46 protein-coding genes and 1 tRNA gene are annotated in these 53,023 nt (G+C 38.0%); 21 read left to right on the plus strand and 26 right to left on the minus strand.

Annotation, left to right across the window (positions count from 1 at the left end):
• The coding region (locus MM239_RS12915) for a hypothetical protein (protein ID WP_241348665.1) at window positions 1-226 on the plus strand (226 nt) is incomplete at its 5' end.
• 171 nt (window positions 227-397) lie between these two features.
• Here the strand turns inward: MM239_RS12915 and MM239_RS12920 are convergent.
• The 3 genes from MM239_RS12920 to MM239_RS12930 are packed head-to-tail and all read right to left on the minus strand — an operon-like array spanning window position 398 to window position 3,201.
• Window positions 398-1,444 (minus strand): vWA domain-containing protein, encoded by a 1,047-nt coding sequence (locus MM239_RS12920; protein ID WP_241348666.1) that lies wholly within the window; start codon window positions 1,442-1,444, stop codon window positions 398-400.
• Complete coding sequence (locus tag MM239_RS12925) at window positions 1,431-2,330, minus strand: hypothetical protein (protein ID WP_241348667.1); 900 nt, start codon at window positions 2,328-2,330, stop codon at window positions 1,431-1,433. The genes MM239_RS12920 and MM239_RS12925 overlap by 14 nt, the downstream gene beginning before the upstream one ends.
• Window positions 2,323-3,201: a DUF58 domain-containing protein gene (locus MM239_RS12930; RefSeq protein ID WP_241348668.1), complete on the minus strand. Its 879-nt coding sequence runs from the start codon at window positions 3,199-3,201 to the stop codon at window positions 2,323-2,325. The genes MM239_RS12925 and MM239_RS12930 overlap by 8 nt, the downstream gene beginning before the upstream one ends.
• A 168-nt stretch (window positions 3,202-3,369) precedes the next feature.
• On the opposite strand from MM239_RS12930, the gene MM239_RS12935 reads away from it, so the two are divergent.
• Both MM239_RS12935 and MM239_RS12940 read left to right on the plus strand, forming a co-directional pair.
• Window positions 3,370-3,654: a DUF4296 domain-containing protein gene (locus MM239_RS12935; RefSeq protein WP_241348669.1), complete on the plus strand. Its 285-nt coding sequence runs from the start codon at window positions 3,370-3,372 to the stop codon at window positions 3,652-3,654.
• Entirely contained in the window at window positions 3,638-6,025 is a 2,388-nt protein-coding gene (locus MM239_RS12940; RefSeq protein ID WP_241348670.1) for an endonuclease MutS2, read from the plus strand. The genes MM239_RS12935 and MM239_RS12940 overlap by 17 nt, the downstream gene beginning before the upstream one ends.
• A 77-nt stretch (window positions 6,026-6,102) precedes the next feature.
• On the opposite strand, the gene MM239_RS12945 is transcribed toward MM239_RS12940, so the two are convergent.
• From MM239_RS12945 to MM239_RS12970, 6 genes are read right to left on the minus strand one after another with little or no spacing between them, the layout of a single operon-like run.
• The gene (locus MM239_RS12945) at window positions 6,103-6,609 is read right to left on the minus strand and encodes a hypothetical protein (protein ID WP_241348671.1); all 507 of its coding nucleotides are present in this window, start codon (window positions 6,607-6,609) and stop codon (window positions 6,103-6,105) included.
• A 57-nt stretch (window positions 6,610-6,666) separates the two neighbouring features.
• Window positions 6,667-7,293, minus strand: coding sequence for an ABC transporter ATP-binding protein (locus MM239_RS12950; RefSeq protein ID WP_241348672.1), 627 nt, complete (start codon window positions 7,291-7,293; stop codon window positions 6,667-6,669).
• A gap of 2 nt (window positions 7,294-7,295) precedes the next feature.
• Window positions 7,296-8,075, minus strand: coding sequence for an acyl-ACP--UDP-N-acetylglucosamine O-acyltransferase (gene lpxA, locus MM239_RS12955; RefSeq protein WP_241348673.1), 780 nt, complete (start codon window positions 8,073-8,075; stop codon window positions 7,296-7,298).
• Window positions 8,072-9,466 carry a bifunctional UDP-3-O-[3-hydroxymyristoyl] N-acetylglucosamine deacetylase/3-hydroxyacyl-ACP dehydratase gene (locus MM239_RS12960; protein WP_241348674.1) on the minus strand — a complete coding sequence of 465 codons (1,395 nt, stop codon included), beginning with the start codon at window positions 9,464-9,466 and terminating at the stop codon, window positions 8,072-8,074. The genes lpxA and MM239_RS12960 overlap by 4 nt, the downstream gene beginning before the upstream one ends.
• 37 nt (window positions 9,467-9,503) lie before the next feature.
• Window positions 9,504-10,526 carry a UDP-3-O-(3-hydroxymyristoyl)glucosamine N-acyltransferase gene (lpxD, locus tag MM239_RS12965; protein ID WP_241348675.1) on the minus strand — a complete coding sequence of 341 codons (1,023 nt, stop codon included), beginning with the start codon at window positions 10,524-10,526 and terminating at the stop codon, window positions 9,504-9,506.
• 15 nt (window positions 10,527-10,541) lie between these two features.
• Window positions 10,542-11,780 (minus strand): HD domain-containing protein, encoded by a 1,239-nt coding sequence (locus MM239_RS12970; RefSeq protein WP_241348676.1) that lies wholly within the window; start codon window positions 11,778-11,780, stop codon window positions 10,542-10,544.
• Between the two features lie 51 nt (window positions 11,781-11,831).
• On the opposite strand from MM239_RS12970, the gene porX reads away from it, so the two are divergent.
• From porX to MM239_RS12985, 3 genes are read left to right on the plus strand one after another with little or no spacing between them, the layout of a single operon-like run.
• Window positions 11,832-13,391 (plus strand): T9SS response regulator signal transducer PorX, encoded by a 1,560-nt coding sequence (gene porX / locus MM239_RS12975; RefSeq protein WP_241348677.1) that lies wholly within the window; start codon window positions 11,832-11,834, stop codon window positions 13,389-13,391.
• Window positions 13,392-13,395: 4 nt separating this feature from the next.
• A complete protein-coding gene (tsaE, locus tag MM239_RS12980) occupies window positions 13,396-13,839 on the plus strand; it encodes a tRNA (adenosine(37)-N6)-threonylcarbamoyltransferase complex ATPase subunit type 1 TsaE (RefSeq protein WP_241348678.1) in 444 nt (147 codons plus the stop codon).
• The gene (locus MM239_RS12985) at window positions 13,832-15,034 is read left to right on the plus strand and encodes an alanine dehydrogenase (protein WP_394801506.1); all 1,203 of its coding nucleotides are present in this window, start codon (window positions 13,832-13,834) and stop codon (window positions 15,032-15,034) included. The genes tsaE and MM239_RS12985 overlap by 8 nt, the downstream gene beginning before the upstream one ends.
• On the opposite strand, the gene MM239_RS12990 is transcribed toward MM239_RS12985, so the two are convergent.
• Window positions 15,031-15,504, minus strand: a complete 474-nt coding sequence (locus tag MM239_RS12990; protein ID WP_241348680.1) for a response regulator — start codon at window positions 15,502-15,504, stop codon at window positions 15,031-15,033. The genes MM239_RS12985 and MM239_RS12990 overlap by 4 nt on opposite strands.
• Window positions 15,505-15,749: 245 nt before the next feature.
• Between MM239_RS12990 and MM239_RS12995 the strand changes: the two genes are divergently transcribed.
• From MM239_RS12995 to MM239_RS13020, 6 genes are all read left to right on the plus strand, one after another.
• Window positions 15,750-16,829, plus strand: coding sequence for a ThiF family adenylyltransferase (locus MM239_RS12995; protein WP_241348681.1), 1,080 nt, complete (start codon window positions 15,750-15,752; stop codon window positions 16,827-16,829).
• Window positions 16,819-17,514 (plus strand): hypothetical protein, encoded by a 696-nt coding sequence (locus MM239_RS13000; RefSeq protein WP_241348682.1) that lies wholly within the window; start codon window positions 16,819-16,821, stop codon window positions 17,512-17,514. Before MM239_RS12995 ends, MM239_RS13000 begins: the two co-directional genes overlap by 11 nt.
• Complete coding sequence (locus MM239_RS13005; RefSeq protein ID WP_241348683.1) at window positions 17,511-19,643, plus strand: 7TM diverse intracellular signaling domain-containing protein; 2,133 nt, start codon at window positions 17,511-17,513, stop codon at window positions 19,641-19,643. Before MM239_RS13000 ends, MM239_RS13005 begins: the two co-directional genes overlap by 4 nt.
• Window positions 19,636-20,736: a hybrid sensor histidine kinase/response regulator gene (locus MM239_RS13010; RefSeq protein WP_241348684.1), complete on the plus strand. Its 1,101-nt coding sequence runs from the start codon at window positions 19,636-19,638 to the stop codon at window positions 20,734-20,736. Before MM239_RS13005 ends, MM239_RS13010 begins: the two co-directional genes overlap by 8 nt.
• A gap of 159 nt (window positions 20,737-20,895) precedes the next feature.
• Window positions 20,896-21,435 (plus strand): inorganic diphosphatase, encoded by a 540-nt coding sequence (locus MM239_RS13015; protein ID WP_241348685.1) that lies wholly within the window; start codon window positions 20,896-20,898, stop codon window positions 21,433-21,435.
• 45 nt (window positions 21,436-21,480) lie between these two features.
• The gene (locus MM239_RS13020; RefSeq protein WP_241348686.1) at window positions 21,481-22,521 is read left to right on the plus strand and encodes an outer membrane beta-barrel protein; all 1,041 of its coding nucleotides are present in this window, start codon (window positions 21,481-21,483) and stop codon (window positions 22,519-22,521) included.
• Here MM239_RS13020 and MM239_RS13025 read toward each other — a convergent pair.
• Window positions 22,518-22,967, minus strand: a complete 450-nt coding sequence (locus MM239_RS13025; protein ID WP_241348687.1) for a hypothetical protein — start codon at window positions 22,965-22,967, stop codon at window positions 22,518-22,520. The genes MM239_RS13020 and MM239_RS13025 overlap by 4 nt on opposite strands.
• Window positions 22,964-23,560 (minus strand): acyl carrier protein phosphodiesterase, encoded by a 597-nt coding sequence (locus MM239_RS13030; protein ID WP_241348688.1) that lies wholly within the window; start codon window positions 23,558-23,560, stop codon window positions 22,964-22,966. Before MM239_RS13030 ends, MM239_RS13025 begins: the two co-directional genes overlap by 4 nt.
• A gap of 76 nt (window positions 23,561-23,636) precedes the next feature.
• On the opposite strand from MM239_RS13030, the gene MM239_RS13035 reads away from it, so the two are divergent.
• The gene (locus MM239_RS13035; RefSeq protein WP_241348689.1) at window positions 23,637-25,568 is read left to right on the plus strand and encodes an AAA domain-containing protein; all 1,932 of its coding nucleotides are present in this window, start codon (window positions 23,637-23,639) and stop codon (window positions 25,566-25,568) included.
• Here MM239_RS13035 and MM239_RS13040 read toward each other — a convergent pair.
• Window positions 25,565-26,092 carry a DUF4924 family protein gene (locus tag MM239_RS13040; protein ID WP_241348690.1) on the minus strand — a complete coding sequence of 176 codons (528 nt, stop codon included), beginning with the start codon at window positions 26,090-26,092 and terminating at the stop codon, window positions 25,565-25,567. The genes MM239_RS13035 and MM239_RS13040 overlap by 4 nt on opposite strands.
• Before the next feature lie 210 nt (window positions 26,093-26,302).
• Between MM239_RS13040 and lepA the strand changes: the two genes are divergently transcribed.
• The 3 genes from lepA (at window position 26,303) to MM239_RS13055 (ending at window position 29,423) form a co-directional block, all read left to right on the plus strand.
• Window positions 26,303-28,090 carry a translation elongation factor 4 gene (lepA, locus tag MM239_RS13045; protein ID WP_317235637.1) on the plus strand — a complete coding sequence of 596 codons (1,788 nt, stop codon included), beginning with the start codon at window positions 26,303-26,305 and terminating at the stop codon, window positions 28,088-28,090.
• A gap of 267 nt (window positions 28,091-28,357) precedes the next feature.
• Entirely contained in the window at window positions 28,358-29,242 is an 885-nt protein-coding gene (locus MM239_RS13050; RefSeq protein ID WP_241348692.1) for a bifunctional 5,10-methylenetetrahydrofolate dehydrogenase/5,10-methenyltetrahydrofolate cyclohydrolase, read from the plus strand.
• Window positions 29,243-29,340: 98 nt separating this feature from the next.
• Window positions 29,341-29,423 (plus strand) — tRNA-Leu (locus MM239_RS13055).
• 54 nt (window positions 29,424-29,477) lie between these two features.
• On the opposite strand, the gene MM239_RS13060 is transcribed toward MM239_RS13055, so the two are convergent.
• From MM239_RS13060 to MM239_RS13075, 4 genes are all read right to left on the minus strand, one after another.
• Entirely contained in the window at window positions 29,478-29,750 is a 273-nt protein-coding gene (locus tag MM239_RS13060) for a CBU_0592 family membrane protein (protein ID WP_241348693.1), read from the minus strand.
• Window positions 29,743-30,993: an alkaline phosphatase family protein gene (locus tag MM239_RS13065; RefSeq protein ID WP_241348694.1), complete on the minus strand. Its 1,251-nt coding sequence runs from the start codon at window positions 30,991-30,993 to the stop codon at window positions 29,743-29,745. Before MM239_RS13065 ends, MM239_RS13060 begins: the two co-directional genes overlap by 8 nt.
• Before the next feature lie 156 nt (window positions 30,994-31,149).
• Entirely contained in the window at window positions 31,150-32,559 is a 1,410-nt protein-coding gene (locus MM239_RS13070; RefSeq protein WP_241348695.1) for a SusD/RagB family nutrient-binding outer membrane lipoprotein, read from the minus strand.
• Between the two features lie 57 nt (window positions 32,560-32,616).
• Complete coding sequence (locus MM239_RS13075; RefSeq protein ID WP_241348696.1) at window positions 32,617-35,733, minus strand: SusC/RagA family TonB-linked outer membrane protein; 3,117 nt, start codon at window positions 35,731-35,733, stop codon at window positions 32,617-32,619.
• A 183-nt stretch (window positions 35,734-35,916) separates the two neighbouring features.
• Here MM239_RS13075 and MM239_RS13080 point away from each other — a divergent pair, with 183 nt between their 5' ends.
• On the plus strand, window positions 35,917-36,516 hold the full coding sequence (locus MM239_RS13080; protein WP_241348697.1) for a TetR family transcriptional regulator: 600 nt from the start codon (window positions 35,917-35,919) through the stop codon (window positions 36,514-36,516).
• A 6-nt stretch (window positions 36,517-36,522) separates the two neighbouring features.
• Here the strand turns inward: MM239_RS13080 and MM239_RS13085 are convergent, their stop codons facing one another.
• From MM239_RS13085 to MM239_RS13100, 4 genes are all read right to left on the minus strand, one after another.
• A complete protein-coding gene (locus MM239_RS13085; RefSeq protein WP_241348698.1) occupies window positions 36,523-37,119 on the minus strand; it encodes a ribonuclease HII in 597 nt (198 codons plus the stop codon).
• Entirely contained in the window at window positions 37,094-39,766 is a 2,673-nt protein-coding gene (locus tag MM239_RS13090; protein ID WP_241348699.1) for an MGH1-like glycoside hydrolase domain-containing protein, read from the minus strand. Before MM239_RS13090 ends, MM239_RS13085 begins: the two co-directional genes overlap by 26 nt.
• A gap of 227 nt (window positions 39,767-39,993) precedes the next feature.
• Window positions 39,994-41,082, minus strand: a complete 1,089-nt coding sequence (locus MM239_RS13095; protein ID WP_241348700.1) for a glycosyltransferase family protein — start codon at window positions 41,080-41,082, stop codon at window positions 39,994-39,996.
• 3 nt (window positions 41,083-41,085) lie between these two features.
• A complete protein-coding gene (locus tag MM239_RS13100) occupies window positions 41,086-41,949 on the minus strand; it encodes a UDP-2,3-diacylglucosamine diphosphatase (protein WP_241348701.1) in 864 nt (287 codons plus the stop codon).
• Window positions 41,950-42,156: 207 nt separating this feature from the next.
• Here MM239_RS13100 and MM239_RS13105 point away from each other — a divergent pair, with 207 nt between their 5' ends.
• Entirely contained in the window at window positions 42,157-42,627 is a 471-nt protein-coding gene (locus MM239_RS13105; protein WP_241348702.1) for a hypothetical protein, read from the plus strand.
• On the opposite strand, the gene MM239_RS13110 is transcribed toward MM239_RS13105, so the two are convergent.
• Window positions 42,628-43,971 carry a sensor histidine kinase gene (locus tag MM239_RS13110; protein WP_241348703.1) on the minus strand — a complete coding sequence of 448 codons (1,344 nt, stop codon included), beginning with the start codon at window positions 43,969-43,971 and terminating at the stop codon, window positions 42,628-42,630.
• Entirely contained in the window at window positions 43,961-45,343 is a 1,383-nt protein-coding gene (locus MM239_RS13115) for a sigma-54-dependent transcriptional regulator (RefSeq protein ID WP_241348704.1), read from the minus strand. Before MM239_RS13115 ends, MM239_RS13110 begins: the two co-directional genes overlap by 11 nt.
• 219 nt (window positions 45,344-45,562) lie before the next feature.
• Here MM239_RS13115 and MM239_RS13120 point away from each other — a divergent pair, with 219 nt between their 5' ends.
• Window positions 45,563-45,991 carry an FKBP-type peptidyl-prolyl cis-trans isomerase gene (locus MM239_RS13120; protein WP_241348705.1) on the plus strand — a complete coding sequence of 143 codons (429 nt, stop codon included), beginning with the start codon at window positions 45,563-45,565 and terminating at the stop codon, window positions 45,989-45,991.
• Window positions 45,992-46,080: 89 nt separating this feature from the next.
• Here MM239_RS13120 and MM239_RS13125 read toward each other — a convergent pair whose 3' ends face one another.
• From MM239_RS13125 to MM239_RS13135, 3 genes are all read right to left on the minus strand, one after another.
• Window positions 46,081-46,488, minus strand: coding sequence for a hypothetical protein (locus MM239_RS13125; RefSeq protein ID WP_241348706.1), 408 nt, complete (start codon window positions 46,486-46,488; stop codon window positions 46,081-46,083).
• Window positions 46,489-46,610: 122 nt separating this feature from the next.
• Window positions 46,611-47,435, minus strand: a complete 825-nt coding sequence (locus MM239_RS13130; protein ID WP_241348707.1) for a hypothetical protein — start codon at window positions 47,433-47,435, stop codon at window positions 46,611-46,613.
• On the minus strand, window positions 47,432-48,193 hold the full coding sequence (locus MM239_RS13135) for a UDP-2,3-diacylglucosamine diphosphatase (RefSeq protein ID WP_241348708.1): 762 nt from the start codon (window positions 48,191-48,193) through the stop codon (window positions 47,432-47,434). Before MM239_RS13135 ends, MM239_RS13130 begins: the two co-directional genes overlap by 4 nt.
• Before the next feature lie 393 nt (window positions 48,194-48,586).
• Here MM239_RS13135 and MM239_RS13140 point away from each other — a divergent pair, with 393 nt between their 5' ends.
• Entirely contained in the window at window positions 48,587-49,111 is a 525-nt protein-coding gene (locus tag MM239_RS13140) for a hypothetical protein (RefSeq protein ID WP_241348709.1), read from the plus strand.
• Window positions 49,112-49,131: 20 nt separating this feature from the next.
• Window positions 49,132-53,023: Ig-like domain-containing protein (locus tag MM239_RS13145; protein WP_241348710.1), on the plus strand; the 3,892-nt coding region annotated here is incomplete at its 3' end.

Below are 53,023 nucleotides of genomic sequence, written 5' to 3' on the forward strand. Positions count from 1 at the left end.
ATTGTTTTTAACCGCACTTTTTAGTGAATTAGCAATAAGAGATAAAAAAATGAAAGCATGTCACAAAAGCCTTTATTGTCCACAAAATGTCCAATCTATCCATTTTTTGCTTAGAAACTCTCTGCGTCTTTGCGTGCTGAATTTTAACCTCGATGATCTCAAAGGTTTCGCAGAGATTGAGAAGATGTTTGTTCTATTTTATGCTTTCAATAGGTTTAATAGATGATCAGCAATTTGAAATATAAGAGTGAAAGTAGATGGCATAAGCCTTTATTGTCCAAAAGAAATTCTAACCTTTCAACTATAAAATCTTACTAATAAGAGTCACAATCATTCTGAGCTGCAAACATCAATCTGATATCTGAAATTTAAGATCTAAAATCTAGAAGCTAATTCTTTAATCCAAAAGGAAGTTATTGAAGAAGGTGCTTTTGAAGCCTAACCAAAGAAGAAAGCATAACATAGCCCAAAAAAGATATACCCTATAGTAATCATTTGTCTCTTTGTAGCGTGATTCTATGATTTCAGCTTTTTCTAAAGTGTCTATTTCATCAAATATTCGTTCCAATGCATCATCATCTGAAGCTCTGTAAAATTTTCCACTACCGATTTTGGCAATTTCTCTTAAGGTGGTCTCATCCAAATAGCTTTCGATCATTTGGGGTCTCCCAAAGAAGTCTACACCATATGGAACCATACCATCTTTTCCTACGGCAATCGAATATATTTTGATATCAAATGCAGCAGCCAATTCAGCTGCAAATATTGGGTCCACATTACCTGCATTGTTTTCTCCATCAGACAAAAGGATCATAACTTTGGATTTGGACTCTGCTTCTCGCATTCGATTTGTTCCAGCGGCCAAAGCACTACCTATAGCTGTGCCTTTTGCATCCATCATGTTAAATGAAATGTCTTTGATAAGGTCTGTTAGAAGTGCATAGTCTGTTGTCAATGGGGCAAGTGAATAAGCCTCTCCAGAGAATATTACCATGCCAATCCTGTCTCCAAACCTTCCATTAATGAACTCTATAGCAGTTTCTTTTGCAGCTTCTAATCTATTTGGTCTGAAATCTTGAAGATCCATGGATTCTGAAATATCCAATACCATCATAATATCTATGCCTTCTGTATATTGTTCAACTCGCTCGTTGGATTTTTGAGGTCGAGCAATGGCTACTGCTACCATCCATGTGGCAAGGATGAAAAAGAGCGTTGGTACTAACCGTAAGTAAGTCCAAGGGTTGTTTTGAGATACTATTCCTGGAAGCGATAACTCTAGCACTGGGTTTTTAAGGATTTTTATAAACTTCCTTAAAAGCATCAGTATGGGTATAATCCACAACAAATGAAGCGCCCATAAATTTTCCCACTCGAAATTTTTGAACGTGTCGGGTAAGAACCAATAAATAGAAAAAAAATCAGATATATTATTTGCGTTCATCTTTATCGATAATTTTTTGTTGGTAGGTGTCGGCACAGATTTCTTTTAGGTTGTGTACAGCCTGACTGACATCGCTGGACTGCTTCCCGGCATAGATAATCATTTCGATCTCTCTGAAATCTTTGATGATTGCTTTGTTATCGAGGAAATTCGCGATTTCTACGGTAGTCCACTCTCTAAAAGGTTTGTTGTTGAGGTGTTCCATGTATGTTTTCCAGAGCCCCAATAGTTCGTCTGCGGAGTCCATATTTGGGTTGGATACAAATCTTACCTCAGCATTTTTCCATTTTTTTATAAACCTATTGTACTTTCTTTTTTCTCTGTAACTATTGAAAGCTTTGGTTATAGCTTTTCCGAATACAAAGAAAACAATGATGGACATTAAGACCAGAGCCAAGAGGATAGCTATAAGCAAAGGGAAATTAAAAGCTTTTGGAATCTCCTGATACACGTTATTATCTCTAAATGCCAACTGTTCAGGTAGAGGGTTAATTGTAAGCTGAAGGGCTAGTGAAGCTTCATTAGATTGATAAGTCGTACTGTCGTATTTCATTACATCATAGACAGGTACTGACAAGCTGGATTTAGATTCTAATGAGAAATTGGACACATAATAAACTGCACTGTCAAGGGTAAAATCACCTTTTGTTTGGCTCATGAATGTTTGCTTCTCAAGCAATACAAATGGGCTATAATCATAGAGTGAATCAGGGAAAATGATATTCATTCCCTTGCTGTATTTGGCTTTTAAAACGTAAGGGACTCTTTCTCCGATTTTAGCGGAGTCTTTCATAAAGTATCCTTGCACCTCTATATCTTGAGCCTTGCTCAATGTACAGATGGTGAAAAAGCCTAGGAAAGTGAAGAATAGGCGTAATTTATCCACGTTTCATGGTTTTATTTCGTGACTTAAACAATTCAATAAGCGGCATGACAATATCTGCACTTGTATCTACTTCTAAGTAATTGATTTGATTTTTTTTACAGATAGTCTTTAGGTGATCTCTTTCGGATGTAAATGTATCTGTGATTTTTTTGGAAAACTTCCCGAATGCTGTATTGACCCAAGTGGTGCGACCCTCTTCTTTATCATAAACTGGTATGATACCTAATGATGGCAAGAGAGATTCACGAGGATCTGTTAGTTGAATGGCCACGAGATCATGTCTTTCAGCTAAAGCTTTCAAAGGACGCTCATATCCTTCATCTATAAAATCTGAAATAATGATGATGATACTTCTTTTCTTAATCAAGTTCAAAGCAAACGTAAACATTTCGTTTAAGTTAGTTTTGAGCGATTTATTTTTATGATTAAATATTCCTTGAATGATTTTAACCCCTTGTTTTGGCCCCTTACCTGGCAAAATTATATTTTCTTTTTGATCTGAATATGAAATTAGACCAGCCTGACTTCCTTCAAAGATGGCCGCAAGGGTGAGAACCCCAGCTATTTCCTTTCCTTTATCTATCTTCTTTTTGCCAAGAGCACCAATATCTTGTGAACCACTGATGTCTAATAGGAAATACACACTTTGGTCTTTGTCCTCTTTGAAAGTCTTGACAAATGTGCCATGTCCCTTAGCTGAAACTTTCCATTCGATAGTCCGTACATCATCACCATATTGATATGGTCTCAAATCATCAAATTCCAGGCCTGCTCCTTTGAAAATAGATTGGTAATCTCCTTGAAGGTGATTGTTTGCCACCTTTCGGATCATGATTTCATACCTGCGGAGTTTTTTCAATAATTGATTCATGTATCTTGTTTTCGGATGTCTAATTTAAGGTAGTCTTTTGATAAATAAAATTTATATGCAGTTCTCTATTTATTCTATTAATTTTGAAACGTGAAAAAACTTAATTTACTTATATTATTTACCATTTTAATGTTATCATGCTCAAGAGATTCCAAGCCTGAAGGAGTTTTGGACCAAGCGAAAATGATAGCTGTCTTGATAGATATTCATCTTTCGGAGGGGTATGTAAGTACTCTTCCTATCAATTATGATTCCTCACGCACATTGTACCCGATGTTTGAGCATGATGTTTTTGAAAAACACAATGTAATCGATACTGTTTTCCATAAGAGTTTAGAGTATTACATTTCGAAACCCAAGTTAATTGATAAGATTTATGAAAGCATCATAGATTCGTTGAATGTGATAGAGAAGGAAGGCTTAATTAAAGAGACTGATGAATTACCCAATTAATTTAGAGGAAAAAATCAATTTTGACAAGATCAGAGAGCTGATCAAAGCAGAATGTAGCAGTTCGTTAGGGACAGATTTTGTTCAAAAGATGGCGTTTTCAAAGGATTTTTCTTTGATCACTCGCCTTCTAGATCAGACAGAGGAGTTTAGGAAGATAATACTTTCTGGAGAGGCATTTCCGTCCTCTAATTTCACCAATATTCACCCGTTCTTAGATAAGGCAAAGATAGAAGGGACTTTTCTCTATGAAGATGAATTCCATGAGGTTAAGCTATCACTCATTACATTGTCAGGGTGTGTATCATTTTTCAAGAAATATGGAGACGAATATCCTCAATTGACACAACTTCTTGGTTTGGTTCAATTAGAAGATCACTTGCTAAAAGCTATAGAAAGGGTGATCGATGAGAAGGGGAAGCTTAGAAATAATGCATCTAAAGACTTATCCTTAATTAGGTCGCAAATTCTCTATGAAGAGAATAGGTTAAGAAAAGTTCTTGATAGTATATTTAGAGATGCTCGGTCTAAAGGGTTTACACCTGACGATGCTTCTATCACTATCAGAGGAGGTCGAATGGTGATCCCTGTACTTGCTGAAAATAAAAGAAAAATCAAAGGCTTCATACATGATGAATCAGCCACAGGTCAGACGGTGTATCTAGAGCCAGCTGAAGTATTGGATATTAATAATGAACTTAAGGATCTCGCTTATATGGAGCGGCGAGAAATTCAGCGCATTTTGACCCAGCTGACTGATAATTTGAGGCAATATATTCCAGAGTTAAGAAAAGCATATCAATTTCTAGGATTGATAGATTTTATACGAGCAAAGGCAAAGTTTGCTTTGAAAACTGAGGCACAAAGGCCAATTTTAGAGAAAACCAAGGTTCTTGAATGGCACAATGCAAAGCATCCATTGCTACAGTTTGCTTTGGCACAGCAAGGAAAGCAGGTAGTGCCTCTACAGGTAATGTTAGATCACAATAGAAGACTACTCATCATTTCTGGGCCAAATGCGGGTGGTAAATCCGTGACCTTGAAAACTGTAGCCATGTTGCAGTATATGCTGCAATGTGGTTTATTGATCCCTTTGGATTCGCATTCAAAATGCACAGTATTTGACAATTTTTTTATTGATATTGGTGATGAGCAGAACATCGAGAATGATTTGAGTACTTATAGTTCTCACTTGATGAGTATGAAGTATTTTACTCAATTTGCGAATAAAAAGACAATTCTATTTATAGATGAATTTGGGACGGGGACGGAGCCGCAGTTTGGTGCAGCGATAGCGGAAGGGATACTTTTGACATTGAATAAAACTGGTGCTTACGGTGTGATCACCACGCATTATGGTAACTTAAAAGAAATAGCCACAAAAAATCAAGGCTTGGTAAATGGTGCTATGCGCTATGACGTGGAAATGCTTGAACCACTTTATCAATTGGAGATAGGAAAGCCTGGGAGTTCATTTGCGCTTGAAATAGCTTCCAAGATTGGGATTTCCAAAGAAATCATTGATTATGCAAAGGAAAATATAGGCGAGGAGCGTGTGCGATATGATCGCATGCTGACAAAGATTGAGAATGAAAAAGTCAAATATGAGCAGCTTGTCAATGAATATGCAAGAAAAGAACGCTTGCTTTCTCAACAGCTGAAAACTTATAATGAGCTCAAAGAAAACCTCGAAAACAATAAAAAACAATATATACAAGAAGCAAAAGCTGAAGCAAAAGCATTGCTCGATGAGGTTAATAGAAAGATTGAAGTGACGATCAAATCGATCAAAGAGCAAAAGGCAGATAAAGAAGCAACCAAGAAGCTGAGGGCTGATTTGGAGACATTCAAAGTAAAAGTGAAGCCTGAAAAGGCCCTGCCAAAGTCACCAGAGATAAAAGTTATAGAAGGGGAGATCGCTGTGGGTGACTTTGTGAGGTTAAAGGATAATGGAGCCGTTGCCGAGGTGCTAGCGATGAAGAATAAGGATGTAGAAATCAGCATAGGAGACTTGAAGTCTAATGTGAAGCTGAAGCGCCTAGAGAAGATTTCAACTTCTGAAATGAAAAAGGAAAAGAAATCTCTGGCAAGACGATCAGGCTTTGATGCGAATGCAAAAATGCTGGATTACTCCCCCAACTTAGATATTCGCGGTAAGAGAGGTGAGGAGATTTTACCTTTAGTTCAAAATTTTGTAGATGATGGGCATATGCTAGGTATGAAGGATTTGAGGATCGTTCATGGCAAAGGCGACGGTATTCTAAAAGATATCACTCGAAATATATTGAAACAGATGACTCAAGTGAAAAAAGTATCGGACGAGCATGCAGATAGAGGTGGAGCTGGAGTTACTTTAGTAGAGTTAAAAGCTTAAAAAAAGCCCTAAAAGAGTAATATGAAGCCCTCAAAATAGTCAGACTTTTTGAGGGCTTTTTTATTTGGGGTAATAGATTATGCTTTTCTTTTCAATGTGAATCTATAACTTCCTGCAATTGCTGCATTGGGAATAGGGATTTTTTCGATTGATCCAGAGGAGGGTGGAACTATGCTGAACTCTAGAATCAAATCACTACCTGTTCTGGTAAATGAAATCTCGGGGCCAGCAGCTGGTTTATTTCCAGCCAGTATGATTTTTGTCAAATCATTTGATACAAAGCTCCAGCTGCCTGAATTGTCAAAAATGTCACCACCACTTGTAGTGGTGTATGTCCTGCTGCTCTGATTTGCTGCAAATGTGATTTCAAAGTTTTGATATGTATTGGTGACAGCAATATTATTTCTTGTAACTTGTCCTCCACCCTCCACGACCCAAGTCGTGGGTGATGTCCCTGTAAGTGCTTCTGTGGCTAATTGTTCTGGTGTTTTTTGTGGCTGTGGATCGTCTCCCTTTTTACATCCAAAAAATGCTAAAGACAATAACATTAAAAATAATGAGTAGTACCTTAATGAGTTTTTCATACGCTGCTTAGGGTTTTAGTATTGTAAATTTAGCAATATGATCTAAAAATCAAAGCTTTACTTTTTCTTGTGATCTTCAATTCGGATTTGATTTGTGCAAAATTCAAATTCTTTTGGCTCATTAGAACAAACCAAGATTGTTCTTCTTGAGCCATATTGCATAACCATTTCATTATACCATACTATACCCCTTTTATCTAAGTTTGAAGTAGGTTCATCTAGCATGAGTATAGATACATCAGAGAAAAAGCAAAGTCCTAGTTTTAGTCTTTGTTTCATTCCTGAAGAAAATTGACTTATAGGCTTATGCTGGTGTTCTTTAAGATAAAGAATATCCAACATATTCGAGATACTAATTGATTCGATTGGCTTTTTGAATTTGAAATGAAATTTTAGCAATTCAATCAAGGTGAATTCCTCTGGGAGCTCTAGGTAAGGGGCCGAGATCACCAAGTGGTCGAAAATTTGATCAGAATCTATTTCTCCAAGATTTGAAAAATACTTGATATTACCCTCTGAAAGTGGCGTAATACCTGCTATGGCTTTTATCAAAGTGGACTTTCCAGAGCCATTACTCCCTGTGATAGCCCACTTTGATCCTGCTGGAATAGTAAGTTGAATGTTATTGAATATCCATTCATATTGAAACCTCTTAGAGGCACCTTCCAGCTCAATTTTTATCATTTTTATTGAATGTATCCTTTCATCACTCCACGTTCAGAGGAGCGAATGAAGTTGACGATTTCATCTCTTTCTTTTGTGGCAGGAAGATTAACTTCGATTTCTTCGAGTGCTCTGCTGTTGTTTAAGCTATTCAAAAACAAAAACCTATAAACATCTTGAATATGACTAATTGTTTCACTTGAGAACCCTCTTCTTCTTAATCCTAAACTGTTGACACCAGCATAACTCAAAGGCTCTCTTGCAGCTTTGGTGTATGGCGGTACATCTTTTCTTACAAGTGAGCCACCAGAGATCATGGAATGTGTCCCAACTTTGACAAATTGATGAATGGCACTGCTTCCTCCGACAATGGCCCAGTCGTCTATAATCACATGACCTGCAACTTGTACAGCATTAGCTATGATGACGTTGTTTCCTACTATACAGTCGTGAGCAATGTGCACATAAGCCATAAGCAAACAATTGCTGCCAACTTTAGTAGTTAACTTATCTAGTGTGCCTCTGCTAATAGTTACGCACTCCCTGATAGTAGTATTGTCTCCAACCTCCACAAGGGTTCTTTCACCTTGGAACTTTAGGTCTTGAGGTATTCCAGCTATTACAGCACCAGGGAAAATTTTGCAATTTTTTCCAATTCTAGCGCCGGGATATATGGTGACATTGGATCCAATCCAAGTCCCTTCACCTATTATGACATCATCATGAATCATGGTGAATGGATCTACATGAACGTTTGATCCCAAAATTGCATTTTCGTGTATATGAGAAAGTTTATTGATCATGATTCTTTTCTAACAATACTTGCAGTCATAACGGCCTCACATACCAATGTGTTGCCTACATATGCTTCACCTTTCATTTTGGCAATACCCCTCCTGATAGGGGCAAGAAGTTCGCATTTGAAGATGAGTGTATCTCCAGGCATGACCATTTTTCTAAATTTACAATTCTCTATACCTAAGAAATAGGTCCAATAATTCTCTGGATCTTCAACTGTACTTAATACCAAAATACCACCAGTTTGTGCCATTGCTTCCACTTGAAGCACTCCAGGCATTACTGGGTTGCCGGGGAAGTGCCCCATGAAAAAAGGCTCATTCATTGTTACATTTTTTACTCCAGCCACAACGGTGTCATCCAGATAAATCACCTTATCAAGCAATTGAAAAGGATACCTATGAGGTAATATGTTGCTGATCTGAGCAATGTCCATCACAGGAGGTAGCTTCGGATCATAATGTGGAATATGGCTCGGTCCAGCTTTTTCCATCGCTCGCTTGATTTTCTTCGCAAAAGCCACATTGGCAGCGTGTCCTGGTCTTGCAGCTAAAATCTGACCTTTGAGTGGTCTACCTACTAATGCGAGATCTCCCACTACATCTAACAGCTTGTGTCTAGCAGGCTCATTCTTATACCTTAGATCTACATTGTTTAGAATGCCTTCTTTTCTTACTTCAACTTTCTCTTTGTTGAACATTTTCGCCAAGTGGGCTAGTTCTTTTTCTTCAACAACACGGTCAACTACAACTATCGCATTGTTTAAATCACCGCCTTTGATTAAGTTCTGGTTGTAAAGCATCTCTAGCTCGTGAAGAAAACAGAAGGTTCTACATGATGCAATTTCTGACTTGAACTGACTGATGTCTGTAATAGAGGCATGTTGCGAGCCTAAAACAGGTGAGTTGTAATCTACCATTACTGTAACTCTGTAGTCGTCCAAAGGCAAAGCTGCCATCTCTACTTCCCTGGAAGCATCTCTGTAGCTGATACTTTCTGGGATTTCAAAAAATCTTCTCAGCGCATTCTGCTCCTCTATGCCTGCACTTTCCAGTGCATCGATAAATTGTATAGAAGAACCATCCAAGATTGGAGGCTCTGGACCATCTAATTGAATAAGTACATTGTCAATCTCCAGACCTACTAAAGCGGCCAATACGTGCTCTACTGTAAAAACCCTCGCACCACTTTGCTCTAGTGTAGTGCCTCTAGATACATCCACTACATTGTCTACGTCAGCATCTATGATTGGTAATCCTTCAATATCAATCCTTTGGAATTTGTATCCGTGATTTGGAGGAGCAGGCAAAAAAGTCATGTTTGAAATCACCCCTGTGTGAAGTCCCACACCAGAAACTGTGACTTGTTTTTTTATTGTATGTTGTTTTACCCTCATAGGTATTAAATCCTGTGTTTGATTATCGTGCGTAAATTTATTGTTTTTTTTCCAGTTCTCTCAATCGATCCTGAAGTATGGGTAGATTCTTGAAAATTGCGTAAGCTTTTAAAAAGCCTTTTAAATCCATACCCATGTACCCAAAGAGTGTTTGATTCGGTTTTTCAACTGATTTTGAAATACCAGTATTAGCACCTATTGTTGTGTAATCGGCTATTTTTAAATGTCCTATTATACCTGCTTTTCCAGCGATCACGCAGTTTTTTCCAATCTCAGTTGAGCCCGAAACTCCAGCTTGGGATGCGATGACTGTATTTTCACCGATAGTTACATTGTGCGCAATCTGTACCAGATTGTCTATTTTCACACCTTTTTTAATCAATGTAGATCCCATGGTGGCACAATCTATTGTGGTATTAGAACCTATACTTACGAAATCTTCTATGATTACATTCCCCACTTGAGGAATAGCTTTGTAAGTTCCGTCTGTCTGCGGAGCAAATCCAAATCCATCTGACCCTACTACAGTGTTCGGGTGGATTTCACAATAAGAACCTATAATAGTGTCAGAGATTATTTTGACCCCTGGATGTATGATGCAGTTGTCACCAATTTTTACATTATCTCCTATATATACATGAGGGAATATCTTACAATGATTTCCAATGATGCAGTTTTTGCCCACATAAGAAAATGCTCCAAGGTAATGACCTTCGCCAATATGGCTGGATTGGTCAAAGAAAGATGGTGTCTCAATACCCGATTTATTGGATTTTGTAAATTGGGAATAGGCTTCGAGAATCTGAGTGAACCCTGTATAGGCATCTTCTACTCTTATCAAGGTAGTTTTGATATCCTTTTTTGGCTGAAAGTTTTTTGAAACAATTACCGCAGACGCTTTGGTATGGTATATGAAGTTTTCATATTTCTCATTTGAAAGAAAGCTGATACCACCAGGCATTCCTTCTTGAATCTTATCTAATCTATTTACGGTAGCTGATCCATTTCCTTCAACTTTACCATTGAGAAGTGCAGCTACCTGTTCGACGGTAAATTCCATTTTCTGAGTATTTGGCTACAAAGTTAAATTTTTAGCACGACAAGCATAGTGTTTTTTAACGATTTTGCTCATCGCTTTGATATTTGGTAAGTCAGCAGCTTGTGCTACGTCAATGATTTCCCCTTTCTTGGTAAGGATATGAATGCGTTCTTTGGCAACATAAGCATTGTTGCTAATGGAGCCGCAGGAAAAGAAATATTTCATATCCTCATCTGGGACGCCCAATTTATTTTGTGTTTTATTCCAAAGGTCTTGAAGTTCTTCTTGAGAGAATTCTTCACTATTCAAATTAATTTTGAATAAGTTTCTCTGTAAAAACATACTCGAGATATTTCTTAATACATAATCTGAATCTTTTTTCCAGAGTTTGATTCCTCCCCAGATGTCGTAGTCGTCTAACTCTAGGAAGGTTTGAATTAAGTCTTTCGAGTTTTTGAAATCCTCCAAAGTAAAATCATTACCTAAAAAGTGCATGAATTCGTCCGTGCCCTTGATACTTTGTCCACTCTGTACTAAATCTTTGGCTCTGCTAATGAGGTTGATGAGCATTTTCTCTGCAGATACGGTGGTTTTGTGAAGGTAAACTTGCCAATACATCAGTCTTCTTGCACTTAGGAAGTTCTCTATGCTGTACAGCCCTTTTTCCTCGACTACCAGTTGATCATTCTTGATAGCCATCATTTTTATGATTCTATCAGCACCTATTGTACCTTCTGATACACCTGTAAAAAAACAATCCCTTTGCAAATAATCAAGCCTATCTATGTCAAGTTGGCTTGAAACAAGCTGATGGAAGAATTTTCTATCATATTGATTCTTAAAAATTCTTAAAGCAAGGTCCAGTTGGCCATGTAATTGCTGATTAAGTTCATCGATCACCAGAAGTGAAAGAGATTCATGATGAATGTTTTTCAGCAAAGAGAACTCTAAAGCATGCGAAAAAGGACCATGCCCAATATCATGTAGTAATATAGCAATCAATGCAGCTTCATACTCTTCATCACTTATTTCATTACCTTTATTCCTTAGATTGTCCAGGGTGATGCTCATCAAATGCATTGCGCCTATAGCGTGATGGAATCTGGTATGTAAAGCACCAGGGTAAACAAAGTCTGTCAAACCCAATTGTTTGATTCGACGTAACCTTTGGAAGTATGGGTGATCAATGATAGTAAAAATCAATTCACTCGGTATGGTGATAAATCCATACACTGGGTCATTTAATATTTTGCGGCTTTTCAATGTCTCGGACATTTGATTTGTTTCAAAAGTAAATATAATTTTAAACGATATAAACGGAATCCTATGCAAAAGTACAAAATCCTTTGGGCGGATGATGAAATAGACCTTCTCAAACCTCATATATTATTTCTACAGCAAAAAAACTATGATATCAGTACTGTCAATAGTGGTTTGGATGCTATCGAACTGGTAGAGCAAAACAACTACGACGTAATCTTTCTAGATGAAATGATGCCTGGTATGACAGGACTGGAGACATTACAGCAGATCAAGCTGATCAAACCTCAAATACCTGTAGTAATGATTACCAAAAGTGAAGAGGAGCATATCATGGATGATGCCATAGGTGGGAAAATTGCGGATTACTTGATCAAACCTATCAATCCTAATCAGATTCTACTTTCTGTTAAAAAAATCCTTCAAAATAAGCAGTTGATTTCAGAGAAAACAAATCTTTCCTACAGGCAGGATTTTATGAATATCAGTATGGCTTGTAGTGATGCCTCAACACATCAAGAATGGACTGATATTTACAAAAAGCTAACGTATTGGGAGCTAGAAATTGATAAAACTGAGAATAAAAGTATGCATGAAGTCCTTGAGACTCAAAAAGTAGAGGCTAATGCAGCTTTTGCCAAGTTCATTAAAAATAACTATTTAGATTGGCTTAATGACTCGAAATCAGATCGTCCAGTGCTTTCTCACCATTTGATGAAGGAAAAAGTGTTTCCACATCTCAAGGAAGGAAAGCCATTATTCTTTGTAGTAATAGATAACCTCAGATTGGATCAATGGGAGGACTTAGAGCCTTTGGTACATGAGTATTTTAATACCAAAGAAGATGAGACTTATTACAGTATTTTACCTACGACTACAGCTTTTGCAAGAAATGCCCTGTTTAGTGGTATGATGCCAGCTGATATGGCTAGATTTCATCCAGACCTTTGGGAAGGAGAAGATACGGATGAGGGTAAAAATAATAAGGAAGAAGAATTTCTTGCTGAAAACCTTCACAAAAACAGGTTGAACATAAGGTACAGCTACAACAAAGTGATACAAGCATATCAGGGAAGAAATCTTGTGGATCAGTTTCATTCACTTCTGAACAATGATCTCAATGTAGTCGTGTTCAACTTTGTAGATATGATGTCTCATGCACGTACAGATATGAAAATGATCAGAGAACTAGCCCCAGATGAATCTGCTTACCGTTCTTTGACGAAAAGTTGGTTTGAGCATTCTAGTCTCTTTGACCTTTTCAAAAAAATAAGTGCAGCAGGGGCTGAACTCATTGTAACTACTGACCATGGTACAAAAAGGGTTAATAAACCCTACAAGATTATAGGTGATAAGAATGTGACTACAAACTTAAGATATAAACAAGGTAAGAATTTGAATTTTGAGAGCGGGAAGGTTTTTGAGATTAGTAGGCCTGAAGATGCCAAGTTGCCAAGATTTAATGTGTCTACAAGTTATGTTTTTGCCGTAGAAGATTATTTCTTTGCATATCCAAACAATTACAATTATTATGTAAACTTTTACAAGGACACTTTCCAACATGGAGGAGTTTCTTTGGAAGAGATAATAATTCCAGTAGTTCATTTATTACCAAAGAATAATTGATAAATTGAGAAAAATCTATTGTGAGCGTATTGAGCATCTAGATGCTGTGGCAAAAGAACTCGTAGAAAGCTGCGAGGATGAGCTTATCTGGGTGTTTAGGGGCCAAATGGGGGCTGGTAAGACTACACTAATAAAGGCAATTGCAAAGCAATTTGGAATTACCGAAGTAGTTACTAGTCCTACTTTCTCTATTGTAAACGAATACGTGAATGAAGATAGGGAGAAGTTTTTTCATTTTGACTTCTATAGAATCGATGATCAGGAGGAAGTATTAGAGATTGGAGTAGAGGAATACTTCTACAGTGGTAGTAGATGCTGGATAGAATGGGCGGAAAAAATCCCAGACTATATTCCAGAGTCTTTCATTTTGATTAATTTAGAAGTTGACAAGAGCGAGGTAAGGGAAATTAGCATTTCAAAAATTATTAATGGAGTACAGTATGGTTGATGTTACTGAGGCTGTTGAGATTCTTCCAAAGGAAGCTTCCGCAAAGTTGAAACCAAAGAAAGAAGAGTTGTTGATAGGAGTACCTAAGGAAATGGATGCTCAAGAGAAACGTGTTCTTTTGACTCCTGAAGCAGTACGACTACTAGTGGCTAATGGAATCAATGTAGTTGTAGAGCAAGGAGCTGGAGATAACTCAAAGTTTACAGATAAAGACTATGCTGATGCAGGAGCAAAAGTAGTACTGACAGCCAAAGAAGCATTGGAAGTAGATGTAGTACTTAAAGTAGAGCCACCTACTTTGGAAGAAATTGCACATATGCAATCTGGGAGCTGTCTAATTTCAGCACTTCAGATAGGGCGTCAATCGGCTCAGTATATACATGCACTTAATGCAAAAAAAATCACAGCGGTGTCTTTTGAGCACTTAGAGGATAAAGTTGGAGGCATGCCAGTAGTACGTGCGATGAGTGAGATAGCTGGCTCCACTGTTATGCTGATAGCCTCAGAGTATTTGTCCAGTGTCAATGATGGTAAAGGATTGATTTTGGGAGGAGTGACTGGAGTGCCACCTACACAAGTTGTGATTATTGGTGCAGGAACTGTAGCCGAATATGCGGCAAGGACTGCACTTGGTCTTGGTGCCAATATAAAAGTATTTGATAATCAAATATATAAGCTAAGAAGGATTAAGCAGCTTCTTGGTCAGCAAGTGTTTACATCAACCATAGATAACGTAACTTTGGCGCAAGCACTCAAAGAGGCAGATGTGGTGATAGGTGCACTTAGAGCAGAAAAAGGGAAGAATAAAATTGTCGTAACTGAAGAGATGGTGGCGGCAATGATGCCTGGAAGTATCATTATAGATGTAAGTATAGACCAAGGGGGCTGTATAGAAACTGCCGAAATGACTTCTCATGATCAGCCTACTTATAAAAAGCATGAAATAATTCACTATTGTGTACCGAATATTGCCTCACGTGTATCGAGAACAGCCTCAGTAGCATTGAGTAATATATTTACACCTATTGTTCTTCAAATGTCAGACTTAAAAGGTGCTGAAGAGATGATTTTTAATTACAAATGGTTTATGAAAGGAGTATACACCTATAGAGGTAGCTTGACAAACGCTCATCTGGCAAGGCGATTTGCCATGAGCCATAAGGAGCTCCAATTACTATTAGCGGCTAGATATTAAGAAAGTAGGTTTTGTCTCAATAGAAATTCAAGTTGATCATTTGCTTTAAGGAGATCTTCGGTAAGTTTTTTATTTTCACGCCTTAGAGAGAGTACTTCAAAAGCATTATTGATTACAGTCTTTAGATAGTCTTCTTCCCATGGTTTGGTAAGGTAGTGGTAAACTTGACCTTTGTTGATGGCGTCGATTACTGCCTGTATGTCAGTATAACCAGTCAAGAGAATTCTAATGGGATCAGGATATAGCGGGATAATTGACGCCAAGAAATCTACACCAGTTTCTTCTGGCATTCTTTGATCTGTGATAATTATATCTACTTCTTGAGTTTTCAACAATTCCCTTGCTTCAGGAGCAGAAATTGCTATCGCTACTTTGTAGTCACGTCTGAAAGTAGCTTTAAAAGCTTGTAGGTTATTTTCTTCATCATCTACATACAAAATCCGAATTTTATCTTCTCTTCGATCAGGCATTTAATTGTATATTATGGGTGTAATTTCGCTTTTTATACCTAGGAAAAATTCTTTTGTTTGTTGAATCTTTTTAGAATCAATTAAAATCATTATTTTTCATGGCAGTTATTACCAAATATCTAAAATAAATTTCATTTGAAGGAACATTTTTCGGCTTTTTAATATGAAAGTAAATACAAAAATATAACTTTACCAGTATCAATCACCCTTGATATATTTCAATGCTCACTCAGAAAAAATTAGATTTGGAACGTTTAGAAGACGTTTTGATTTTAGAATGCTATGAAAAAAAGGATTTGGCGATAGCTGAAGAATTAAAATCCAAGGATTTTATTGCTGTTTATGATGAGTTGGACAGTCAAGTTAGTGAACTCATTAAATTAAGAAATCCGGCTAAGAAATACACAAAAGAGGAACTAAGTAAAGCTGTAGAATTATTTTTTGAGGAGAAAGAAAGGACTTCATATGGTGTTTGGGTTTACTATCCTTGGAAAAAGGCTATGGTTAGGCTGTTACCAGAGGAAGATTTTGTAGCTGTGCGTACAGTGCGCAACAAATACAAGATTACTCAAGAAGAGCAAGATGAGCTTTCAACAAAAATAATAGGGATAATTGGACTTTCAGTAGGTCAAAGTGTAGCTATTAGCCTTGCTATGGAACGCTTGTTTGGTGAGTTGAGAATAGCGGATTTTGATACATTGGAGCTTGGTAATATGAATAGATTGAGGACAAGTGTTCTCCATCTTGGTCTGCCTAAAGTGATATTAGTGAAAAGAGAAATAGCCGAGATTGATCCTTTTTTGAAAGTGACAGTATTTCCAAATGGGATTACGGATAAAAACATGGAGGCATTCTTCACAGATGGAGGGCAGTTGGATTTACTTATAGAGGAGTGTGATAGTCTACCAATCAAGATCAAGTCGAGGCTTTTTGCAAAATCTCATGGGATTCCAGTGATTATGGATACGAGCGATAGAGGGATGGTAGACATCGAAAGGTTTGATGTCGATAAAAACCGACCAGTTTTTCATGGTTTATTAGAGCAGTTTGGAAATGAAGAGGATTTGGTGGCTAAAGCACAAACATATTATGTAGAAATGTTGATGTCCATTTTGGATTTTTCAAAAATATCAGCGAAGGGAAAAGCAAGTCTTGCAGAGATGGGTAAGACGATTTCGAATTGGCCACAATTGGGGACATCTGTAATCATGGGGGGGGCAATGTGTGCTCACTATGCTAGGAAAATACTTTTGAATGAAGTAGTGACGTCGGGACGAAATTATATTGATTTAGATCATTTCTTTGCCACTGAAAATGAAAGTTAAGATTAGAGTAGTAAGGGCTGTTTCAGCCCCAGAAGATACAGAAAAATATATAGAGGGACATTTTAAAGTACTTGAGTCTTATGGAGTCACCAAAGTTACATCAGCAGATAGGTCTTGGGTGCACAACCCAAATGTGTATTTACTTCTGGTAGAGTCAGAAGATGGTAAGCGCATATTGGGAGGTGGAAGAGTACAGTTGAGAAGTGAGGGATTTCCATTGCCTTTGGAAGGTGCTATTTTGGAAAAGGATGAAAGAATTGTACCTTACATGAGCAAGTTTGAAGATTTGAAGGTTGCTGAGTATTGTGGTCTCTGGAATTCCAAAGAGGTGTCTGGATATGGAATTGGAAGTATTTATTTGATTCGAATAGGTGTAGCACTTACTTCCTTTTTGAACTTGAAATGTTTGATGGCTTTCTGCTCTCCTTTTACAGTAGCAAATTCTCAAGCTGTAGGGCTAAGGATTATTGAAGAACTTGGGGATAATGGCACTTTTCTTTACCCAAAAGAAGGTCTTATAGCGACTATTATGGAAGTAGAGGATGTTGAAAAACTCGAAAGAGCTTTGCCAGAAGAGAAGTCTTTTATTTCAGACTTGAGAAGTAACCCTAAACAAATAAAAATCCTTCAAAGTAAAATGGGAGAGATGGAAGTTGAATTTGACTTGAATTTGTCAGCCTTATGATGAATTTGCCAACCATAAGAGAGCCGTTGATTATTGGTCTAGTTATTACGCTATTCGTTTTTTTACCAATTTATGGGTTTCTCAACCTCAATGAAGATCAATTCGTGTATGAGGTACAAACTTTTGATGTTTTTGAAGATGGAGAGTTTGAGATTCTTCAATACACACAGGTTACTCCGTCTGGGGTCTTAGATCTTGGTGTTGCTAATGAAGCTTACGTTGGGTTTGATATTGCAAACTTCAAAACACTTTCCGGCGACAATTCTGCCGTAGTCGTAGAGGTTAAAAATCCTACCTTCAGAGAAGTTGTTTCCTACCAAAAAGATGAAAGTGGTATGCTAGTGGAATTGAATAAGTCAGGAACCAATTGGGGAAAGACTGATTTGTTCGCAAGTCCCAACCCACTGATTTTCTTAGGAGATGATACAGGTGTAGAAAAAATTTACTTATCCATCCTTAGCAATGAGCCCATAGTGTTTGAAGTTTCGGTGGTTTCAGAGGATGGTTTTCATGCAATGTATTATAAAAAAGCACTGATAGTCAATGTGTATATTGGGATCATGTTTGCACTTTTTTTGTATAATTTTATTCTATACTTTCTGATAAAAGACCGTACATATTTTTATTACTGTTTTTACATCTTATTTATTGCACTTGCGCAAACTTCCTTGATGGGATATTCATACTATTACTTTTTAGGGATGAATGTAAAGTTGTATGAAGTTAGTATTATAGGTTTTTCAGCAATATCTGGTGTGGCTGGAATCTCTTTTATGAGGCTTTTCTTGAAGACCAAATATTACACGCCTATTTTAGATAAGTTTTTGCAGTTGAATATAGTAGTTTATCTTGCTGCTTTTGTTTTTAGACTTCTTGGGAGTTTGTCAATCAGCTATACACTAACGGACATTTCTGGGTTAATGGTGATCCTGCTATTTGGTTTTACAGCTACTAAAATAGCACGTATAGGCTATAGGCCAGCAGCTTACTTTATCATAGGATGGTTGTTTTTTTTTATAGGATTATTGATTTTTATATTACAGTCCAATGGTTTTATCAATGTGACGATGGTAGCTAATTTTCCAATGCTTTTAGGTACAGCCATGGAAGCAATTTTGCTTTCTTTGGCACTTGCTGATAAGATCAATGTGCTCAAAAAGGAGAAAGAGGAAGAGCAAATGGAAAGGCTTCGCATGCTGAAAGAAAATGAGAAATTGATTTTGGATCAAAATGAATCTCTAGAAGCAAAGGTTAGAGCAAGGACTGAAGAATTAGAAAATACTTTAGTGAATTTGCAAAATACCCAGACACAATTGGTGAATCAAGAAAAAATGGCTTCCCTCGGGCAGTTGACAGCTGGCATAGCGCATGAAATAAATAATCCAATTAACTTTGTGAGTTCTAATATTTCTCCATTGAAGCGTGATATCAAAGACTTGTTGGAGGTAGTTCAGAGCTACAGAGATCATGGGGCAGCGCAATTTAGTGAGGCTACTAAAAAAGAACTCAATGAACTTGAAGAAGATATAGAGCTTGACTATGTTTTGCAAGAAATTGATCAGCTACTAAGAGGGATGGAAGATGGAGCAAAAAGAACAGTGGAGATTGTAAAAGGCCTTAGGTTGTTCTCCAGAGTTGATGAGCAAGATGTCAAAAAGGTAGATATTCATGATGGTATCAATAGCACTTTGGTATTGCTAAATAGCTCAATGTCTGGCAAAATTAAGATCATAAAAGAATATGGTGAGATTCCAATGGTAGAATGTTTGGCAGGAAAGATCAATCAGGTGTTTATGAACATCATTACCAATGCAATTCACGCACTTCAAGATCACATGCCGTCAAATCCAGACCCAGAGATAAAAATCATTACTAGTAATCATTATGATTACATAAGTATTGAGATCAAAGATAATGGGCCAGGTATGCCAGAATCCGTTAAACAACGGATTTTTGAGCCGTTTTTTACAACAAAAGCCGTAGGGAAAGGAACTGGCCTCGGATTATCAATAGTGTATACCATTATAGAAAATCATGGTGGTACGCTAGAAGTAGAAACACTAGAAGGTCAGGGGACAAGTTTTATTATAACTTTGCCTATCTATCAAAATACCATTCAAAATGAGTAACAAGATACGCGTACTTTACATCGATGATGAGGACAATAACCTCAATTCATTCAAAGCTAGTTTAAGAAAAGACTTTCATGTAATCACAGCCTTGAATGCTGAGGAGGGGCTTGCTATCGCAGAGAAAGAAGAGCTACATGTGGTAATTGCTGATCAGCGAATGCCAGGATTGACTGGCGTGGAGTTTTTTGAAAAGTTGATGTTGATCAACCCTGATCCAGTGAGGATTTTACTCACAGGATATTCTGATATTGCCAGTGTAATAGACGCTATCAACAAGGGGGAAGTCTATAGATTTATCGACAAACCTTGGAATATAGAGCAAATTAAAAATGCCATCAAAAATGCTTCTGAAATTTACTTTACTAAAAAGGAGCTAAAGGATAAAAATGAGAGGCTTCATAAGGTTCATTCTGAAATGAATCAATTTGTATACAGTCTCTCACATGAATTGAGAGGGCCTTTGATGAGTATATCAGGTGTGTCCAAGCTTGCAAAAATGGAGTGCAAAGATCCCAGCATCTTGGAGTATTTCGACATGATTGATTCAGCTACCTTGAGGTTGGATGATTTTATATACAAAATGCTGGATTTCTACAGGTCTACAAAAATTGAAAATAAAGTGAGCCTAATCGATTTCGAAGAAATCGTTCAGCAACAATTGGAGGCATATAAAGATAAGTGGAGGCTGGAAGATGTTAAGTTGATCGTTGATATTGATCAAAAAGAGGAGTTTTATTCTGATGAGGCAAAGATCAGAGTGATTTTAAACAATCTTTTTAGCAATGCCTACAAATTTCAAAAAGTAGATGCTGGAGAAAAGGTGATCAATTTACAAGTGACTGTTGAAAACGGCAAAGCACTTATTACAATTGAGGATAATGGTATTGGGATAGATCAGAAGTATCATACAGAAGTCTATAACCTTTTTCATAGAGCCACTCAAAGAAATGTGGGTTCAGGACTTGGGCTATATATGGTCAAAGAGTCAGTAATACAGATGGGTGGGAAAATTGAATTGGCTTCACAACTTGATAAAGGTACTGTTTTTACTATTACACTTCCTTCCCTTAAGGTTTTGAAGGCAAGATAGAAACTTGATTTTGATGTAAATCACTTAATCAAATGTTGAGGTTTAGTCCATTTTGATCAAAAAAAATGAGAAAATACCCATGTTTTACTTTGATTAGAAGGTGAATAGGAGGTAAATTGCGCCCCATTTGAAAAATATAAGAACAAAAAGCTTTTAGATATGATCAATCCATGGCACGATGTGCAAATCGGTAAAGATGCTCCAGAATATGTTATGGGAGTAATAGAAATCCCTAAAGGAAGCAAAGGGAAGTATGAACTTGATAAAAAAACAGGTATGCTGATATTAGACAGGGTATTGTTTTCTGCAGTTCATTACCCAGCCAATTATGGTTTTATACCGCAAACTTTTTGTGAAGATCATGATCCATTGGATATCTTGATCATTTCTCAAATCGATATTCCTTCAATGACTCTTGTGAAGGCGAAAGTGATAGGAGTGATGAGAATGGTAGACGGTGGTGAAGCTGATGATAAAATCATCGCAGTCGCCGCTGATGATCAGTCTGTAAACTACATCGAAGATATTGATGAATTGCCTCCTCACTTGATGAAAGAGGTTCATAGGTTTTTTGAAGACTACAAGAAGTTGGAGAACAAAGAAGTCAAAGTAGAAGACTTTTTGGGTAAAGAAGAAGCTTTCAGAATCGTAAAAGAGAGTGTAGAACTTTACGATAAGAATTTTAGAACACAAAGATAAATACAAGACCTGAATTCTGTAGGATTCAGGTTTTTTTATTTGATTATGGCTAGACATGTATTCTTCTTTTTGCTTCTCTTGCCACTGACAAATTTTGCGCAGCAAGAGCAGAAAATTACATTTTCAGGTTATTTGGAAACTTATTATTCCTATGATTTCAATAAGCCAAATGATCACCTTAGACCAGATTTTCTGTATAATTTCAAAAGACACAATGAGTTTTCGGTCAACTTGGCGCTGATCAGTTCATCTTATCAAGACGAACATGTTCGCAGTACGCTTGGGTTGATGCTTGGGAATTATGCACAATTTAACTTGGCAGGAGAGCCTCAATGGGCACAAATGGTGTATGAGGCTTCTGTTGGTTTTAGACTCACGGATAAGCTTTGGCTAGATGTGGGTGTGATGCCATCGGATATAGGGTTTGAAAGTGCAATAGGCGCTTCATGTTGGCACTTGAGTAGAAGCTTGCTGGCCGAGAATTCCCCATATTTTCTTACAGGGGCGAGAATGAGTTATGAAGCAAATGATAAGCTAAACCTCATGCTCTGGGCTACAAATGGATGGCAGAACATTCAGAGGGAACACAGAGTGCAAGGAGTAGGGCTTAGCTTTGCGGTTGATTATGATGTGGAGGATAAGTTAAATTTGCACTATGCCAATTATATAGGTAATGAAGACGTCAATCCTGGTGGTCAAATAAGAGTGTATAATAACTTTTTTGCACAATATAATTATGCTCAATGGGGATTTCTTGTTGGAGTAGATGCTGGTTGGGAGACCACTGTTTTTTCACAAGTCAACCATTGGAGGGGAGCTACTGCATCAGTCAGGAGGGAATTGAATGAAAAATGGTTTTTGGCAGGAAGAGTAGAGTATTACAAAGATAAGCAAGCTGTGATCCTCACAGAAGGGATGAAATTAAATGGGGTTTCCGCTAACTTGGATTATCAAATAAGTCCAAAAGGTTTAATTAGAATCGAGTTGCGGCAGTTTTTTGGTGAGGAAGCCTATTTCGAAATACCAGGAGCTAACTTTAGTAAAGGGAATACAGCTGTGACAACTTCTTTTTCCATAAGACTTTAACTCTTTACTTTCTTCTTGGGAGCTTTTTTTGTGATGTACTTTACGAATTCATCATAATTGATGTGCTCGTGGTTGCTCATGGTGAAAGAAGACTTGTCTGAAAATGCGACGGTGATTTGCCTGAATTCTTTTTTGTTAGCAATGATTTTCTCCTCTTCCCACGCTAGGATTTCTTCAATGTTATAAAGGTTGGTTTTCCCTCTCAAGGGATACTTTGTGACGATTTTTTCTTTTCCAAAAGATATAAACTTGAACCCAGCCATCATTTTGACTAGGAGCATCAACGTGACTACAGTGATGAGTGGCGCACTAATCAAGTAAAAGAAAAGTCCAAAAGCTCTTGTGTTTGTGAACTCATGGAGTATGTATATAAGTCCACCAATAAGAATGATTACAACTAGACTAAGTGCAAAGTAAGTATTGATTTTAGGTTTACAATGTGTCATATTTCTGCTTTGAGGATACTCAATTTTTGTTTTGAAAATCTAACCAAATCATCAAAAAAGTCTCCGAAATGCTGACGAAGTACTTCATGGTTTTCATCTAGGAAGATATGTGCATTTTCCATTTTAGAGTCAAATCTAGTTCGTTTGGATATGCCTGTCAAAGCTCTCCTGATTCCTTCGATTTCAGAATAGGCATATAGCCAATTATAATACTTCATGTATTGGTAGGCTTTCAGGAAGTTCTCTGGTAATATGTCTTCATAGGAGTCAATGACTTTGTAGACATCTTGAGCAAACTCATCAAGGTTTTGTGTATGATAGTTGTTCCAGTATCTTCCAAGGAAGTAGTCAAAATACATGTCAGTGATAACTGAAGCATATCGGCCAAACTGAGGTTTTAGTAGTGCTTGTGCTCCTTTTACTACTGGATGCGTATCGGTAAATCTATCAATTTCTCTGTGAAGATGAACACCGATGACAATTTCCTTTTCATAGATTGTGTCTATAGGTCCTCTTACGAAGTCTCCAATAAAGTTTCCAATAAGTATCTTTGGTTCACCAAAAGATAGGTATGCATGAGCGAGAAAATTCACAGATTGCTGAGCTTTGGGTTCCTAAAAGAACCAAATATGATTCATTTTAGTTTATGGGGTTAAATTTAATTGATTGATGGTTAATATTCAGGAAGAATTAAACTTTTCATTAAAACTTCTGAAAGAAGAATGGAAGGAAGACTTGCAGCAATATCGCAATAAATTTGCCTATACATCTATTTCAGACCGAAAGGAGCAAGGGGTTTGTTGGTATCCAGTGATGCTCAAAAAGTCAAAGATAGGAATGGGCGACAGGGTGATTTTGGAACTAGAACGAACTGATGTGAATCAATCGCATGTTTTTCAATCTGGTAAATCAGTTTCAATTTTTTCAAACCAACCTGATCGCCAATCTCAGGAATTTAACATCAATGCAGTAGTAAATTTCGTGAAGAGGGATACCATGGTAGTAACACTACAAGGAGATTTCTTGCCAGACTGGATAGAGGAGGGACGCTTGGGTGTGGATTTATTGTTTGATGAAGCTAGTTATCGAGAAATGGAGTTTGCACTCAAAGCTGTCCAGAAGGCAGAAAAGGGTCGATTGGGAGAGCTTAAGAAAGTGCTGTTAGGTGCCAAAGTTGCTAACTTTCAAAATGGAACATTTCAAAAATTAAGTAACCTGAATGATGCACAGAACCAAGCATTAGAGTTAGTCAATTTTGCTCAGGATGTAGCGATCATTCATGGTCCTCCTGGTACAGGTAAGACCACCACACTAGTAGCTTCTATAATGGATACATTGCGCTACGAAAGTCAAGTTATGGTATGTGCGCCAAGTAATGCCGCTGTGGATCTCTTGGTAGAGAAGTTGAGTGAGTTGAATATCAATGTGCTTAGGATAGGACATCCCGCGCGTGTTGAAGAGAAAATCCTTGCTCAGACTTTGGATGCAAAAATCTCTCAGCACCCAAGCTATAAAGACTTGAAAAAGCTTAGGAAATCCGCTGAATCTTACAGGAGCATGGGGCAGAAGTACAAGAGGAACTTTGGTCATGAAGAGCGTATGCAAAGAAAACGACTCATGGAAGAAGCAAAGCGTATCAAAGAAGATGCAGAGCATTTAGAGAATTATATTGTCTATGATGTATTTCAAGCAAGTCAAGTGATCGCTTGTACTATGGTCGGAGCTTCAAATCAAGCACTGAAAGGAATGAGTTTTCCAGTGGTGTTCATTGATGAGGCAGGGCAAGGACTAGAGGCTGCTACATGGATTCCAATCATGAAGGCAAACAAAGTAGTGATGGCAGGAGATCATTGTCAATTGCCACCTACAATTAAGTCTATAACTGCTGCAAAGGCTGGGTTAAGTGAGACCCTGTTTGAGAAGGTGATCAAGCGTCAACCGGATTTCTCTAAAATGCTGACCATACAATACAGAATGCCGAGTGTTATCATGGGTTTTTCAAGTTCACAGTTTTATCAAGGGAAACTAGAGGCAGCAGAGAATACTTTAAGTCATCACTTCGGACAAGAAGAGCCTGTAATGGAGTTCATAGATACAGCGGGAAGTGGCTATGCAGATCAGCAAGAGCGTACCACCTTAAGTACACTGAATGCAGATGAAGCGAAGTTTTCACTAGATTATCTTGAGCAGTTCATGAAAAAGATAGGTATAGCTACTTTCAAGCAAGAAAAAAGAACAATTGGATTAATTTCACCCTATAGGGCTCAAGTTAGGAAGTTTAAAGAGTTGATTTTTGAAAGTTATGATTATCCAAACTTGCGGGCATTTGAGGATTTGCTCACCATAGATTCCATAGATGGATTTCAAGGACAAGAGCGTGATCTCATCATAATAAGTTTGGTGAGATCCAACGCTAAGGGAGAAATTGGGTTTCTAGCAGATGTCAGACGAATGAATGTCGCACTTACAAGGGCCAAAAGAAAGCTTGTGATCATAGGGGATAGTGCTACATTAGCTACTCATCCATTTTACGACAAGCTACTGACTTACATTCAAGAAGAAGGTACTTACAGAAGTATATATGAGTTTTTGTCTTACTAATTCTCTTTGCCTTTCAGTGATAAGTTGAGGTAGCTCAATACATCACCAAATGTCTCGATGGCTTCACCATATCCCTTCGGTATGTCTCGACTTCTAAGCTTAGCAAGTAAGAATCCATATACGCCATTGATACAGATTTGTATTTCATTCCCAATGTCTTCACCATTGGCATCCATGATCATTTGAATAATGTGGGGTTTTGCCTTGTGGTATATTTGATAGTAAGTTTGGTCTTCTTTTAGCAACTGCCAATGCGTAACAGCAAGTGTGTCAACATGCTTCTGAATCATGCTCAAATGGCCAGTTTTATTCACGCCTTCGACTTTCATCATTTCAGAAAGATGAGAGAACCAGCGTTCTGTAGCTAATTTTTCTTCATCGGATACAGGGTAATGTGAAATCACATATTGTCGAATGTCAGCAAGATTAAAATCATAGGCTCTTATCAGGTCTTCCATTTGATACATGTAAATGATGTACTCTGGGAGGTTGGCCTGTAATTTTTTTTCAGCTATTGCAATCATCGAGGGAGGTTTTTTTATTAATTCGAAATATGGATTGCAAAAATAATCAAATTGAGGATATTGAATATGCCCATGGTGTTATAATCAGTTTTTAGAGATTTAGAGGGATAAATTTGTATGCTTTAGGATACTTTTTGAAATTCTTGAGGATAGTCTACTGATTTTCTGTTATTCCGCATAAAATTCTCTATTTTTGCGCCTTGAATGAATATGAAAAAGATAAGAAATTTCTGTATCATCGCCCATATTGACCATGGGAAGAGTACACTAGCGGATAGATTGCTACAATTTACCAACACGGTCTCTGATCGTGAGATGCAAAATCAATTGCTGGATAATATGGATTTGGAGCGTGAGCGAGGCATCACAATCAAGTCACATGCTATCCAAATGAAATATAATTATAAAGGAGAAGAGTATACACTCAATCTGATAGATACCCCTGGACACGTGGATTTTTCGTATGAAGTATCTAGGTCAATTGCTGCTTGTGAAGGCGCTTTACTGATCGTGGATGCATCTCAGGGTATAGAGGCTCAGACGATTTCTAACTTGTATTTGGCAATTGGACATGATCTAGAGATCATTCCAGTCTTGAACAAGATCGACCTTCCAGGAGCTGACCCAGAGGTAGTGGCGGATGAAGTGATAGAGTTGATTGGCTGTGATCGTGAAGATATTATTTTGGCTTCTGGAAAAGAAGGGTTGGGTATTGAAGATATACTCAATGCTGTAGTAGAGAAAATTCCAGCACCAGAAGGAGATCCAGATGAGCCATTACAGGCTATGATTTTTGACTCTGTTTACAACCCATTTCGCGGAGTTGAGGTAATCTTCAGGATCTTCAATGGGACCATAAACAAAGGAGATAAGATCAAGTTTGTCAATACAGGGAAGGAATATGATGCTGATGAGATTGGTGTTTTGGGTATCAATCAGATACCTCAACAGACTGTAGCTGCTGGAAATGTAGGTTATTTGATATCTGGGATCAAAGTGGCCAAGGAAGTGAAAGTAGGAGATACCATTACTCACCTCAAGCGTCCATGTGCCAAAGCAATACAAGGTTTTGAAAATGTAAAACCTATGGTTTTTGCAGGTATTTATCCTGTAGATACAACAGAATTTGAAGAGCTTAGAGCTTCCATGGAGAAACTTCAGCTCAACGACGCCTCCTTGGTGTGGGAGCCAGAAACCTCTGCCGCTTTAGGTTTTGGGTTTAGATGTGGTTTTTTAGGAATGCTTCATATGGAGATCATCCAAGAGCGATTGGAGCGTGAGTTTGACATGACAGTGATCACAACGGTACCTTCAGTGCAGTTTAGAGCATTGATGAATGATGATAAGTATAATGTGATTAATGCTCCATCAGATATGCCAGACCCTAACAAGTTCAAGCATATTGAAGAGCCATTTGTGAAAGCGACTATTATCACTGCTTCAGATTACGTAGGTTCTGTGATACAACTTTGTATGGAGAAGCGTGGTCAGATCAAAAATCAGGTCTACCTGACTTCTGAAAGGGTTGAGTTGACCTTCGATATGCCATTGGCAGAGATTGTATTTGACTTTTTTGATAAGCTGAAAACTATCTCAAGAGGATACGCTTCATTGGATTATGAACTGATCGGGGCTCAACAATCCCACATGGTAAGGCTCGATGTGATGCTCAATGGTGAAGTAGTGGATGCACTTTCTGCTATTGTTCATAGAGATAAAGCTTATGAGTGGGGTAAGAGGCTTTGCGAAAAGTTAAAGGAACTCGTGCCAAGACAAATGTTTGAAATAGCGATTCAAGCTGCTATAGGAACAAAGATCATTGCTAGAGAAACAGTGAAGGCACTTCGTAAAAACGTATTGGCTAAGTGTTATGGAGGGGATATTTCTCGTAAGCGTAAGCTTCTTGAAAAACAAAAGAAAGGTAAGAAAAGAATGCGCCAGGTTGGTAATGTAGAAGTTCCACAGGAGGCATTTATGGCTGTCTTGAAGCTGGATTAATGATTATACTCAAGGTACTGTTCAGCTAAGCCTATTTGACGGACTGATTTGTGAATAGAATGAGAGCAAGTCAATGGAGATTTATTTGATTCAAAAATCCCATGATGTCTAATCCTGAGGTTATTTGAAATAATTAACAATAAGCTGTTATTATGTATCAATCAATTTTAAAAGTTTGGGTAGGTTCCAAACTTTTAAACTTTAAACCCTTCAAACTTTACAACCAATCAATCAAAAATCTTTAAATCTTAAATCTAAAATTAAGGAATGCTTCTAATCGACGGAAAAAAGACATCAGAAGATATAAAATCAGAGATTGCAGTACAGGTCTCTAAAATAAAAAAAGAAGGAGGTAAAACACCACACCTTGCTGCGATTTTGGTGGGGAACGATGGCGCAAGTCAAACCTACGTAAACGCCAAAGTGAAGTCATGTGAGCAAGTAGGCTTTGAATCTACTCTTGTCAGATTGGATGCATCCGTGTCTGAAGAGGAGCTGCTTCAAGTCGTTGCTGATATCAATGAGAATTCAGAAATTGACGGGCTAATTGTGCAACTTCCTTTGCCAAAGCATATTTCGGTTGAGAAAATCACCAATAAAATCAAGCCAGAGAAGGACGTGGATGGGTTTACACCAGCTAACGTTGGTAGAATGACACTTGGTTGGCCTGCTTATGTGGCTGCGACACCTTATGGTATTGTTGAGCTATTGAAGAGGTATAATGTGGAAACCTCTGGTAAGCACTGTGTAGTGATCGGGAGAAGTCATATCGTAGGTTCTCCCATGAGCATACTCATGGCTAGGAATGAGTACCCGGGCAATTGTACAGTGACCTTAACCCACAGTAGGACGCAAAATCTTGCAGAAATTACTCGTTCAGCTGATATTTTGATTGTAGCGATTGGAAAGCCAGAGTTTGTAACAGCTGATATGGTAAAGCAAGGAGCTACTGTGATTGATGTAGGGATTCACAGGATCGATGATGCTACAAAGAAATCAGGCTTTAGGCTAATCGGCGATGTGAAGTTTGAAGAGGTGTCTCAAAAAGTGTCCGCTATCACACCTGTTCCTGGTGGTGTAGGGCCTATGACTATAGCCTCATTACTTTATAATACACTTTTGGCTGCTGAAGGTAAGGTTTATTCAAAGTAATGAGTTGATAATGAGGATGGCGATTTTTTGATGTTGAAAAATCTCATCTATGATTTGCAGGGTTGTGCAAACCTTCCTATTTTTGCTCTCCCTTTACTGCGCACGTGGTGAAATTGGTAGACACGCCATCTTGAGGGGGTGGTGCCCTACGGGTGTGGAAGTTCGAATCTTCTCGTGCGCACAAAAAAAGCTCTTAACATGACGTTAAGAGCTTTTTTAATTTATCAAGGTATTTTTATTTCTTGCTTGATTCATGTTTTGCATTTTGCCAGTCCATTTTCATACCTAATAGTGCAATGATTCCCCATGCGCCGTTGATAAACACACTTGGAAAGGAAGCGTCGTAATAGGTGTTTACTACTAGCAAGATAGCACCTAGTAAGTTAGCAAAGTGATATCTCATACTATTGGATTTCCATTTTTTGGTAATTAATAAAAAGTAAGAAATCAAAAAGCACAAGGCTCCTAGCCACCCTAAGCTATCCATCCAGAATTTTACATCAGTCATTTGTTTTTTGTTTTACCAACCATTTGTTGACCCTGTTGTGCTTTCCGATGAGTATTGCTTTGAATTGCTCTTGATCAAAATCTTCAATAGGCAGGGATAATTCGCCTAATCGTCCTTTAACAGTTGAAAGGTGCCTGAAATTATCATTTTGTCCAGTCGTTCGAAATTGGTTTCCAATGGCAACCCAAATTTGAATATCCTCATCATCTTGCCCAAGGAATTCCCATTGGAAAGTGATGTCATTTTGATTTCGGATCACTTTTGGATGTCTCAATGAAATCTCACCTGTCAAAGCTACTCCATCCATTTCATTGAGTTGTGATTCGGTTGGGTTGATCTCTAAGTGACGAATCATCGTAGGTAAAATATCTACGATCGCCACAGAATCGGATTGAAAATGTTTATTAAGTGATTTTGCATTGGTTGAAATCCAAATCTCTCTCTCTCTATCAGATTGTCCTCCATGATGAAGTCCTGTGGTAGGTTGTCTTCCATGATCTGTAGTGACCACGATCAGCCAGTCCTCACCCATAGCAATTCTTTCTAATACAGCATCATAAATTAATCCAGTCTGTCTATCAGCTTCCTCCACTGCTTGATATAGCTGTGGACTGTCGCCATATCGATGCCCCATATCATCAGGATACTCTAAGTAAACCCAGCTTAAGTCAGGGCCTTCTTGGGCTATGTACCTAGCGGCTTCTTTTGATACTTTTTCATCAATTTCGAAAATGTATCGCTTTTCAGCGTCATGTGGAAATGCGATGGTGTCGATTTCAAACCCATCAAACGAATAGTCAAGTTCCAGTTGATTCGTTTCTTCTAGCCCTTCACCAAGTAATTTGGTTCGATTATCAAGCCAAGTAGAGAAAATGGCAAGTTTTGCATCTGGTCTTTCTTCTTTTAGTAGCCTGAAGATCGTCCAATAGTTGTAGTTTGGTCTTCTGATGTCATTTCCGAAAACATTGTGCTTGTTCACCCAGGTGCCTGTCAATAGGCTGTTGTATCCTACAGCTGAGATGGTAGGTGTCTCTGAATATCCTCCACGCTCACCTCCTACATATGCTTTTGTAAAGCCTCCCTCTTGAGCAATCCTGTCTATGTGAGGTGTATTTACATGAGAAATCACATCGTATGAGATTCCATCCAAGATGATGAAAACAACTTTCTTTGGCTGTTCTTGAGCCATCAACATCGTTGTGGAACAGGTAAATATCAATAGGGTAAGGAGTAGATTTTTCATTTTAGGAATATTTCAATTTATGTCATCAAGATAAGGCCTGTCAGGTTTTTTATCAAATTATTGAACCTGACAGGTTTTTGGATGAATCAGGAGACACTGATAAATCAATTAAGGTTTATTATTGTGAAATTCTTTAATTTTTATTTTTGAGCATATTTAAGGTCTCAACAACCACATTTCACCGTTGATGTCATCCTGCCCATTGAACTGTCTCTGAAGTGCTTCATTCATGTTGCTTAAGTTAAGCTGGATTTCGTTTTGTGGATACATCCATCTTTTTGGTATTCCTCCTGGATTGATAATCTGTGTAGATAGACTGAAAGTAGGAATCCCAGTTCTTCTTTGATTGTAAAATGACTCCCAACCGGTGTTTAGAAAGAAGGACGTATGTTTTTCTTCTAAAATAAGCCTTAAGCCTTCTGCCTGATTGAAGCTAATAGATGATTGATTTAAGTAATTTGTTATCTCTGTTTCTGATATACCATTGAAGCTCATAGAGGCTCTGATGCCCTCATTGTAGTAAGCACTTGCATCGGCATTGATCCATCCTCTATGAGCTGCTTCTGCAATGGTGAATGCTAGCTCAGGATAGCCCATGAGTAGGGAAGGTTGGTTTTCAGGATCACTATGATATCTGCTGTCAATGGGAGAGCCATTACCAGCCAAAATTTGGTTTGTGTTTTCTGCCAATGGATTTGCTCCCCCAAGACCTTCGTAAGCATTTGGATCATTTTCTGGGAGATCCCTGCCATTCGCTGTTTGATTTGCGAAGGAGAAAAGACGAGGGTCATTTTTAGCTTTTAATCTATCCACGAATGATTTTTCCAGATAGTAGGCTGTTCTCAAATCATTGGAATTGAAAAGGGGATACCTGTTTCCCTCGATATCAAGATATCTCAAAGCTCCATTGTCTTCATTGCCTCTCATCAATGGGTAGGTGTTGGGATCATTATATATTTCTGCAAATTTCCCTATAATGTTAAGGCTGCTGTTATTTTCCTTGATAGACAAGCTGATCAGAGTTCTCAAGGAAAGCGAGTTGATCAGGCGTTTCCATTTCATCTGATCACCATTGAAGATGATATCACCTAGAATTTGACCACTTTCTGAACTGAGCATGGCATTGGCCATTTTTAGATCTTCCAAAACTTGTATGAAAATAGATTCTTGGCTATCATAACTAGGTAAGAAATTGCCTTCTTGTCCCTTTACAGCGTTACTGAATGGTACGTCTCCAAACGTGTTTGTCAATTTCAGGATATAGTGTGAGCGGAAGAAAATAGCCAAAGCCCGATAGCTGTCATTGTTAGTCCTTTCTGCTTCCTCCTCCAATTTCAAAACTTGTCTAAGTTGATCATAATCCCCAAATCCAGCTCTCTGCCAGCCGTAGTATTGATTATCAGAGGTTGAGTTGGTGAAAATCAATTGGCGAGAGGCTAAAGCTGCTCCAGTACTGACTGAACTGAAAGCATTGGTTTCAATAGCAGTCAAAAGAAGACTTGGTTCTGCTTGTACTGGCCTATTAGGATCCAACTGCAAGTCTTCAAATGATTGACATGCTGCCATTGATAGGCAAATTATTAGAAGATGTAATTTTTGATAGATTTTCATGTTTTCTAAAATTTAAAAGCTCACATTAACATTGAATCCTACGTTTCTCACAGAAGGTGTCTGAAGGTTGTCTACACCTGAATCTGGATCGATATTCTCTACATTTGACCAGAGGAGTAAGTTTCTGCCTACAAGAGATATGGAAGCACTTTGTAAGAATGTTCTGTTCAATACCATGCTTGGTACCTGATAGGTGAGAGATACTTCCCTTAATTTGATAAATGAGGCATCGAAATAATGTGTGTAATTAGCGTTTAATGTTGTCTTGTTCCAGGCGATATAATCTATTGCTTGTTCGTTTTCAGCATAAGTCCTGGTGTCTTCCAGAATATTTCCAAAATCATCAAATCTGACCGAGCCGCCAGTTACTACTACACCATTTGCTATGTATGAACTGATACCGTTGTTTGCATCATCTCTGAATTGGTTTACTGTACCTGGATGAGTTCCTCCCCACCACATTTTCTCATTTGTTAAGGAATAAATAGTGCCACCAATTCTTCCGTCAAAACCAAACCCCAATTGGAAGTTTTTATAATTGAAAGTGTTTTGGATACCCAGTATGAAATCAGGATTTACATGTCCCATCATCCTTTGATATGGGTCTCTGATAGGGAATCCGTTTTGACCAATGATAAGTCTACCTTCAGGAGTTCTTTGGTATTGGCTATTGGAGAAGATCTGATCTGTTCTTTCTCCCACCATGATGTTCCCAAACCTGTCAGAACCATCAAAGCTTTCTGTAAGGTATCTTTGGTATGTACTCAAATTTAATCCAATACTCCAGCTAAAGTCAGCACGTGTTATTGGAGTTGTGTTTAGCATCAATTCCCAGCCTTTTCTAGTGAAAACAGCACCGTTTTCTAACCTGGTCGTAAATCCTGAGGCTGTTGATACTGGTACTGAGATGATATTGTTGAAATCTTTGATGTGGAAATACGTCAAGTCTATACCTAATTTGCCTCCAAATAGTCGGGTGTCAAGACCTACTTCAAAGCTGTCTGAAGTCTCAGGGCTGATCTCAGGATTGATTAATGCTCCAGGGAAAACTAGGGATGGGCTTCCTCCCCAGTTGATGCCAGGAGTGTAGGCTTGGATGTGGCTATATGGATTTGAGCTAATTCTTCCATCAGATACCCGAGACCAGCCTGTTCTTAGTTTTAAGAAGTCGATTGGTTTTGGCATTGTGATGAGATCGGATATGGTTCCTGCCAATGTCACTGAAGGGTAAAAGAATGAATTGTTGTTTACAGGTAGTGTAGAAACCCAGTCATTACGTCCTGTTATAGTCATAAAGATGGCGTTCATAAATTCAAAATCTACTGTTCCGAATACAGAATTGATCTGCTCTCTGGTCAGTCTATTCGATCCTGAGAGTGGCTGCTCGGAGTTTGCTACGTTATAGAAATTTGGAATAGCTAAACCATCGGTATTTAAGCTCTCGCTTCGGAATCTGATAAACCTGTTTGAAGCTCCAGCATTGGTGTTGATCACAAAGTTTTCACCTATGGACTTTTTGTAGCTCATGATGAAGTCGGTGTTCATGTTGATCTGTGCAGAGTTGTATATGTAAAAATTCCCTCTAGAAACCCTTCCATACTTGACATAACTTTTCGGCTCTTTATCTGTCCGGTCAAGTGCATACATGTTTATACCAGATCTCAAAGTGAAGTTTAGGTCTTCATTGGCTTTATAGTCTAGCTTGAACTGCCCAAATGTGTTGTCTTTGTGATACCCCCTTAGGTATTCATATGCTTGAAAATATGGATTGTTATAATAGGTGTTGTTAAAGTGCTTTTGTTGAAATCCTTCTTGACCAGGTACCCAGTAGTCTCTAAGGTTCCTAACATCTACATCTGTTCCTGTCCAAAGTACCAAGTTGTACAAGTAGTTTTCTGGCCCATAAGGAGTTTCAGGAAAATTGTTTGTGTACTGTCTGTTGTAAGTAAGAGATGCATCCGTGGTGAGTTTGTCAGAAAGCTTGTATCCTCCAGCGACACTGAAGGATGTGTTGTTCAAGTCCGTATTTGGAACCAACCCCTTTTGATAGACGTGAGATGCAGATAGCCTATAGCTTCCCATTTCATTTCCAGAGGTCACGTTGATGTTGTTTGTGGAGATCAGCCCATTTTGGAAAAAGTTTTTGATATTGTTCCTTCCTCTTGAAATAAACGGAATAGGAATTCTTTCCCCGGTGACTGGATCAATAGGGCTGTTGTATTGAGGTCTTTCTACAAATCCGCTTGCTGTGGTAGGGTCAGGTACATCCAATCGTGGTCCCCAAATCCATCCAAAACCTTCTGTACCACTCCCAGATCCATCTACGTAGGCATATTGTCCATTGTCTCCATTTCCATAAGTCGTCTGTACTTCTGGGATCACCAAGTAGCTTGGTTGAAACATGGTGGAGGAGTTGATTTCTACTTTAGTGCCTTTGGATCCTCTTTTTGTGGTGATCATAAGGGCTCCATTTTTTCCAATTGCACCATAAAGGGCTGATGCTGTTGCACCTTTAAGGACATTGATTGACTCCACATCATCTGCATTGATTTTCCAGAAGTCATTTTCAGTACTTGGGATCCCATCAATGACAATAAGTGGGGTAGCTCCTCTCAAGCTTATGACAGGGTCTTGGAAAAGTGCTGTTGAGTTATTGATCTGAAGACCTGCGATTTGACCTGTAAGTGAGTTTATCAAGTTTGGTTCTCTCGCTTTGGTGAATCGTTCTCCATCTACTTCTTGCACTGCATATCCGAGTGATTTGACGCTTTTCTCTACACCCAGTGCTGTGACTACAACACTTTCTAAATCCGTGACATCTGGGGTCAATAAAATGTCTATCACTGAGCGATTATTGATTGACTCCTCTATGGCTTGGTAGCCAATATATGTAAACCGCAAAATATTTTGATCTCCTGTGTAAGAGATCCTGTAGGATCCATTGAGGTCTGTTACCACTCCTGTCGATGTGCCTTTCAAAAGCACAGTTGCACCAGGGATAGGTTGACTATTTTCATCGATTACTGTTCCAGTGATCACTTTGGACTGTCCAAAGCTTTCATGCATGCTTACTATTGTCCAGAATGAAACTAGACATGCACATGCGATGATTTTGTAGAATACTCTCATAAGCCATTAGGTTAAGTTGCTATTTTATGCTTAGCAAAATAAGGTTACTGGTATTACTTTATGAGGTCAAAATTTTTAAGGAATCATTAATTAAATGATTCATCAATTAATTAATTGTTAATTCAATTTATTGAACAGGTGTTCAATTGTATCAGTTAAAAAAATAATCCTAGTTTTGTATCTATGGGAATAGAAAGTATAAGTGATATAAGGAAAAGGGAGATTGTTAAAGCCTTTTATAACACAGCAATCCGCGAGGGTTTAGAAAATACTTCAATTGCAAAAATTGCGAAGTCGCTTGAAATACAGCCAAGTTTGATCATTCACTACTTTAAGAGCAAAGATGAATTGGTTACAGCATTGATAGATCATTGCTTGGAGTTGTACTTACAGATTTTTGAAAAAGCGTATGCTGCACATGATTCAAAGTCAGAAGTACTGAAATCATTACTTCATAGTATGTTTTCTAAAGATTGGGATGCATTATTTGATGATGGCGTTTATTATAGTGCTTACGCAATGGTATTTAGAGAGCCTGATATTAGAGATAAGTTTAGCAAAATCCATCAGACATTAAGGTCTAAGTTTAGTTTATTGCTTCAAGAGTGTCTAAGTTCAGGAATCATATCATGTGAAGAACCTGAAGTAGCTGCGCATCATGTTTTTTCATTAGTAGATGGTACATATTTTTATATTAACATGCTAAGTGATGAAGCTAGTCAAATGGAACATCTTCTTATGAGTGAAGCTTTAGCATTAGAAATTATAGGGTTCAAAAAGTAAAGTGCCTCAAAACATACTCAACTGATCAGGTAGGTGCTTGAATGTCTTTCTGTGAATAGGCGTCAAGCCAAGTTGGCGAATACCCTCTCGGTGAGCTTTTGTGGGGTATCCTGCATTTTTCTCCCAGCCATATCCAGGGTATTGAAGGGCATATTTTTCCATAAGTGTATCTCTGTAAACTTTAGCTAAAATAGACGCTGCAGCAATGCTTGCATATTTGCCATCACCTTTGACTATGCAGCTGTAAGGAATTTCTAATTCAGTTTTGAACTTGTTTCCATCTATGAGCAAGTGTTCGGGAGAATGGGTGAGTTTGACCACGGCTCGGTTCATGGCCAAGAATGAAGCGTTGAGGATATTGATTTCATCAATTTCCTCAACGCTTGCTTCCGCTACTGCCCAAGCAATTGCATTGGTTTTGATTTCATTCACCAATGTGGCACGACTAGACTTTTTAAGTTTCTTAGAGTCGTTGATCAGCTCATCAGCATAGTCTTCTGGGAGTATCACGGCAGCAGCCACTACTGGACCGCACAGGCACCCTCTTCCAACTTCATCACAACCTGCTTCTAGTCGATTAGATTCTAAATAAGGGAGAAGCATGATCCGCAATTGATTTTTCGTCTTTTGAATATTTGTAGATCATCTCGGCTACCAGACCAGTCCATCCAGTCTGATGTGAGGCTCCTAAACCTCTGCCATTATCTCCATGAAAATACTCGTAGAATAAAATATAATCCTTGAAATGAGGGTCTTCCTGCATCTTCTTGTTGTCACCATTGAAAGGCCTATTGCCATTTTCGTCCTTCATAAAGATCTTCATGAGACGATAAGATAGCTCTTTAGCTATCAAGTCCATCGTAAGGTAATTCCCCGATCCTGTAGGATATTCTATACTGAATTCACCACCATAATAGAAGTCGTACCTCTTTAGGGACTCGATGATTAGGTGATTGATAGGAAACCATATCGGTCCTCTCCAGTTGGAGTTTCCACCAAACATCAAAGTGTCAGACTCTCCAGGGACGTATGATATTGTGGAAATGTTCCCGTTGATTTTCATTGAGTAAGGATGCTTTTCATGGAATTTAGAAAGCGATCTTATGCCATATTCACTTAAGAACTCGTTACTATCCAACATTTTTTGCAAGATGCTCTTCATTCGGTGTCCTCTAAGCAAAGCAAAAAGCCTACGCTTATCATGTCCCGGCTGCTCCCAGCTTGTAACCAAAGAAGCTAGTTTGGGCTTTTCTTTCATGAAAAACTCCATCCTCCGCTTAAATTCTGGTAAGTTTTCAAACATTTCTTCACGGATAGGTTCTACAGCAAAGAAAGGGATGATGCCAACTATGGATCTCACTTTCATTACTTTAGGGTCTTGACCTTGCACGTGGAAAATATCATAGAAGAAATTGTCCTCATCGTCCCATAAACTGATATTTTCGCCTGAAATGTTATTCATCGCACCAGCAATGTAGAGGAAATGTTCTAAGAATTTTGTTGCAGTATGTTGGTATACTTTATTGAACTCACATAAATCTAGGGAGATTCGTAATAGATTTAGAGAAAACATAGCCATCCACGAGGTGGCATCTGCTTGCTCTAGCTTTCCTTTGTAAAGTGCCGCGTGGCTACGGTCTATTAGAGAGATGTTGTCTAATCCCAGAAACCCACCTTCAAAGAGGTTTTTTCCCTCATTATCTTTTCTATTGACCCACCAGGTAAAGTTAAGCATCAGTTTGTGCAAGGCCCTCTCAAGGAATTCATAATCTCCTTTCCCTCCATTCATTTTTTTGTCAATCTGATACACTCTTTCTACAGCGTAAGCATGTACTGGAGGATTGACATCGGAGAAGTTCCATTCATAGGCTGGAATCTGACCGTTGGGGTGCATATACCATTCATTGAGCAAAAGTATCAGCTGATCTTTTGCAAAATCAGGATCTATCCTAGCAATAGGGATACAGTGAAATGCAAGATCCCATGCAGCATACCAAGGATATTCCCACTTGTCAGGCATGGAAATGATATCATAATTTTGGAGATGTCTCCAATGGTGGTTTCGGCCAGTTTTTCTTTCCACAGGCGGGATATAACGTCCTTGATCGCCATCAAGCCAACGCTCTACATTGTAATAATAAAACTGCTTGCTCCACATCATTCCAGCAAAAGCTTGACGCTGAATGTTTTTTAGATCTTCTTCCTGAACCATTTGCTGAATTTCATTGTAGAAATCATCCGCATCTGATTTTCTGGCTTTGAGTATCTCTTCACATTCCTGAGCTGCATCTTCGACTAATTGGTTTGTCATCCTTAGCTTTACAGTTGCTTCACCACGTGCAGGGATCTTCAACTTGTAGATAGCTGCAGCCTTAGTCCCGAAGTTTTCTGGATTCAAATGTTTTTCTTCCCCAAGGACTACGTAGTCATTGATAGCGTCTTTAAGAAAGCGCTTGTCATTTGGGATGTTGTATAACCTTTCTCTATTCGTCTCATTGTCACAGAATTTTATTTCTGGATCACCATCAAAGTCAAAGTAGTAATTTCCACTTTTTGGGGTATATGCTTTGATTTTTGAGGGTTTTTTCAAAGAAAGCTTTGGCTTGAATGGTTCATCACCCGTAAACCAGGTCTTTCTAAACCAAATCGTTGGCATCACACAAATCTCAGCTTCTTGATCTGACCTGTTGTGTATCGTTGCTTTAGCGACAATGTCTTCAAAATCTTGTTTGGCATATTCTATAAAAATGTCAAAATACTCATCATTGTCAAAAATGCCAGTGTCGATCAACTCAAATTCACGGTCTTTTTTCGTTCTTGATCGATTCTCTTTCAATAGCTTTTCGTATGGGAAAGCCTGCTGAGGATACTTGTAAAGCATCTTCATGTAGCTGTGTGTAGGTGTACTATCCAAGTAATAGTAAATCTCTTTCACATCCTCACCATGGTTGCCTTGATTGCCAGCTAGTCCAAAAAGTCTTTCTTTGATCTGGTAGTCTTTGCCATTCCAAAAAGCCCAACTTAAGCAAAGCTTTTGCTTATCATCACTGATACCGGCAATTCCTTCTTCTCCCCATCTGTAAGCTTTACTTTTGGCATCATCATGAGATACATTGTCCCATGCAGAACCATCTCTACTATAATCTTCCCTTACGGTTCCCCACTGCCTTTCAGTAAGGTATGGACCCCACTTTTTCCAATGTTTCTCTTTATTCTTGTCTTCTGTAAGCCTTTGTTTTTCTATATTCATCTGTAATTATTCCGTACTCTCAACTGGAAATTTACAATAATTTGTCCAAGACTCCAGTATATTAAATAGGAGATTGAGAAATTCTCAATGGTTTTTTTTCGAAATCGTTTGAAAACGGCATTTTTCAAGAATACATTACAATTTTCTTCTTTTTTTGTTTGAAAATGTATGGTATTGGGTAAACAAACTCTTCATTTTGACAATTGAAGCTCAGGTTTTGTCTTGTTTTATTTTGTGTATGTAGAAAAAATATGCTCCCATTTGGTTTTCATTTGATTGACCCATTGCTTCATGTGCGACTGCTGTGGCTGTTGATGTGTTAGAAATTTATCAAAAATCCCAAAATCAAACTCATGGTGGCTGATTCCTGCACCAGAAGCTACTGCATCTAAGGCATTGCATGCTTGTTCATATTGACCTGCTACTGGTACTAGCATCACTGGCTTACCCAAGTACATGGCTTCACAAATAGATTCGAAACCAGAGGTGCTCATGAGACCTTTGCATTCGGCCATTTTTTCAAGGAATAATTGATCGTTGATTTGGTGAAAGGTCAAATTCGATAAGGGTGAAGTTGTCTTTTCAGCATTTGGATTATCCCAGAATGCCTCAATTTTTATTGCTGGATTATTTTTTGCAAATTCAGTGACCTCGGTGCCATATCCTGCATTTACCATGTAAGTCAGTATGAAATCTCCTTGAGTGGGTTCTAATCTAAAAAGCTCGGGTCGCAGAAGTGGAGGGATGATTTCTACTTTTTTTGACTTAAGATTTATATTATCCTCTTTGAATGAAAGTGCAATTTGTAGGTCTGCACCCAAAGCTGTCATTTTTGTGTTCAGAATGAAAAGGGTTTTCTCCAGGTTTTTTGAGGGTGCAAATGTGAAATCAGGATGATTGATCAAATATTGATGTCCAATCACCCAAAATAGACATTTAGGTTTGAAGAGGTAGTTGTATATTCCTGCGAGGAGGTCGTAAAAATTGATGATAAGGTCTGGCTTGCTGTTTTTGACAATTTTATCCAGCTGTTGGAGTGATTCGGTGTATGCTTTAGATTTTAAAAGGTTGTGGCTAATGGTTTTTCCGATCAATATTTTCTTGTGGTCAAGGTCTGTGACAAAGTTTGGGCTTTCGAATGTATAAATAGTTGTGTTTATTTTCTTTTGAAAAAAATCTGGGATTTTTCGCCTATTACTTTTGCCAATGCAGACAGCTACAACTTCGTGACCCATTTCATGAAGCATAGATTTCAAGGCAATGGCTTGAGTCATGTGTCCTCTGCCTTCACCCTGTACGATAAAAATTACTTTCATGAATTATAAAAAATGTGGGGGTTTGTGTTCATCTGGGATTTTGGTGAAAGCAACCGTTTTGAGTTCTCTGTACTCTGGTTCTGTATTCATTTCATTTGAATCGTTATTTTCCTCTTTTTGTTGCCTGAAATCGATCTCATTGTAATATATAAGTTGCCAATTTCCTTCAAAGTCCTCTGCTAAGGCAGACATTGTCTCTACCCAGTCTCCAGAGTTGAGGTATTCGATTCCATCTATGTTTCTATTTTCTGCTTTGTGGATATGTCCACAGATGATACCGTCACAGCCTTTTGCTTTCGCCATTTTAGCAAGTTCTTCCTCATACTGATCTATGTAGGATACAGCGGATTTAACTTTTCCTTTGACGTATTGACTCAATGAAAAGTAGGGAAGCCCTCTCTTTCTCCTATGGTAATTGACAAGCCGGTTGAGCCAAAGCAAAAATGTATACCCCATGTCTCCTAGGTAAGCTATCCATCTTAGGTTAGTGGTAATGCTGTCAAAAATGTCCCCATGTGTGATGAAGTATTTCTTGCCATTAGACTCATAAATCATATCCGCAAGTATGGAAAGGTTGCCGATTTCGAGTGGTAATATCTGATCTAAAAAATCATCATGATTTCCTCTTAGGTAGTATACCTTGGTGTTGTCTTGCTCTATCATTTTGAGCATTCGATTGAAAAATCTCGTGTGTTTTCTTTTCCAAGAACCAGATTTTCTTAGCTGCCAGCCATCAATTATATCGCCATTCATGATGAGGTTGTCGCAACTATATTGCTTCAGAAATCTTGCTACTTCTTTAGCTTTGGATCCTTTGGTACCTAAGTGTACATCCGAGATCACGATGGTTTTGAAGTGTGTTTTCAAGGTCTATCAGTTTTGCTTGCAATATATAGCCCTTAGATCAATACAAAATGATCTGAATATTATCAAAATGAGATGTTTAGCTAATCGAAAACCTATTGTGTGAATTTTAAGTTAACACCCTATATGATTTTATTTAAATATTGTTTTTAGGTAAGTTTCTTTGAAAATGGTTCTTTAGTATTTAGCTTGACCCTATAAATGCTGTCTATGAAAAGCTTGGTTTTGTTATGTGTTCTGATCGTTGTTGTTTTCTCATCTTGTAATTCAGAAGATCGAGAGCCGCATTATAATGTCTTGGGTTACTGGGATGTAGTTATGGTGAGGTTATCCCAGGATGATGAACTCCTCATTGGGGAGCAAATCAGGTTTTCTGAAAGATACATATTCAATGATGATGGCACTTTTATTAAGTTTACTACAAGGAACAGTAGAACATCCACACCACTGCCTGAACCATTACAGGCACTGGGTCATTATCATGTAGAAGAGTCTACAGATGAAGCGTTTGTGTATGAGTTAGAGCTTACTTTTCAGACGAATCTGATGTTGTCCAATGGCTGTGGTGAGGTTGGTACGGAGTATTTGAAGTTGACAAAGGGGAATAACCTTGTCCATGATAAAGTGACATCCTGCGGAGGAGTTGAATTTTTTTATTCGAAACAAGCGAGTAGGTTTTGATTAAGCATTAAAAATCAGTTTGAAAGTAGTGCCTCTACCTATTTCTGATTTTACTTGAATATTGCCTTTGTGCCTACGCATGATTTGCTTAGAGAGACTTAGTCCTATACCTGATCCTTTCTTTTTTGTGGTGAAAAAAGGGATGAAAATTTTTGATAATGCCTCTTCTTCAATCCCTTTTCCTGAATCAGTCACTTCAATGATGATTTTTCCTGCTTCATCTATGAATGCCTTGATAGATAATACCTTGGTGACACATTCTTCCATAGCATGAATCCCATTATGGATCAAGTTGATCAATACTTGCTCTATCAAGTTTTGATCCCCAAAAAGAATCAGATTTTCTGGTTCCACCGTACAGTTGACCATGATTTGCTCGCTTTCGAACTGATGCTGCATCAAGGTTTTGAGTTGAAGCAATAGTGGTTTTATAGAAATGGTACTGAACTTAGGATTGGGAACATGAGCCAAGCTTCTAAAGTCAGATACAAAATTGATCAATCCTTCACTACGTTTCTCAATCGTTTTGATACCCATCTGATAATCTTCCAAATCTTGACCAGAAGGCTTTTCATTGTGCTCTAGTTTATGCTCAATCTCTGAGTTTATAGTAGATGCTAGCGAAGAGATAGGGGCTATGGAGTTCATGATTTCGTGGGTAAGCACTTTGACAAGGTTTTGCCATGCTTCCATTTCTTTTTCCTCAAGTTCACTTTGGATGTTTTGTAGGGAGACAAGTTTGATTTTCACATCTCTCATCACGAGTTCTATCACATAGACAGAAAGTTGCATAATGCCATCAGGGTGAGCGATTTTTATCAATTCACTTCCTCCTGTTCTCAGTCCATGTATAGCTTGATGAAGTTCTTTGTTTACTTGCTCTACTTCCGCAATGTACTGGATCTGCTGAATATTGAGCATTCTTTTGGCAGCGGTATTGAGTAGCTGTATTCTCCCGTCCTCTTCGAAAGTGATCAGTCCAATGCTGAGGTGCTGGAAGAGTGATCGAAAGTATTGGAAATTGGCTTCTTTTTCTGCTTGGTCTTCTTTCAGTTTTGCCAAAATGGCATTGAATTCAATGTGAAGGTCGTCTGTTTCTGTCCCGTCAAACTTGACAGGGAAAAGTGCGCTATAATTGTCTTGTTTGATATTGTCTAAGAATAACCGTACTTTTTTAAATGATTTTTCAGCATAGCTGATTAAGAAAATCGTCTGAGCTAAGATCAAAATGATAAATAGCGAAGTCGCAAACACACCCGCACTGCTGATGATAAAGTATGATAAAATGAAAATGGAAACGGCTAGTAAGATAATCCTACCAGCCAACCCAACTTTATAGTCCATATTTTTCTAACCTTCTATAGAGTGATGCTCTAGTCAAGCCAAGTTCTTTAGCTGCTTTAGAAATATTCCCTCCATTCTTATCAATTGCTTTTTGAATCACATTTTTCTCCACTTCATCCAGGTTGTAGGAGGCAGGGCTTGCTACTTTATCATTAGTAGGCTTGGATGATAGGAAAAAGAAGTCCCTGCTGTCCAGTTCCTCACCCTCTGCCATGATGATTGCTCTTTCTATAGCATGCTGCAGCTCCCTGATATTCCCAGGCCAATGGTACTGCTGTAACAGTTGCATTCCAGCTGGCTTAAATCCTTTGAAATCCTTCCTATATTTCTGCCCGTAGATTTTCAAGAAATGATTTGCCAGTAGAGGTATGTCATCTTGCCTGTCACGAAGAGGTGGGAGGAATATTTCGACTGTATTGATCCTGTAAAGTAAATCTTGACGAAAAGTATTGTCCATTACCATCTCATGTACGTGCATGTTAGTGGCACAAATCAGCCTGATGTCAACCGGAATGGCTTTGTTGGTGCCTATTCTTGTTACCTCTCTTTTTTGTAAGACAGTGAGTAGTTTGGACTGTAATGGCATGCTTAAGTTTCCGATTTCGTCCAAGAAAAGTGTTCCGTTATCGGCTATTTCGAATCTACCTGCCCTATCTTCTTTGGCGTCCGTGTAAGCCCCTTTTTTATGTCCAAAAAGCTCTGACTCGAACAAAGACTCAGTGATGGCACCCATATCTACCCCCACAAAGATATCGTCTTTGCGAAGTGATCTGTCATGTATTGCGCGAGCGATGAGTTCTTTTCCTGTTCCATTCTCTCCTAGTATCAACACATTGGCGTCAGTCTGTGCTACTTTATCGATGATAGAAAAGATGTTTTTCATAGAAGCGCTGGTGCCTATGATATCAGAGTAGGGTTTTTTAAGGTCAGATTGTAGCTGTCTTTGTTTTTTGGACAGCTTGTCTACTTGATCATAACTTTCTTTTAGCCTTGTGGCGGCTGTAAGCGTGGCTAGCAATTTCTCATTTTGCCAAGGTTTCAAGATGAAATCAGATGCGCCTTCTTTAAGTGCTTTTACAGCCATTTCTACATCTCCAAATGCTGTTATTAAGATCACAACGGCCTTTGAATCAATCTCTTTGATTTGTTTCAGCCAGTGGAATCCCTCTTTGCCAGATGTAGTGTCATCGGTAAAGTTCATGTCTAGTAGGATTACATCATAGCTGTTGTTGTTGACTAGAAAAGGGATTCTTCGAGGGTCTTTCTCGATCGTCACCTCTTTCGCATACTTTTTAAGGTGCATTTTGGCAGCAAAAAGTAAGTCTTCATTGTCATCTATAATAAGAATTTTTCCTAGTTGTGGAGTTTCCATAGTTGATAGTAGATTGATTTTACATGATAACTATTCAAAATGATGCCATTAGGGAAAAGACCACTATGTGAAGCATATACAGCAATATTAGCAAAAGAATTGTTCAAAAACGAACGAAATATGATCGAATTTGAACGCTTTATGAAAGCATTAAGCTATGGGTTTTTATCCCTATGAAAATTGCCTACCTTTGTATCAATAATCAATAATAAATAAAATATGTCTTTAGCAAACAAAGGAAATTCAGTAAAAGTACATTATACAGGGAAATTGAAGAGTGGAGTAGTTTTTGATTCTTCAGAAAACAGAGAGCCTCTTGAATTTGTACTTGGAGATGGTAACATGATCAAAGGTTTCGATGCGGCTGTACACGGTATGCAAGTAGGTGAAGCTAAGTCTGTAACCATTCCATCTGAGGAAGCTTATGGTGGTAAACGTGATGATATGATGGTAGATATCCCAAGAGCTGAGGTGCCTGCAGACATCAAGCCAGAGGTAGGTTTGGATCTTACGCTTCAAGGCCCACAAGGACAGCCGATGCCTGTAAAAGTTGTTTTTGTTGATGATGAAAAGATTACTTTGGATGCTAATCATCCATTGGCAGGTGAAGATTTGATTTTCGATATTACATTGGTTGAGATTGCTTAATTAGTTCTTTCTCCAAATTGGATAAACATTAAAAGCCATTAGAATCTCTAATGGCTTTTTTTATACTTAAAAATCTGAATTGATTTTTGTTAGTTTATTTCTTGAACTTGATTTCCACTTCTTTTTCCAGGAGGGATCGCGTAGATACTTTTAGTAATGTTGTATTTTGCATTCCCAACTTCCACCACAAAAAGTTGACTTTGCACATTGCTGAAGTCAAAGGTTTTTTTATTTCCATCTTCTGGCATAATCCTGTCCTCATGAATCAAATTCCCCAAAGTATCAAAAACTTTCACTTTGGTAACTACTACTGGTTTTTTTTCGAGTACGATGGTGAATTTTTTAATGCCCTCTGGTTTCAGTTCGAATGGGACCATCTCTCTGTTGAGCGTGGAGGGGAAGGAGATCTCTGACTCTACTTTTGTTCTTTTTTTAAAAATTTGACCTAAAGCATCCACAGAAGAAAGTGACAATGTCAATAGTAAGACAATGGTCAAGTGGTGTAATTTTGGCTTTAGGTTTAGAGGTCTGATCATGGGATTGCAAAAATGCAAAAATCAAACCACTTTTTTGCAAATTGATATAAGGATTTAACAATTTTTTATAAAAATAATCGTTTTCACCGATTAATTGGTAAGGTGGGCTTTTGAAAGAACAAAACTTCGTCAGAATTATAGCATATCAGATTTTTTTTACCCGAAATTATCTTGTGATTTGAAATGTTTTCAGGAAGATTGAAGGAAGTTGTTTTGTCATTGATGAAATTGTGGTAAACAATGCTGTCGTTGCGAATATCGATAAGGTTTTCTTTATCAAAATTTATAGCATTAAAGGGTTTAGGAATTGTTTTGATCAAGTTGGCTTGATTGTCAAGGATGCTAATTCCTTCATTTTTGATATTTACGAAGACCATGTTTTGATATTCTTTGATTTCCAAAACATTCAACTCAGAATTACTTAAAATAAGGTTCAGTGGTTGTTGTTGAGTGATTTGATTTCGACGGTGGTCAAATTGCTTCAAACTAAAGTCAGATTCATCATATATCCATATGATGTTGCCATTGCCAATGGTGGCAGCCTTCGCCAAGTTAATGCCTTTTGTTTGTAGCGCTATTTCACTGAGAGGGTTGAGAAATCTGTCAAAAAGCCGATACTCTTGCATATCTATAGAAAAAGTAAAAATGTTAACCGTCCAAGCGGCTTCGATAAAGTCAATTTTCCCTTGCCTAACAGGGGAGAAATTATTGATAAATGCTCCATGAGCGGCATATTGATATACATCACCGTCGGCTGTAGCGACAAAAATATTGTCTTGATTATCAATAGAAACTCTCGTGATCCTGTCAATGGATATTTTAACCGGGTCATCCCATTGAATTTCCTGAGCTATAGTGCTTAAGTGAGCTCCTAGAAAAATAAAGAAAACTAGAATTCTTTTGATCATTGCTCAAATTTTTTCAATTGAATACCTTCACTGTCAAAGACTGCATAGGTAAATTGTGATACCCATTCCCCAAGATTGATGTATCGTGAGTTTTTTCCCACAGGAAGATCAAGTGGTAAATGTCTATGCCCGAATACGTAGTAATTAAAGTGTTTGCTTTGGTCTATTTGCTTGCAATAAGCCCAAAGCCACTCCTCTTCGCCTTTGAACTGATCTTCCTGTTTTTCCATATTGGATAGGCGACTTTTGCCTGACCATGCATGGGCTATTCGGATTCCAATATCTGGATGAAGCCACTTGAAAAGCCACTTGAAAAAGGGGTTGGTAAATATTCTTTTCAAGAACTTGTAAAATTCATCTCCCGGGCCAAGTCCGTCACCATGGCCAATTAGAAATCGTTTTCCTTCTATGGTAATTTCTATAGGCTGATGGTATATCGGGATTTTTAATTCGTTTGTAAAATAATCTTTGAGCCAAAGGTCGTGATTACCACTGAAGAAAAATATAGGTATACCACTATCTCGAAGTGAAGAGATTTTAGCTATGAATTTTATAAATCCTTTAGGGATAACTTTGTCATACTCAAACCAAAAGTCGAATATATCGCCCACTAAAAAAATCGCAGCTGCATCATTTGAAACTTCATCTAGCCACTTAATGATTTTTTCCTCTCGAAGTCGACTTTGTTCAAAGTTTGGTGCGCCAAGATGAAAATCAGATGCAAAATAAACTTTTTTTTGATTGAGTTTAATATTCATGGTCTTTTCCTAAAAACTCATCAAAGATAGGTAAAAGCACAAATAAATTCCCTTTGAAGGTTTGGTAATTCGATAGGATGTTGAGTTGATACAAATCTTTAAGTTCATTCCAAACCCTTTGATCAATTCAAGTATTGGGTAGTATGCCCTTAATATTTTTCGATTTTATTTTTAATAGGAAATCTTGCCAATTGTACCTTTAAAATACATTGTGAAATCATTAAAAATTATTTTAAAATAAAAAAAATGTATTTTAAAACAAAATAAATCAATTTAAGTTTTGGTGTGAAATACAAATTACTGTATATTTACAACAAAATAATGCGTCTAATTATATTTTAGAACATAGAGGTCGCTTATTTTTCTGATTATCAATATTTTATTGCTTAAAAAATGCTAAAAAGTATCTTAAACTACAGGGTAGGGAAGTGTAGCCAAGGATTGGTTAAATCACTTTTCTTTATGATGATGCTGACAGTAATTACTTCGGAAGAAGTGTTTGCACAGCAAGTTTATGGTCTTCAGGAATATTTTGCTGAGGAAGAAATCGGTCAAGGAGATCGGTTGTACGAGTTTGTGTATGGGGCCACTCCTACGATAGTGATCCAAGGCGGGGAGGTTTCATATCCAGAAGAGGGGAAACCACAGCGTGTCTTTGTGGATGCTTCAGATTTTGGTAGACTATCTGATACAGATTCAGCATACAGAACGGTGAAGCTCATTCAAGTTCACATAACAGATAAAGCTCAATTCTCTTCCACAAAATTTCAAAAGGAATTATTGACTTCATTTTCAAACCTAGAGTATGTGTACATCATTTCCGATGTGGATATTTCACAACAGGATGTTAAGTCAATGTCTGCTGGTTTTGCGGATACAGATATGATTATTTTTTATCAGGTATCCAAACCTCAATAACCCATACAAACCCATAGCATATGAAAAAATTATACAAAGCTTTACATAAGTATAGGTTTGCGCTAATATCCTTTTTGATTGTTCTTGCTGGAGCTAGTTTGAATTTTACAATTGCGCAAAATGATAATGTCAAGCCCTTTCAAAAAAGGGTAGGTACCCCTCAGCCACCAAGTGGAGTATTTAATATCAAGGGAGACTATACGCTGATTGGAAATACCAATTTGACCTTGCAGAACTATACTGGCTCAGCAAATAACTCTAACAATGTGATGGTATATGTGGACGTGGATGATGTGCCACAGACGCTTAATTCATCTTCTGCAAACCTGGTGCTCTCTGAAGAGAATGGAGCCGATCCTAGCTGTTCGGAAATACTCTATGCTGGGTTGTATTGGTCAGGTAGAGCTACTCCTAGATTAGGAAATACTTTTTCAGTAACCAAAGGAGTTGTTGATGGCTCGCCACAACAAGTGAATAACCAATCTCAAACTTTGACAGATGGTCAGTCTGTAAATTTCACTGATGGTTATACTGTTTTAATGTCTAGACATGGTGGAGGTAATAATCGATATATTAGGTACACCTTTTCGGGAACAGGGGATTCATATCAGTTTCAGTGGGATAATTCTGGAAGTAATCAAATTGGTTATAGGGTTGGTACATCAGGTGATTTCATTCCTGTTCAAGGTTTGCAAATCACCACAAATAATAACAACAGTATAAGCACAGCAACTTTTACTCCTATTAGTATTGAAATTGATGGGGTGACTTTTTCTGTAAATAGATTGACGAGAGATCCTAGAACAAACAATTCTATGGATGTGGGTTCTAATGTAAACACTATACGGCTAAACGCCAATGGTACTTTCATACCCCAAATCCCAAATACAGTTCAGTTTGATAAAAGGAAAGTAAAGTTCAAAGGGCCAAGCGCTAGCACTTATACGGAATTCACAGCAAATCAGAATGATATATATTATCCAAATGGGAATCATGAAGACATGTACACAGCTTATGTGGATGTCACTAGCTATGTAAAGCAAAATGGTCTTGGAGAATATACTGTTGCTGATATTGCTCTTACTGAAGGTAATGGAGGGAGTGTTGGGTATTATGGTCACTGGGGATTAGTTGTGGTTTATGAAAACTCCAAGATGCCATGGAGAGATATAACCTTATTTGATGGGTATTCCTTTGTGAGGTCTCCTGGTTCTGGCGCACAAGCAGTTGGTGAATTTAATATTTCTGGATTTAGCTCTGTACAGAATGGTGATGTAAACATTAAGTTAGGGGTTTTGGCAGGTGAAGGTGATAGAGGGATTACTGGTGATTTTTTAGAAATCAGGAATGCTGCTAACTCAGGTTGGCAAAGACTAACACACCCATTGAATTCTACAGGGAATTTTTTCAATTCTTCTATTTATACCCCAGTTAGAAATGCTAATGGGGATTTGGTGGAAACTCCACGTAGCCCAAACCTTTTGAATAATACAGGTATTGATATTGCGATGTGGGATGTTCCAAATCCTAATAACTCTATCATTGGTAATGGACAAACTTCAACACGTTTTAGATATGGTACTACTGGAGATTTGTACACCATTTATATGGTGGCATTTGCTGTAGATGCATATGTCCCTGATGTAGAAGGATTGAATGAATTAATAGCCATAGACGGGAATAGTCCTGGAGCTAACCCTACTTTAGAACCAGGAACGGAGTTTACTTACAAAGTTGATATAAGAAATAAAGGTACTGAGGCAGTTCAAGACTTCGAGCTTGTAATTCCTTTGCCATATACTGCAAGCTTTTCTGGAGATTTATCAGATATCATTAGTCAAATAAATTTTGGAGGAGGAAATGCAGAAGCACCGATTTTTGATCCTACTGCGGGCTCGACGGGTTCTATCATTTGGAAAATCAACAACCTTCCTCTTCCAGAATCTGGAGATCCAAATGAAGTTTTGGCAAGCCTTACTTACACGCTCAAAGCCACTGAAAATTGTTTTGTCTTAGCTCAAGCTGACTGTGAAGCTTTTGTAGAAGTAGAAGGGTTTCTGAAAGGAAAAGGCGCTGTTTCTCAAAGTGTTTTCAATGCAGTTCCTCTAATTACTGGGTATAATGAAGATGGTACATGTGATGGAGAGCCAGTCACCACACCGATAAGAATACCTATTGTGAATGCTGTTGAGTGGGTTCAGCAAAACTGTCAAGGAGAGAACTTACTATTAGAGTTTTTCTTTTGTAATGTTTCGGCAGGGATACCTGTAAGTGAAATTAGAGGTAACTTTCCGACAGGAACAAGATTTTACGATGGACCAGATCCAATAAATTTCACTGAATTCAATGAGAATAATTCATTCCCAGCGGATGGAGGTCAGTTTTATGCTATCCCACCAAACTCATCAGAATGTATTTTTCAATTTGATATTGTTGTTACGATCGTAACAACGAACCCTGATATTCCTAATACAGAAGACTTGACTTTCTGTGAAGGTGAAAATGCGGGAAATTTATCTCAATACATTGCTTTGAGTGAAGATGGGCAGGCTTCAGGCTATCAGCTTTATTATTTCACTCAAGAAGTAGGAGGGAATGCTGTTTCAAATCCTTTGATCAATACAAGTAGTGTAGGGACGGTTACATACTGGGTAGCGGAAGGCCCTTCTTCAGGATGTTTTGGAGATAGAGTACCAGTAACCATAAGTGTCACTCCAAAGTCAGCAGCCCCTATTGTCAAAAATACAGTAGAATGTCAGGCTGATGGTACTTTCGGTTATGAGGTTTTGGCTTCACCAGGAGCTACTTTATTATACTATGAAGATAACAATCCTTCTAGTCAAGCAATTCAGGTCACTCCAATGGTTGACTTAAGTCAGCCAGGAACTTATACTGTTTGGGTTTCTCAAATTGAATCTGGAAGTAACTGCGAAAGCCCAAGAGTACAAGTAAGTGTCACTGTAAATTCAGTTCCTGTTTTAGTGGTAACAAACCCAGAAGCAGTATGTGAGCCAAGGAAAGTAAATCTTACGGATGCGGCAATTACCAATGGCTCTTCAGGTATTTCAAGTCTAACTTATTTCTCTGATGCAGCAGCTACTCAAGAATTAGCCAATCCAAATGAAGTAAATGTTTCAGGAACATATTATATAAAGGCAATAAATTCAGAAGGTTGTTTTGTGATAGCTCCAGTGGTGGTAACTATCAATCCAACCCCGAGTTCCCCAGAATTAATTGATCATATTACAGTTTGTGCAACTGATCCTATTCAGACACTTGATGGGAATGATGCTATTATCAAAGAAGCTGGATTGATTTATAAGTGGTATACCACTGCTGATGGAAATACAGAAGTTGAACCTTTATGGAGTGAAGTAGGAAGTGTGACATATTACGTGTCTGCAATTACGCCAAGTGGATGTTGTTCACCAGTAAGAACAGCCGTCACTTTAACTATCAATGATTGCAATGTAGAAATAATCAAAGAAGTTGATTTCACTGAAATTGATCAGCCTCGTACTTTGACATATACCATTACTGTATCAAACCCAGGAAGTGCACCATTGAGTGGTGTTGTAGTTACTGATCCACTTACAAATGATACGAATCCTTTAGACTTAGTCTCTGGAGATACTAATAATGATGGTTTGCTCGATACAGATGAGATTTGGGTTTACAATACAACTTTTGATGTTACCCAAGCATTAATTGATTCTGGAGCCGATATAGTTAATACAGCATTTGTAAATACAGACCAGGCAGATGAGCAAAAATCAAGTGCAGTTACAGAGATTGACAGAAATGCGACAATCACGATCATCAAGTCAGACAATGGTGCAGCGATCACAGCAGCGGGAGAAGTGATCACTTACACGATCACAGTAGAGAACACAGGCAATGTGACTTTGGAAA

The sequence above is a fragment of the Belliella filtrata genome (assembly GCF_022549775.1).
Taxonomy (GTDB): domain Bacteria; phylum Bacteroidota; class Bacteroidia; order Cytophagales; family Cyclobacteriaceae; genus Belliella; species Belliella filtrata.

Bases quoted from the DNA above. Each gene is read 5' to 3' on its own strand.
- MM239_RS12920 (WP_241348666.1), bottom strand. From the start codon at position 1,444: ATGAACGCAAATAATATATCTGATTTTTTTTCTATTTATTGGTTCTTA.
- MM239_RS12930 (WP_241348668.1), bottom strand. From the start codon at position 3,201: ATGAATCAATTATTGAAAAAACTCCGCAGGTATGAAATCATGATCCGA.
- MM239_RS12940 (WP_241348670.1), top strand. From the start codon at position 3,638: ATGAATTACCCAATTAATTTAGAGGAAAAAATCAATTTTGACAAGATC.
- MM239_RS12945 (WP_241348671.1), bottom strand. From the start codon at position 6,609: ATGAAAAACTCATTAAGGTACTACTCATTATTTTTAATGTTATTGTCT.
- MM239_RS12950 (WP_241348672.1), bottom strand. From the start codon at position 7,293: ATGATAAAAATTGAGCTGGAAGGTGCCTCTAAGAGGTTTCAATATGAA.
- lpxA (WP_241348673.1), bottom strand. From the start codon at position 8,075: ATGATCAATAAACTTTCTCATATACACGAAAATGCAATTTTGGGATCA.
- MM239_RS12960 (WP_241348674.1), bottom strand. From the start codon at position 9,466: ATGAGGGTAAAACAACATACAATAAAAAAACAAGTCACAGTTTCTGGT.
- lpxD (WP_241348675.1), bottom strand. From the start codon at position 10,526: ATGGAATTTACCGTCGAACAGGTAGCTGCACTTCTCAATGGTAAAGTT.
- MM239_RS12970 (WP_241348676.1), bottom strand. From the start codon at position 11,780: ATGTCCGAGACATTGAAAAGCCGCAAAATATTAAATGACCCAGTGTAT.
- porX (WP_241348677.1), top strand. From the start codon at position 11,832: ATGCAAAAGTACAAAATCCTTTGGGCGGATGATGAAATAGACCTTCTC.
- MM239_RS12985 (WP_394801506.1), top strand. From the start codon at position 13,832: ATGGTTGATGTTACTGAGGCTGTTGAGATTCTTCCAAAGGAAGCTTCC.
- MM239_RS12990 (WP_241348680.1), bottom strand. From the start codon at position 15,504: ATGCCTGATCGAAGAGAAGATAAAATTCGGATTTTGTATGTAGATGAT.
- MM239_RS13000 (WP_241348682.1), top strand. From the start codon at position 16,819: ATGAAAGTTAAGATTAGAGTAGTAAGGGCTGTTTCAGCCCCAGAAGAT.
- MM239_RS13005 (WP_241348683.1), top strand. From the start codon at position 17,511: ATGATGAATTTGCCAACCATAAGAGAGCCGTTGATTATTGGTCTAGTT.
- MM239_RS13010 (WP_241348684.1), top strand. From the start codon at position 19,636: ATGAGTAACAAGATACGCGTACTTTACATCGATGATGAGGACAATAAC.
- MM239_RS13015 (WP_241348685.1), top strand. From the start codon at position 20,896: ATGATCAATCCATGGCACGATGTGCAAATCGGTAAAGATGCTCCAGAA.
- MM239_RS13020 (WP_241348686.1), top strand. From the start codon at position 21,481: ATGGCTAGACATGTATTCTTCTTTTTGCTTCTCTTGCCACTGACAAAT.
- MM239_RS13025 (WP_241348687.1), bottom strand. From the start codon at position 22,967: ATGACACATTGTAAACCTAAAATCAATACTTACTTTGCACTTAGTCTA.
- MM239_RS13035 (WP_241348689.1), top strand. From the start codon at position 23,637: ATGGTTAATATTCAGGAAGAATTAAACTTTTCATTAAAACTTCTGAAA.
- MM239_RS13040 (WP_241348690.1), bottom strand. From the start codon at position 26,092: ATGATTGCAATAGCTGAAAAAAAATTACAGGCCAACCTCCCAGAGTAC.
- lepA (WP_317235637.1), top strand. From the start codon at position 26,303: ATGAAAAAGATAAGAAATTTCTGTATCATCGCCCATATTGACCATGGG.
- MM239_RS13050 (WP_241348692.1), top strand. From the start codon at position 28,358: ATGCTTCTAATCGACGGAAAAAAGACATCAGAAGATATAAAATCAGAG.
- MM239_RS13060 (WP_241348693.1), bottom strand. From the start codon at position 29,750: ATGACTGATGTAAAATTCTGGATGGATAGCTTAGGGTGGCTAGGAGCC.
- MM239_RS13065 (WP_241348694.1), bottom strand. From the start codon at position 30,993: ATGAAAAATCTACTCCTTACCCTATTGATATTTACCTGTTCCACAACG.
- MM239_RS13070 (WP_241348695.1), bottom strand. From the start codon at position 32,559: ATGGCAGCATGTCAATCATTTGAAGACTTGCAGTTGGATCCTAATAGG.
- MM239_RS13075 (WP_241348696.1), bottom strand. From the start codon at position 35,733: ATGAGAGTATTCTACAAAATCATCGCATGTGCATGTCTAGTTTCATTC.
- MM239_RS13080 (WP_241348697.1), top strand. From the start codon at position 35,917: ATGGGAATAGAAAGTATAAGTGATATAAGGAAAAGGGAGATTGTTAAA.
- MM239_RS13085 (WP_241348698.1), bottom strand. From the start codon at position 37,119: ATGCTTCTCCCTTATTTAGAATCTAATCGACTAGAAGCAGGTTGTGAT.
- MM239_RS13090 (WP_241348699.1), bottom strand. From the start codon at position 39,766: ATGAATATAGAAAAACAAAGGCTTACAGAAGACAAGAATAAAGAGAAA.
- MM239_RS13095 (WP_241348700.1), bottom strand. From the start codon at position 41,082: ATGAAAGTAATTTTTATCGTACAGGGTGAAGGCAGAGGACACATGACT.
- MM239_RS13105 (WP_241348702.1), top strand. From the start codon at position 42,157: ATGAAAAGCTTGGTTTTGTTATGTGTTCTGATCGTTGTTGTTTTCTCA.
- MM239_RS13110 (WP_241348703.1), bottom strand. From the start codon at position 43,971: ATGGACTATAAAGTTGGGTTGGCTGGTAGGATTATCTTACTAGCCGTT.
- MM239_RS13115 (WP_241348704.1), bottom strand. From the start codon at position 45,343: ATGGAAACTCCACAACTAGGAAAAATTCTTATTATAGATGACAATGAA.
- MM239_RS13120 (WP_241348705.1), top strand. From the start codon at position 45,563: ATGTCTTTAGCAAACAAAGGAAATTCAGTAAAAGTACATTATACAGGG.
- MM239_RS13130 (WP_241348707.1), bottom strand. From the start codon at position 47,435: ATGATCAAAAGAATTCTAGTTTTCTTTATTTTTCTAGGAGCTCACTTA.
- MM239_RS13135 (WP_241348708.1), bottom strand. From the start codon at position 48,193: ATGAATATTAAACTCAATCAAAAAAAAGTTTATTTTGCATCTGATTTT.
- MM239_RS13140 (WP_241348709.1), top strand. From the start codon at position 48,587: ATGCTAAAAAGTATCTTAAACTACAGGGTAGGGAAGTGTAGCCAAGGA.